Here is a 43,924-nt window from a genome sequence, read left to right on the forward strand (position 1 = left end):
GCCTGGGTGTTTACCTCGGCAACGTTGTCTGTAAATGAAAAACTCGAGCATTTTACTCTTCGTTTAGGCCTGGACGGTGCGAAAACGCTGCTGCTGGCGAGTCCGTTTGACTATGCCAATCAGGCGCTGCTTTGCGTGCCACGCTATTTGCCTTCACCTAATGAACGGGGTGGCTCACGGCAATTGGCGCGCATGTTGCGCCCGCTGATTGAAGCTAACAAGGGGCGCTGTTTCTTCCTTTGTACCTCACATCAGATGATGCGCGAACTGGCCGAAGAGTTTCGAGCCAGCATGACTCTGCCGGTGCTGGTGCAGGGTGAGACCAGCAAAGGCCAGCTGCTTAGCCAGTTTGTCGAGGTCGGTAATGCGCTGTTGGTCGCGACCAGCAGTTTCTGGGAAGGGGTCGACGTTCGCGGGGAGGCGCTGTCGCTGGTTATCATCGATAAACTGCCGTTTACCTCCCCTGATGACCCGCTGCTTAAGGCTCGAATTGAAGACTGCCGCCTGCGCGGCGGCGATCCGTTCAATGAGGTACAACTTCCCGATGCAGTGATTACCCTGAAACAGGGCGTTGGCCGCTTAATCCGTGATACCGACGATCGCGGTGTGATGGTTATCTGTGATAACCGGCTGGTGATGCGTCCCTACGGGGAGGTATTTATCAATAGCTTACCGCCGACACCGCGCACGCGCTCGCTCGATCAGGCAATTCAGTTTTTACAAAAGAACTAATTGCTTATGCTATCATCGCCCTATAAACACAATTTCTATTTTTATCCCGCCTGAGGTTTGGCATGTCCACGCGAATTTTAGCAATTGATACGGCGACAGAAGCCTGTTCGGTTGCGCTATACAACACTGCTTCATCGGATAAAGCTGGTGAGACGCTGGCTTATTTTGAGCTCTGCGCCCGTGAGCACACACAACGCATTCTTCCTATGGTCGAGCAAATTCTGGCGCAAGCTGGGTTGGCGCTTAATCAGCTTGATGCGCTGGCGTTTGGTCGCGGTCCGGGCAGCTTTACTGGCGTGCGTATCGGCATTGGTATTGCACAAGGTCTGGCTTTTGGTGCCGAACTACCATTGCTGCCTATTTCTACTCTGCAAACCATGGCGCAGGGAGCTTATCGCGAGACCGGTGCCGAGCGTGTTTTAGCCGCTATCGATGCCCGTATGGGGGAGGTCTACTGGGGCCAATTTACCCGCGAGTCAGCAGGCGTCTGGGCCGGAGAAGCTACTGAGGTAGTCATCAAACCTGAGCAGTTAGTCGAGCGAGAAGCCACTTATGAAGGTCGTTGGGCCACTGTGGGCACAGGTTGGCAAACCTATCCACAGTTATTAGGCTCAACGGCTGCTGAACTTGTGTCGGGTAATATCTTGTTGCCGCATGCCGAAGATATGCTGCCTCTTGCATTGGCTGCCTGGGAGCGTGGCGTTAGGGTTCGGGCCGAGCAGGCCGAGCCGACCTACTTGCGTAATGAAGTTACCTGGAAAAAACTTCCTGGTCGTTAAGTCTTTGTGACTTAACGCTCCTCTGGTTGCTAAAAGAAATACTATATTCAAGGTAATGAGCATGCCTAAGGTCTCCAAAACAAAATCAGGACTCGCTTTAGCTGCAGGTTTTTGCGTGTTGCTGCTTTCAGGATGCGTTATGCCGCAATCGATTCGCGGCACTACGTCGAATCCACAGCAAAACTTTGCGCTGGTTGAACGTAATCCACAAGTATATCAAGGGCAAGAGGTCCGTTTTGGCGGCCTTGTAGAGTCTGCGGTTTATGATGCCAAGAGTAATACAACTCAGCTTCTGTTAGCCGTATCTCCGCTTGATGGTCTAGGTCAGCCTGATCTGAATGCTCATTATCAGGGAATAGTGCTCGCGTACTGCGCGGGTTTTCTAAATCCCGAGGCTTATAAAGGTGCCGCTGTCACCGTAATCGGACCGGTTATTGGTTATCAGGATGTGGAAAGAAACCAGACCACTTATCGCTATATTCAAGTCAGAGTTAACGGTTTAAAAAACTGGGGCCAGGCGACGATGGATAATGATACGGCCAGACAAGAGGTCTACGACGAGTCGCAAACCTTCATAGCCGAAGAGTTTAATGATTCCCCGGCGGCAAGAGGTTGGCATGGCGAAAGAGTGGTCCCGCAGCAGCGCGATTTAAAGCGCCCATTATGGATTAATTCATCGCATCCCGTTGCGCCGCCTGAGCACAATGGAGGCTGGCAGCACAGGGGACCGAACGCGCATGATGGCAACTGGCAGCATGGAACACCGCCAGTGCAAGGTGGAAAAACGCCTCATGATAATCCAGGTAGCAGGCCTACGCCGCGTGAGATGCCGCCGATGCACATTACTCCTGTGCCGCATGCAATGCCGCAAATGCACAGCAATCCTGCGCCACATATGCATAGTGCTCCTCCTCCGTATCGGCCGCCGACACTAAAGAAATAGTCGGCTCCTTGAATAGTATTTAACAGTGGGCGTTTCTGTCGCTGCTCACTGGATGGTCCAGAAATTGCGCCAGGTTTTTTACCTAAGTTATTACACAATCAATGCCTTTAAAGTGTTTTGCAGCAGATTTATACCAGCAACTAGTGCATCAATTCGTTGTCGAAATAATTAATATATCCAGAGGTAATTACCATGCGTAAAATCTCTAAAGGTAAAAAGGGATGGGTATTAGCAACCAGTTTCTGTGCGTTGCTGCTTTCCGGCTGTGTCACTGTTCCAGATTCAATTCGCGGATCCACGGCAACGCCACAAATGAATTTGGCAGCGGTGCAGGGTGCTCCGCAAATTTATGTCGGACAGGAAGCGCGTTTCGGCGGTCGTGTCGTCTCTGTCATTAACGAGAATAATAAAACCCGACTTGAAATTGCCGCGATGACATTGGACTCGGGAGCTCGCCCTATTCTCGGCCAGCCAACTTTGGGTCGTTTTGCAGCTTATTACAATGGATTCCTGGACCCGATTGATTTTAAAAACCAGCTAATCACCGTGGTAGGGCCAATTACGGGTTCTGAAAACGGCGCCGTGGGTCAGGCTTCTTACCGTTATGTCACAGTGAATATGAATAGCTATAAACGCTGGCGAGAAGTTACTGAGGTGGCGATGCCTGTACAACCTGTAGGTCCTTGGGGTTGGGGATACGGTGGTCCCTGGGGCCCGGGATTTGGCCCTGCCTGGGGAGCCTATGACTTCGGACCGGCACGCGTGCAGACCGTCGTGACAGAATAATCAACCACCGCTAAAATAATTGGCGAGTGTCGAAGTTTTTATCTGGCGGGATTTTTCCCGCCATTTCAAACGCAAATTAATTTGACCTCCATCAAGCTTTAATTAACAACTTATCAGTACTTGACGTTTCATGTGGATTTTCTGTAATACTGTGAGAGACCCTGCAACTCTGGATGTGAACGCAGGTTATTAACTCCCTAATCACAGGAACGTGAATATGAATAATTATCCAATCAAAGACATGATGCTGCCAACATCCTGGAGCACAGTAAGTATTACTCCAGACGATATTAAAAATAAAATGGACTATTTTTTTGGTCTTCACTTTGAGTATTGTCTGGAGGAAGGGGATACTCTCCCATCTGCAAAAGATATTATCGTAACGTTAGATATCAACACGGCAAGGATAATGATCGAAAATATCCAGTCGTGGGTGGATTATATTCAAAGCGATTCTTCTCTTCCCTATGGGCTGGTGGGGCATTAACTGATCGGAGTTAGCGGAATAACTAATAAACAGCACGGCATTTTCTCAAGTGGTTTTTAGACGTAATACACGCAACAAAATAATTGACGTTTCATTGATGCTAACTGGCGGCTCTGTGCCGCCTTTTTATTGATGGCTGATTATTTATTCACGAAATAAATATTATAAATTTTGTCATTTTAATTATTAATAAATAGTCAGTGATTTATAAAAAAAAGCCAGCGCTAAGGCTGGCTTAAGGAGTAAACGGGTGCTGTGGGATCTCTACCTGAAAACCTGGCGGCGAACTCATGTACACCGCCAGTTGTATTACCTCGTGGTTTCACAGGCCATTAAAGCCACTACCTCCTTTATTCCGTCGCTGAAGCGAATTTCACACAGTGAATCTCTGGTCATCCATGTAAACGACAATAGCGTTACACAAATAACTATCAGGCCGGCAATAAAAAGCATTAGTGAGTTCATAGCGTGTTTTCCCTTGCGTTTAAGCAAATGAGGCGCTACCTTTATGTTTGTGGGCATAAAGAGCGGCTCCTGGTTAAGATTATCTAATCAGGGGCTTTTCTCTTTTTATCCCTTGTATACTCTCCTTCAAATAAAAAATCCTAATCGAAAAAGATAACTCGGAATAAAAAGATCCGAGCACCCGCAAAGACTGTATCAGTAATTAAACTACATTGCCTCAAATAATATTTTTGTTAAATAAATTAAAATTACACTGCAGTGTTTTTTAGAAGGTGATTAATTTATTAGCTTTTCGATTAACTGGTTTGGTTAAAGCTATTAAGTTATGAGTTAAAGCTTCAGGTAAATTACTCAAGTATTAACTTCCTGGATATTTAACTGCCCGCAGCAGAGTTTTTCAGCATATAGCGTTAACAGCGAGTTTTGCTGATGCCACAGACCCAATAATACCGCGCATACATGGAATCAATCACTCTTAGCCGCTATACTTGAGTAACCTAATGATTTATCGAACTTTGTCCAATTCGAATTACCGTGCTTTACTAATGAGTAAACCGAGTTGGGATTTAAAATTAGTGACGCGGCTCTCAACCTAAACATTGTTTGAATCTCGTCTGGTAAGATGAGTTAAAATATTGTTAATTGCATGGTAATAATGTGCCATTGAGAGCGCATTGGATAAAGATATCAGGAGTAATTCCTTGGAAAAGGTCTGGCTAAAACGTTACCCCGCAGATGTTCCCGAGAACATCGACCCTGATCGTTACAGCTCGCTGGTCGAGATGTTCGAGAACGCCACGCTGCGCTATGCTGATATCCCCGCCTTTATCAATATGGGTGAAGTGATGACCTATCGTCAGCTGGAGGAACGCAGCCGGGCTTTTGCTGCCTACCTACAGTCGGGACTTGGTTTGAAGAAGGGCGATCGCGTTGCGTTAATGATGCCCAATTTGCTGCAGTACCCCATCGCACTGTTTGGGGTCCTTCGAGCCGGGATGGTCGTGGTAAATGTTAATCCACTCTATACGCCGCGTGAACTGGAGCATCAACTCAATGACAGTAGTGCGGCCGCTATCGTTATCGTCTCCAATTTTGCCCATACGCTGGAAAAAGTAGTTTTCAATACCCAGATTAAACATGTGATCCTCACTCAGATGGGCGATCAGCTTTCTCCGGCCAAGGGCACGCTAGTCAACTTCGTAGTCAAATATATCAAGCGGTTGGTGCCAAAATACGATCTTCCCAATGCCATTTCATTCCGCACGGTTATTCATCAAGGCCAGCGCATGCAATACAGCAAGCCTGAGGTGATTAACGACGATCTCGCCTTCCTGCAATATACCGGCGGCACGACGGGCGTAGCAAAGGGGGCAATGTTGACGCACCGCAATATGCAGGCCAATCTTGAGCAGGCCAAGGCGGCTTACGGACCTTTGCTGCGTCCCGGTCAGGAAGTTGTGGTCACCGCTTTGCCGCTGTACCATATTTTTGCTTTAACTATTAACTGTATGTTCTTTATAGAATTAGGTGGGAAAAGTTTGCTGATCACCAATCCGCGAGATATTCCAGGGCTGGTAAAAGAATTGGCGCGCTATCCGTTTACTGCAATAAGCGGGGTAAATACCTTGTTTAACGCCTTGCTTAATAATGACGATTTTAAAAAGCTCGACTTCTCGCATTTGCGACTCTCGGTCGGCGGCGGAGCAGCGGTACAGAAATCCGTAGCCGAACGCTGGCAGCAGCTTACCGGACTGCATTTGCTTGAAGGCTATGGCCTGACCGAATGCGCACCTTTGGTAACTGGTAATCCTTACGATCTCAAACGTTACAGCGGCAGCATTGGTTTACCGGTTCCTTCTACCGACGTTCGTTTAGTTGATGAAAACGGAGTTGATGTCGCCGACGGCGAGGCAGGGGAACTGCTGGTTAAAGGCCCTCAGGTGATGTTGGGTTACTGGCAGCGTCCCGAAGCCACCGATGAAGTATTAAAAGATGGCTGGCTCTCGACGGGGGATATCGCTAAAGTGGACAACGACGGCTTTTTACACATCGTCGATCGAAAAAAAGATATGATTCTGGTCTCAGGATTCAACGTCTATCCCAATGAAATTGAAGAAGTTGTCTCGCAGCATCCGAAAGTGCTGGAAGTTGCAGCCATCGGTGTGCCAAGCCAGTCTACGGGCGAAAAGGTCAAAATTTGCGTGGTAAGGCGTGACCCGTCATTAACCGCCGAAGAGTTGCTTGACCACTGCCGACACAATCTTACAGGTTATAAAATGCCGAAAATTGTCGAGTTCCGCGACGAATTGCCGAAATCAAACGTTGGCAAAATTCTGCGCCGCGAACTTCGTGAAGAGGCAAGTAAACCGAAATCTGCCGACCGACAGAACGCCGCATAGTGTCTTAGTGCTGCTTTTTCCATCAGTCGAAGCTCTTGTTCATTCAACGCCGGATTAAGTCCGGCGTTTTCACGTTATAATGCAGGTAACGCGAAGCAGTAGTACTGTTTTCTAATGCCCGGCGGCAGGATGCAGGCCGAACCGGTTTCTAACAGCGAAAAGAGAAAAAGCTTTGAATTATCAGTTGATCGTTAGCAATGAAGAACTGGCAAAGGTTTGTCAGCAGGCGCAGCAGTTTAGTCAGGTTGCGCTAGATACCGAATTTGTCAGAACTCGTACTTACTATCCGCAGCTGGGTCTTATCCAGCTCTATGATGGTGAAAACCTTACGCTGATAGACCCTTTACCCATCACTGCCTGGCAGCCTTTTATTGATTTGTTGACCGATAAAAATGTGGTCAAATTTTTGCATGCCGGCAGTGAAGATCTCGAAGTTTTCATCAATGCCTTTGGCGTAATGCCAACGCCATTTATTGACAGCCAAATCTTGGCTGCCTTTAGCGGACGCCCTTTATCTTGCGGCTTCGCGCGTCTGGTTGCCGAAACCACCCAAATTGAACTGGATAAAAGCGAGTCGCGCACCGACTGGATGGCTCGCCCGTTAACGCAAAAGCAGTGTGATTACGCCGCCGCCGATGTGTTGTATCTGCTGCCACTGGCGCGCCAACTTGAGCAGGAAACCATCGAGGCAGGCTGGATTGATGCCGCTCTCGACGAGTGTTTATCGCTGTGCCGCCGTCGTCAGGAAGTGTTGCAGCCAGAACTGGCCTATCTCGAAATTACCAATGCCTGGCAGCTGCGTCCGCGCCAGCTTGCCTGCCTGCAAAAGTTGGCGTCATGGCGTTTGACTCAGGCGCGTCAGCGCGATCTGGCGATTAATTTCGTCGTCCGTGAAGAAAATCTGTGGCAGGTTGCCCGCTATCAGCCGAAATCACTGGGCGAGCTGGAAGCTTTAGGCTTGAGCGGTCCTGAAATTCGTTATCATGGCCGTACCTTGCTGGCGCTGGTGGCTGAGGCTGAAACAGTCGAAGAATCTGCACTACCGGCACCAATTTCAAATCTGATCGACAAACCGGGTTACAAGAAAGTCTTCAAGGACATTAAAGCCCTGATCCAAACGGTGAGTGAGGAGACGGGGCTTAGCGTTGAGTTATTGGCTTCGCGTCGGCAGATTAATCAGCTGCTGAACTGGCATTGGCAGCTGAAGACCAAAGAGCATGCGCCTGAGCTGGTCAGCGGCTGGCGTGGCAAGCTATTGGCGGAAAGGCTAGGCGTTATTCTCGCAGAGTATTGATTGCCTAAAGTAATACTCAGCTCTGTTGTTATTAGACCTTAGGATTTTTATAAAGGCAGGGGAGCTGTTGTGAAAACTTCCCCATCATAATATTACTGATGGGGAAGGGATTGGTTCAGCGATTAGGCATGGCTGATTTCAGGAAGGGCGACTGATTGCAGTTCTGGATATTTTTGACGCAGTGAATCGAATAACGTACCAATAATCTGACTGCCTGCGGGTAATGTCCCCTGTTTTTCCAGAGACTCCATGGCATCAAAAAGTTTATGTTTAACAAAAAAACGCCAGACAATCGGTGTGCGAGACAAAATATCGGTCAGCACGTCATACCGCGCCTGCGTCCAGCGCAGTTCGAAATGCTCTCGATACGGGCCAAAACTAAAGTGCTCGGTTGTGAGTGACGGAGCTAATTGCTCACGTAAAAGCTGAGTGCGCTCTAGGTCAATTTCGCCGTCATTTATCACTACCCCATAGCGCTGTTTTGCATTTTCCAATGAAACATAGCCACACTTCACATCATGCATCACGCTTTCAGGGTCTCGTTCAAACGGTGAGCCGTAGCCGCCACCGCCTGCGCCCACTAACCGAATAACGTCTCCTGCATTACAGGTCACGACGTCGGTATTGCCCAACACTTCGGTATCTTCTTGCTGTGGATTGCGGGTGAAAATTGCGTTCGCCCCTGATTGCCCCCCCAGCACGCCCCAGGATGCAAAATGGGTGCGGTCGCGGTTACGCGCCGTGACCGTGGTTCCCGGAGAGAAAATCTGAAACTCCATCATCAGGCCCAATCCACCGCGATACTTGCCCGCGCCGCCCGAGTCCGGTACCAGGCAATAACGATTGATGCGGATAGGCACCTCGGCTTCGTTGATTTCCACCGGAGTGTTACGCAAGAAGGCCACGTTGGCGCCTGAACCTTCCTCGCCGTCGCCAAACGGCATGCCGCCCGCGCCACCGCCTACCGGGCCGATAGATGCAATTACCGTGCGCCCGCTGCTGTCGATGGTTTTCACATTGAGGATAGCCAGCCCGCAGGCGGCACAGGCGGGAAGACGATCCGGCACGGCCTGCGAGAAAGCACCAAAGGTCAGCACGTGGGTCAGTTTACAGGTCAGGCTGCGCATGCCCACCGCCGCAGGTTGCACCGCATTCATCACTGTGCCTTCCGGCAGTACGCATTCGACGACGCGATCGAGACCGGCGTTGAGAAGAATATCCGGATTCAGGCTATACAAGACGTAGTGGAATCCCACCAGCGCCAGCGCGTGCCGCGTCATGCCACCGGTTGGCATATTCAACGAGGAAAGCAACTGAGGATCGCTGCCGGTATAATCCATAATCGCGCTGTCGCCGTTGATTTTCAGCGTTAGCGCCACGCGCATGGGCTTGCCGTTGACGCTGTCTTCATCAGCATATTCGGCAAAGAAATACTCGCCGTCAGGAATGGTTTGCAAGATGCTTTTGGCCTGCAGTTCGGCGTAATCGAGTAGAGCATCGATCCCCTGAGAAAACGCTTCGGCACCAAAATGTTCAATCATTTCAAGCACACGCTTTTCGCCGTTGGCCAGCATCGCTAATTGGGCGTGCATGTCACCAATATTTTGCTCAGGGGCGCGGACGTTGGCGCTCATGATATCCACCAGCCGTTGATCCAAAACGCCTTCATTAACAATTTTGGTCGGCGGGATGCGAATACCTTCCTGCTGAATCTCGGTCAACGTGCGGGACAAAGACGCCGGAACCGCGCCGCCGACATCGGTATTGTGAATGTGTCCACCCACAAAGCAGATAATTTCACCGCGATAAAATACCGGCTTCCACATCACCATGTCCGGGCTGTGGGTCGCGACGTGACCGCTATAGGCATCGTTGGTCATGGCGACGTCACCGGGTTTATAGTGGTCGATCATCGATAACACCGGGCCATAATCGAGGCCAATATACCAGGTTGCACCCAGCGTTTTCGGCGAGGCAAAAGCTTTGCCATCCAGGCTAACCAGTGCGCAGGAAAAATCTTCTGTTTCTTTGACGAAAGTTGAATGCGCCGTTCTCACCAGCGTGTAAGCCATGCTTTCAGCTGCTGCCACACAGTAATTGGCAAGAATTTGCAGCGTCGATTTATCAAATGCCATAAGTCATAACTCCTTTAATTTGCCAGTGTGGTGTTGGTTAGAACCAGATTGCCCCAGTCATCAACTTGTGCGACGAAGCCGGGAAGAATGGCGGTGGTGGTATCATCCTGCGCGATAACGGCCGGGCCAGAGACTTGTTGACGAGCAAAAAGCTGGCTGCGCTGGTAAAGAGGAACATTTAAGAAGCCATCGTCCATCCAGACATCAATCAGTCGCAGCGGTTGTGGCGTTTCTTCGCGATGTTCCAGCGGTTGCAACACCGGTTTACTCACTTCACGGCTGGCGACCAGTCGCAGCGAGACGATTTGAATAGTGGCTTTTTCGTCGAAATAACCATAAAGCCGCTGATGTTCATCATGAAATGCCTGACGGATCGCTTCCAGTCGACGTTGCTGAATATCTTCTGCAGCAAGAGGGGTTTCAATCTCAAAAGATTGGCCTTTATAGCGCATCTCCGCCGAAAATATGAAACAAGCACCGGCAGGGTCGGCATTTTCGTTGATCAACCATTCTCTGGCTACGTTTTCAAGGTTATTGAAATCTTGCTCGATAGCCGGCAGAGTTTCTTCATTCAGTACTTCAAAGGTGATTTTCACAAAATCGTTTTTGATGTCGGCGACCAGACCGCCCAACGCGCTCAGTACTCCGGGCGTCACGGGTACCAACACTTCTCTGATACTCAGCGCGCGTGCCAGATAGCAGGCCATCATCGGACCCGCGCCGCCAAACGGCATCAGCGAGAACTGGCGCGGATCGATCCCAAACCGCGAAACCAGTCGGCTTATCCCGGCGTACATGCCCGAGATAGCCACGCGAATAATTGCCTCGGCGGTTTCTTCGGGGCGTTGCCCCAGCTGAGCGGCAAGCTCGCCAATAACCCGACGGGCTGCTGCAACATCAACGTTTACGGCGTTATAACCCAATTCCGCCTGACCCAAAATTCCCAGGCTGGCGAAGGCATCGGTGATGGTTGCACGCGAACCGCCACGACCGTAGCACACTGGGCCTGGGGTGGAGCCAGCGCTTTCCGGTCCTACTTTTAGTACGCCAAAATCGTCAACCCAGGCAATCGAGCCGCCGCCGTCGCCGATAGACGTCACGGAAACCGAAGGAATATGAATCTGATAATCGCCAATAAACTCGCCGGTATCATACTGCGGCTGGCCGTCGACAATCAGTGCCACGTCGGCGGTGGTGCCGCCAATATCCAGACTCATTACGTTCGGGCGTTGGCACATGCGCGCGACCCAGGCCGCGCCGATCACACCCGAAGCCGTACCGGAGAGGATCATCTGCACGCAGTCTTTTTTGCCGTTCTCCGCGCTCATCACGCCACCGTTGGACTTGGTGACCTTCAGGCCCGCCGGAACGCCGGCATTTTTCAGTGCCACTTCCAAAGCCCCCAGATAATGAGCCACGTGTGGCTGCACATAAGCGCCAATCACCGCCGTTTGTGTCCGTTCGAATTCTCGAATGATCGGCCAGACATCGCTGGAGCAACAGACGAAGAAGCCGGGGATGGCCTGTTCGATAATGGCTTTAACCTGATATTCGTGCGCCGGATTACGGTAGGCATGCAGCAGAGATATCACCACGCCCACGCAGCCGCTTTGCTGCAATTTTTCAACGGCGTTCAACACGCTGGCGACATCAACGGCAAGGATTTCATTGCCTTGAGCATCCATGCGCGCGTCAATGCCGAATACCCGATCGCGGCTAATCAGCGACTCGGGGCGCAGTGAAAACAGGCTATACATATCCGGCGTTTTCAAGCGGCCAAGATCGAGAACATCCTCAAAATGACGAGTGGTGATTAAGCCCAGGCGAGCGCCTTTCTTCTGTACAACCGCGTTCACGCCCACCGTGGTGCCATGCGTAAAGTAGGTGACATCCGCAGGGTCGATACCGTAGCGCGCAGTGAGCTGGCGCATGCCTTCCAGCACTTCCTCGCCCGGTCTGTCGGGGCGCGAAAACACTTTGAGGCTCGAAAGCTTGCCGGTCTCGTCATCAAACACAGCCAAATCGGTAAAGGAGCCGCCGATATCCACCCCAATTCTTAAACCCATAATCACCTCTGTAATAACATTCGATTAAATAAGGCCTGCACAGTCAGCGGGCAGGCAAAGTGTTCAGGACGACTTTTCTGCTCGTTTGTCCAGACTGTCGCGAATTTGGTAATAGCTGCCGAGCAGCGGCATAAACCACGTTCTGCCACGGTACAAGGCATGTCCTGGCATGGGCGTTGCGCCATAAGGGCTCAGGTGTAACGGCTGGTCATCGATTAAGTGACGAGCCAAACGATGGCCCAACCAGCTCATCATGGTGACTCCGCTACCGTTGCAACCCGCCGCGTAATAGCAGCCATCTGTGGTTTGTCCAAGGTGGGGGAGATAATCGAGGGTGACCGCGACTTTGCCGCCCCAGCTGTAAGCAATTTTTACGTCACTTAACTGCGGGAAACGCTCGACCATATGGCGATGCAAGACCTCGCCAGACTGACGCAGATTTAGTGGATAAAAACGGGCACGGCCGCCAAACAGCAGGCGCGTGCCATCGGGCGAATAGCGAAAGTAGTGTGTGACACGCTGCGTTTCGGCCACGCCACGGCGCTTGGGGATCAGGCTTTTACGCAACGCCTCTGGCAGCGGTTCAGTGGCGATTTGATGGCTGGTCACGGGCACAATCTTGCGTCTTAATTCTGGGATTTCATGCCCGGTATAGCCATTTGTAGCGATCACGACTTTGCGTGCGCGACAGGTTCCACGAGCGGTATGTAGACGATAATCGACGGTAAGTTTTTCGACATTTTTCACTGCCGCATAACTGCACAACGTCACACCGGCATTCATTACTGCGGCAAGTAATCCGCCGTAGTAACGAGCAGGATTAAGCTGACCCGCACGTTTAATCAGTACGCCACCGGCATAAATATCAGTATCCAGCTCCTGACGGATCTCTTCACGACTGAGAATACGCGCATCGGTTTGACTTATCTCATTGAGCAGCGGCAGCTTTTTTTTCCAACTTTCTAACTGCTGGGGGATCCAGGCGGCGCTGATACGGCCATTTTGCTGATAATCACAGTCAATACCGTAGCGCTCGATCAGGGCCTCTAGAAATCGATAGCCCTCGGCAGCCTCATGCAGACGGGCTTTTTGCAAAGCTGATTCATCGGTGGTGGACTGTTTTTTTCGCACCATGCTCTTGCCAACGTTAACGCCTCCCGTGACTTGCCCGCCACTCAGCGTGCTGGCGCCTTCGCCGGGTAAACCCGCATCAAAAATAGTGACTTGATAGCCGTGGTTAGCCAGTTCGAGGGCGCAGCACAGGCCGGTATAACCCGCGCCGATAATGGCAAATTCCGTCTCTGCAGGGATTGCAGCCTGGCTTGATTCATGAGGACGCCACTGCTGCCACCAGTAGGGCGATTCACTGAAGTCTTCACTAAAAATCGTTGCTCGCTGGGCCATCGGTTATCTCGCTGGATTAATCGTTCACGTCATCAAGAGGGAGAAAAATCTCTTGTGCCATAATATGGCACGGCGTGCCATTTAAAATACATTAGCATGACATTTTTTGTACTGGCAAGAGGCAAGGACAGGTTAATTTGTGGTTGCGGCGGTGGCGCAGTGTCGCCAGTGCCAGTATTATCGGAGGTAAATTGGCAAACCAATCATAGAATGGAATAATGCAAAGTCTGCTCAAGAGCCTCAATATACTAGAGAAAGTGTCTCAGCATCAGCCGATCAGCGTAGGGGAACTCGCCCGGATAATGAAGCTGCCAAAATCTACCGTGCAACGCATCCTGTGGGCTTTTCATGAAGCAGGGTGGTTACGCCTGAGTGACGGTGACGTGCCTCGCTGGTCGGTTAGCTCGCACGTATTAACTATCAGACCGGCAGAATTAGCCAACGGCGGGCTTTCTTCAGCCTCGCGCGGGCCGATGACTGAGCTGCGTGATGCTACCAATGAAACGGTTTACGTGTCGGTTGCCGATGGTATTAACGGTATTGTGGTCATTGATCGTCTGGAAAGTCACCATGCTGTCAGGGCTGTGAGCAACGTGGGAGAGGTGTCGCCGCTGTATTCTACGGCCAATGGCCTGGCGATGATGGCCTGGATGCCCGAGGAAAAAATTGACGCGGTGATTAACGCCGGACTGAAAGCCTGGAATAGCGCAACACTGGTGGATCCCGCCGCGCTGCGTGCCGAATTAAAGGCTATTCGTGAGCGCGGTTATTCCATCAATCGCGGCTATTACCGTCCGGGTATTTTCGCCATCGGCGCGCCAATATTCGAACAGGGTGACCAGCCGGTAGGCAGTATTTGTATTTCTATGCCCGATTCTCGTTATAACTCCTCTTCGGAAAAAGCTTGGGGAGACATGATTGTTCAGGCTGCTCGTAAGATAAGCCATAGCCAACCGCAATAGTTATTTTGGGGGTTGCGGCCCCTAATTTCATATAATCCGTTGACTGCCTCTCTCGTAATCTGAATTCAGATGATCATTATTTTTTTATCCTCTTCGCTAAATCGGTCATAAGAATGACCTATGCCTTGTCGTATTGCAGTATAAAAAATGGTCATATAACATAATTGGCACGATGTACCACAATGTGGCATAGAGCGCTTTGAGAAGGCTCTTGTTTGGCGGTAGAGCTGACATCGATACAGGTATTCCCATTAACGTATTACTGACAATGACTGCGTAGCATGGAGGTTTATAGTTTATGAATAATACCGAGATGATTTTACCCAGGGTCACACCGGCAATGCAGCGAAAGACATTGATAGGCGCAGTGGCCGGTAATATGGTCGAGTTTTTGGACTTTGCCGTTTATGGCCTGCTGGCCAGCGTTATTTCACGTATTTTCTTTCCGCAAGATGCTCCTTTTACCGCTTTACTGTCCGTTTTACTGATATACGCATCCAGTTTTCTTATCCGGCCGATTGGCGGGATAATTTTGGGGCAGTTAAGCGATCGTTGGGGACGGCGTTCGGTACTAATGATTACTATTACCGGGATGAGCATTATTACCGGCCTGACCGCATTATTACCAACCTATTCACAGGCGGGCAGCACGGCAACGATATTATTAGTGGCTTTTCGACTCGTGCAGGGATTCTTTGCCGGTGGGGAATATGCCACCGCGACGGACTATATTGTCGAGAACTCTCAGAGCCATCGCCGAGCTTTTCGTGCTTCTTTTTCGCCTGCAGGTGCTTATATCGGCACCGCTATTGCATTGGGTATTTTTGCTGCGCTTTCGCATTTTATAACCAACGTACAAATGGAGCAGTGGGGTTGGCGGGTGATGTTTGCTATCGGATTTCCTTTAGGAATGGTCGGGCTCTGGATCCGTAGAAAACTGGATGAGTCGCCAGAATTTGTGATGATTGAACATGAACGTAAAAGCAAAGGCATCAAACCACCGGGAGTAATGGATGTTATTCGCTCGCAGTGGAAAAACATGCTGGTGTTTATTTCCATTCTGATGAGCCATACGCTATCCAATTATTTAATTCTGGGATTCTTTGCAACTTACCTTAGCCGATTTATCGGGCTGGATAAATCCGATGTCGCGCTTGCCATTTTCATCTCGCAGATGGTACTTATTTTTAGCACCTTATTACACGGTTATCTGAATGATCTTATTGGCCGTAAACGGATTATGCTGATTGGCTGCGTGCTGGTAGTACCCGCTATTTTCTTCTCCTTCCTGATTGCTCAGCAGGCAACCTTATTGAGCGCAATTATTGCCACTATGATCCCGGTTTTGATTTTCCCCATGATTACGAGCGGAGTTAATATTGGTTTAGTGGATATGTTTCCTGCCGAAATGCGCGCTACCGCGGGATCAATGGCCTATAACGTTGGCACTGCGCTGTTTGGCGGAACCGCGCCATTAATTGCCACCTGGCTGGTTACCACCACCGGAAATCCATTTACTGTGGTCGGCTATGTTGCTTGTGTTGCGCTGGTGTCGTTTATCTCAATCAGTCTATTTTTCCATTACAAGCCACAGCAAAAGCGGGCTACTCAACAGGACGTGGTTAATACAGGCTACGATCGAGTGGTTTAGCGCTTAAAAACTAATATAAAGCATCGATAATGTTATCTATTTTGAAAAGGGGGGCTAACGCAACCCTTGAAAAATTTACTGTCGCAGATTGATGATGTGGGTGGGCATTTTCTACCTATATGAATTACATATTATTACCGCCTCTGACATATTTAAATCGACTGCATAACCTCAAAAAATACGCTCTCCCAAGAACGAATTTTTCTGGCATCCCTTATCCGTCGCCTGCTGCAGGCGCGCGCGGGCTTATCGCAACGTGGCACTAAAATACCAAAATCCAAGCCAGTAATAAGTTTTTCTTATTTCGCTGCCGTTAGTCTCTTATTCTCGGGAGTTTGCAGCATTACGCTGCAAAATTTAATCATAGACACACGGTATACAAATAGAATACAAAAAAGGAGTGGATAAAAAACATGCAATAGGCGGCGAAAATGAAAGCAATGGAGTTGAATCCGGTCAATGACCAATCGCTGACGCAAAATGCCTTTGACGCCGTCTTGCATATGATTCAGGCGGGGGAGCTGGCCAATGGGGAGGTGGTCAGTGAGCGGCGGCTGGTGGAGAAACTGGGGCTTTCGCGCACGCCAATTCGAGAAGCGTTGGGGCGCTTAGAAGGCAGTCATTATCTGCGCCGTTCGGGCAGGACCCTGTTGGTTAATGGTGTTGAGCTGAGTGAGATTTTAGAAATCATGTCGGTGCGCATGCTGCTGGAGGCCGATGCTGCTCGCAGCGCGGCCGGCAAAATGTCGGCAGAGAAACTCACCGCAGTCCGCCAACGGCTGATGGCCATGGAAAACCCCGCGCAGGTCAGCGGCGGTTATCACTGGGAGGTCGATGACTTTTTGCATTTCAGCATCGCCGAAACCAGCGGCAACAAGTTGCTGCTGCGCCTGATAGCCGAGTTACGCACCCGCACTCGGATGTTTGGTAAAGAGACGGTGCCTTCGCGATTTGAGCCAGGGCGTAACGAGCATCTGGCAATTATCGATGCTATCGAAGCAGGAGACGGAGAGGCGGCCGCGCAGGCGATGGCAAAACACATCGAAAGTGCCCGCAACGCGATAATCCAGTCGTTTACCAGCAGCCTTTAGCATTAAATTTCAGCCGCTTATCACGGTCAATTAACCAACATCAGGAGGCCCGATGGGTCGCAAGCGTCTGCTTTATCTCCACAACGGCACATCGCAAAAGACGATAGCCCAGTTGGACGATCGTTTTGAGTCTTGGGGGATGGAGGTTGACCGTTTTTGGGCTTACCAAAACCAGTTCCCCAGCGATTTGACCGGTTATGACGGCATTTTTCTTTCCGGCAGCCCGCACGGAGCCTATGAAGATATTCCTTTTATCCTCCACGAGCATCGGCTAATCGCAGAAGCCGCAGAGCTGGGTATTCCGATGCTGGGCGTTTGTTTCGGCAGCCAAATTCTGGCCTCGGCATTATGCGGACGTGATCAAGTCTTTCGACGCCCCGCGTGTGAAATCGGTAATAAATGGCTACAGGCAACGCCTGCGGCCGCCGACGATATCATTGCCTCCGGCATTGTGCCGCAGGTGTATATGTTTGTCTGGCATAACGATGAGGTGCGCGCGACCCATCCGGATATGACCATTCTGGCTTCCAGCGACCAATGTCCTAATCAAATCTGGCGTTATAAAGACCAGCCGATTTGGGGTATTCAGGGTCATCCTGAAATTACGCTACAGCAGGCACCGCTGTGGTTTGAGCAAAATCGCGCCACCATGGAGCGCGATGGCGCGGATATCGAGCAACTGATCGCCACCGCCGACGAGGCTTCAGCCGCCAAGTCGATGCTCACTCGCTTTGTGACATTTATCTCCAGGTAATGATTTATCGTCTTGGCAGGCAATGGTCTGAATAATGACGATTTTTATCCATTTAATAAGGGAAAAGTGATGACAAGAATGCGCAATAAAATGCTTGGCATGCTCACCGTTATGGTTGCTGCGGCGCTGCCGCTAAGCGCCACAGCGGCTGAAGAAATGACTTTTGCCAGTTGGGGCGGGGCTTATCAGGATGGGATCCGCGCCGCCTGGATGAAACCTTTTACTCAGGAAACCGGTATTCAGATTACCGAGGATACCAACCCGGTAATCGCTCGCATCAAAGCGATGGTGGACACCCATCAGGTTCAGTGGGACGTGGTGACAGCCGGTGGCGCTAGCCTGATGCAGGGGGCACAAAGCGGACTTTTCGAGAAAATCACGCCCGCTATGGTCGATGAAAGTAATGTTTTACCTGCAGCGCGCAATGATTACGGTGTTCCTTCTGAAATTTTTTCAACCGTTATTGGCTATTCAACCAAGGCTTTCCCTAATGGCGGCCCAAAAACCTTCGCCGACTTTTGGGACGTGAAGAAATTCCCCGGCAAGCGCACGCTGCCGGATAAGCCGGACACCGTGCTGGAAGCGGCATTGCTGGCCGACGGCGTCGCCCCTGCCGATATCTATAAAACGCTGGATACCAAAGCCGGTATGGATCGCGCCTTGAATAAAATTCGCCAGATCAAGCCTTATGTCGCGATGTGGTGGTCGTCAGGTGCGCAGCCGGTGCAGGCGTTAGGCAGCGGTGAAGTCGTGATGGCGCTGGGTTGGAACGGTCGTTTTCAGGCCGGTATTGATAGCGGCTTGCCGATTGCCATGTCCTGGAGCCAGTCAGTGGCCCAAGTGGGCTATTTCATGATTGTCAAAGGAGCACCGGACAAGGCGCAGGCGATTAAATTCCTTAATTATATCATTCGCCCGGAAGTGCAGGCGCGGTTCAGCAAATATGTCGCTTATGGCCCCGTAACGCCTAAATCGATCCCTCTGATTGATAAGTCGCTGCAGGGCAGGCTTCCTTCCACGCCCGACCGGCTGGCCAATGCAGTATTTATGAATATCAACTGGTGGGCAGCACATTCTCTCGCCGCGGGCGAAGCCTACAACACAGCCATGCAATAAACATTCACTGAAAGGAGTTGGTCATGGTGGCAACCGATTACTGGTTTGAAAAAGTGGAATACCAGCAGCGTCTGGCGCGTGTACAGCAACAACTGGTGGAAAAAGGGTATGACGCCCTGCTGGCATTTATGCCGGAAAGCGTAACCTGGATAACAGGATTTTTCACTCGAGCTTATTCATCGTTCCAGTTTGCCATTATTCCGGCGAGCGGTGAGCCAACCTTGATTTGCCGCGACGTGGAAGCTTACTACCTCGATAGTACCTGCCTTTACGACGACCGCGTCATGTGGAGCGACAGCGATGATAAAACGGCCATTGCAGTGCAGGCTATCCGCTCTCGGCTTGGTGATTCACCGCGGCTGGCGGTGGAAATGGCCGCGTGGCCGCTGTCGGTGGCTCGTTTTAACGGCATCAAGGCGGGGTTGCCGCAGGCGCTGATGCTTGATGAAAGTCAGTGGGTCACTCAAATGCGCTTTATAAAATCACCGGCAGAAATTAGCTATCAACGCCGTGCGGCGCGGGCGGCCGAGGCTGGTATGGCTGCGGCTATCGGCTCGGCCAAAGTCGGTGTCAGCGAACGGGAAATGGCCGCCGAAATTTGTAGCGCGATGATCCGCGCAGGCAGTGATTTACCGGGGCCAGGGGTAATGTCATCAGGTGAGCGAGCTTATCATTTGCACGGTGGTTACAGCGATCGCGTGCTGGCACACGGCGATATTGTGCAGATTGAAACTACGCCCAACGTGCGGCATTACCATGCGCGTTTTATGCGCCCAATCCGCGTTGGGCACGCCAGTGAAGAGGATCAGCGCATCGTTGAGCAACTGATCGCCATTCAGGATGCGGCACTGGCAGAAGTGCGGCCCGGCGTGGCGGCCACCGTGCCTGATGCCATTTATCGTGACGGAGTGATGTCGGCGGGCTTGCGCGACATCTATACCAATAAGACCTTTTACTCGGTCGGCCTGCTGCTGGCGCCAAGCGGCGGCGAGCCACTGGAAGCCGCACCCGGCTGCAGTTGGCATTTTGCTCCGGGCATGACTTTTCATACTTACGTGTTGGCGCGCGGTTTTGGCATGTCTGAAACCATCGCAATTACCGAACAGGGTTATGAGAGATTAACTCAGTTTCCCCGTCAGTTGTTTATCAGCTAGGGCATCAGGACGGCGCAGCTCACATGGCGCGAAACACCGGAGAGATAACGTGACGATATCATCTATACCCCGGCTTGACGCGGCGGAAAAAGAAAAGGGGATGCGGCGTTTTTCCCGACTGACACTGCTGGCTTTGCCGCTGTTGATTTTTCTGGCGCTGTTTTTTATCTGGCCTATTCTGGGCCTGCTTAAAGAGGGTTTTTATAGTCAGGGGACGCTATCGGCGGATAACTATTTGCGCTTGCTGAGGGTCCCTATCTACCGGGTTGTGCTGCAAAATACTTTTGTTATCGCCGCCGTCGTGACCGTTAGCTGTGTGGTTATGAGTTATCCGCTGGCTTACCTGATGGCCTCGGTCAGGCCAGCATTGTCGAAACTGCTTTTTTTCGCCGTGCTGCTGCCGTTCTGGTCCAGCGCACTGGTGCGCACTTCGGCGTGGATAGCGCTGTTGCAGCAAAATGGACCGTTGAATACGCTGCTAGTGACCACTCGCCTTATCGATCATCCCGTTGCATTTCTCTATAACTTTACCGGTGTGCTGATCGGCATGACTCATGTACTGATGCCGTTTGTCGTGCTGCCGCTGTACTCTTCTTTTCGTGCTTTGGATAAATCACTGATTCAGGCGGCTCAGGGCCTTGGCGCTGACTCTATCGGCATTTTTACCCGGATAATTTTTCCGCTGACCCGCCCTGGCGTGGTTGCGGGAGCCATCATCGTTTTTATGAACGCGGTCGGTTATTACATCACCCCCTCGTTGATGGGCGGCCCGGCGCAGCGCATGATTGCCGAGCTTATCTCCTACAACATTAGTGATGAATTGAACTGGGGCATTGCAGCTGCTTTGGCTGGGGTATTGCTGGTGACTACGCTGTTTGCTCTATGGTTATTCAACCGACTGTTTGGGTTGGATAAATTGATGAGCGGCCAGTCGGGTAAAGGCAGTCAGATGAGCGGCGGGAGGCGAACCGGCGGTGGGCGCATGAGCGCGCTGGCGGGACTGCTTTGCGCGGTGTTCCTGCTGCTACCAATATTGGTGGTGATCCCGATGAGCTTCGGCACCAGCAGTTTCCCGACCTTTCCACCCGCGGAATATGGCATCCGCTGGTATCGAAGTTTCTTTCAGGACCCGAAATGGATGGCCGCGCTGTGGCAAAGCATCAAAATCGGCGCGATGGTCACCGTGGTGTCGATGCTGCTGGGAGCCAGCGCCGCGCTTGGCGTGTATAAGATGCGCCCAGGCCGTAAAGGCTGGCTGGAAACGCTGTTTATTATCCCCATGTCAGTCCCCGCGATTATCACTGCCGTAGCGTTGTATTACCTGTGTGGGCCGTTGGGGCTGGTGAATAACTCCGTCGCGTTAGTTATCGGCCATACGGTTCTGGCCACTCCCTACGTCTATATTACTCTGCGCGCAGCATTGCAAAGTTTTGATCCCAGCCTTGAACTGGCGGCGCTGAGTCTGGGGGCGAGCTGGGTGCAGATGTTCAGGCGTGTGATGTTGCCAGCGCTGTTGCCGGGGATTATCGGTGGCGCAGTGTTTGCGTTTATCACCTCGTTCGACGATGTGGTGATGTCACTGTTCCTGACCAATTTGCGCAATCGTACGCTGCCAAAATTGATGTATGAGGGGTTGTCAGTGGATTTCGATCCGACGGTTATTTCAGCCTCCTGTGTGCTGATCGCGGCAACCGCGCTTATTTTGATTGTTCACAGTCTGTTCGGTCGTCAAGGAGAAAAGCATGCAACAACAACAAGGTAAAGACGTCACCCTGACCGGCATTCGCAAATCTTACGGCGATGTTGTCGCCTTGCCGGACGTGAATTTGTCAGTGCGGCGTGGCGAATTCTGTACTCTGCTGGGCGCATCGGGATCGGGCAAAACGACCTTGCTGAAGATTATCGCCGGGTTTGAAATGCCCGATCGCGGCAGTGTGCACATCTCAGGTAAAAATGTCAGCCGTATGTCGATAGCCGATCGCAACATCGGCATGGTATTTCAGAACTACGCGCTGTTTCCGCATATGTCGGTATTTGAAAACGTGGCTTTTCCGCTGCGGATGAGGCGTCTGGCAAAGTCGGATATTGACCGTAAAGTCGCCGAGGCGTTAGAGCTGGTCAGTCTAAGAGACTTTCGCGCGAGAATGCCGGGGGAGCTTTCCGGTGGCCAGCAGCAGCGTACCGCACTGGCGCGAGCGCTGGTTTTTAATCCGGATATCCTGTTGATGGATGAACCTCTGGGGGCGCTGGACAAAAATCTGCGCCAGACCATACAGCTACAAATCAAACAATTGCATCAAGAATTAGGGCTGACGGTGGTGTTTGTCACTCACGATCAGGAGGAGGCGATGAATCTTTCGGACACTATCGTGATTATGGAAAACGGCAGCATTGTCGCGTCTGGAGCGCCCGAAGACCTGTACCGCAAACCGAGCAGCCCTTTTGTCGCCGGGTTTCTGGGGGAGTGTAATTTTATCCAGCAGGATGGCGGCAACATGCTGGGCATTCGCCCCGAGCATTTACTGGTCGGTAGCCCGAGCCGGTTCGCCGCTCAGCGTTATCGGGGAGAAATTCAGGTGGCGACTTTTTGCGGGATGCATTGGAAGCTGTTTATCGCCTCGATGGGACAAACCATTATCGCCTATGCGCCGCCGGACATTTCGCCGCTTGAGCGTATACCGGGAACCGCTGTCGACTGGGGATTTCAGCAGGCAGACACATTGATATTTTAGCAACAAGCGCAAGCCTGATTTTCAGGCCAATGAAACAGTTTATTCAGGAAGATCACTATGAGCAGCAAACTCGACGAACAGGCACGCGGTGTCTATATCATTTCAGCCACCCCTTTTAGCGATAATGGTGAACTGGATTTAGAAAGCGCCGATCGCCTGACCGATTTTTATCTACAGCAGGGCGTTAGCGGGATTACTATCCTTGGCATGATGGGGGAAGCCCCCAAACTGACCGACGAAGAGTCGCTGCTGTTTATGCGCAGAGTGCTGGCGCGGGTCAATGGTAAAGTACCGGTAGTGGTGGGCGTCAGCCATGCGTCCCATCGTCACGTACAGCGGTTAAGCCATACCGCCATGGAGTTAGGTGCTGCCGGAGTGATGCTGGCACCGGTGGCAAATCTTAAGACTGACGACCAAATCAGCCATTACTATCTGAGCGTAGCGGAACAACTCGGTGGCGATGTACCCCTCTGCCTGCAAGATTTTCCACAATCCACCGGAGTACACACCTCTGTCGCGGTGATCCTGCGCCTTATCAAGGCTTTGCCTCAATTAGTCATGCTTAAGCATGAAGACTTGCCGGGTCTGCGCAAGCTAAGTCAGGTGAGGGCGCAAAGTGTTGCCAGGGAACTGCGTCGTATCAGCATTCTGGTCGGGAACGGCGGCCTGTTTTTACCGCAGGAAATGCGCCGTGGCGCTGACGGGGCGATGACCGGGTTTGCCTATCCTGAAATGTTGGTGCAGGTCTGCGCATTGTTTGATGCAGGTAAGCCTGAAGAAGCCGAAGATTTGTTTGACGTTTATCTGCCGTTGTTGCGCCACGAGTTTCAATTCGGCATTGGCCTGGCATTGCGTAAAGAAACTCTGTGCCGCCGTGGCATTATCCGCAGCGCGGCGGTACGTCAACCCGGCCCGGTATTAGATAGCGACGATATGCGTGAATTGGGTCAACTGATTGAACGTCTTGAAAAGCGATTACAGGAATAACATTAATTATTTTCATGTTTCCATTATGTATTAAGACTAAATGTAGCCCTTAAGGAGGCTTATTAATCAATAATACATTCGTAAGCACTGGAAGAAGGGCAAGAAAGAAAATAGTAGGGCTGCTAATTAATTTATATACAGTAGTGACTATAACGTAAGTCAATCTACTCTGATGTTTGTGGCTTAAGGTATTTCAAGTTGTCTTTATAAAATCGTTGAACCATAGTGGGGACATCAATTTCATAGTATAGGTTGGTGTCATCCTCGCTATGGAAACGATGAGATATTTTTATTATAAACTTTAATGCTTTAACATTATCTTTACGTGCGTCCACAATGACTGTTTTAATACCTTTATCATTCATCGCCTGGCACATTAATAAAATGCTCTCAATAGCGGAGCTTAACGTTTTTTTATCTGTCAGGATCCAACTGCCACACTGGGCAATACTTTCAATATTATCAACGTTATAGGCTCTAATGGTGCCAACAGGCGTTGCTGTATCTAATCTAACAATCAGAAAGTAATATTCTTTACCTGATTTTTCTCTTTCTTTATAACTTTCAAGCCAACGTTTTTGTTCCAGGGGGTTATTATCGACTTGGCTAAGAAACTTAATGCTGGAAGGTAACACTCTGATACTATGTACAAACTCATAATCCGCTATTGAAACAAGGCATAGTTTTACTGATTTTCCAATATATTCCATGATGTTATCCTATGAATGAAATAATTGTGCATGACATTATTCCGCTTTTTCTGAAAAGTAATATCACGCCATAAAAATGACAATGAAAGCTTTCAGGGCTTGATTATGGAATGTAGCACTAAAGCTTTCTTTTAAAGGATAGATGGAATGTATGTTTATGGTAAATTATTTGTAATTCCCGCATGAAATATAAGATTTTGACTTGGTAGCAGGGTTTGTCATACTTTTTAATAATGGATTAAATTCATTAAAGTATATTTTTACGCTATTTGATTTGGACGATTTGAAATTAATGAGTTAGGCGGCTATGGTCATAATGTGTATTTAAATTCTTGTCTCATTTACCCGCCTAGGCGGGTTTTCTTTTTTATATAATAATTACGGTTGGTAATTAAAAGTTAGATCGCTGAGCTGGTTTTTTTATTAGTTACAAATCTCAAATAATCAATATGTTAGTCAGATTACGTTATAAATAGAAATCATAGCTCTATCAGTTTAATCTAACTGACCTGCACAGCAACAGCCGGTTAACCTGTCTCTAAATTAGTATGACAACTTTGTGCCTACATAAATAACAAACAGGAAGACCACCATGACAAGCCAACTTCCAGAACCTTGTTTTGACATTGCGCATCTGGCTCACGTTGAGATGTTTACCGACAAATTCGAAGAGAGCCTCGATTTCTTCGTTAATGTCTATGGCCTTACCGTGTCAGATCAAAATGAGAATCATGCGTGGCTGCGTGCCTGGGATGACTATGAGTTTCATACTTTAAAGCTTACGCGCCATCACACCACAGGCGTTGGGCACATTGCCTATCGAGCATCTTCCGAAGCGGCACTTATGCGCCGTGTAGCTGCTATTGAAGCCAGTAAATATGAAGTTATTGGATGGATTGACGGTGAACAGGGGCATGGTAGAGCCTTTCGCTTTTCCGATCCTTTTGGCCATGTTTTTGAGATTTATTATGATACCGTGCGCTATCAGGCCGAGGCGAGTGAACGCCCATCGCTCAAAAATCTGGCGCAGCGCTATCATGGCCGTGGAGCCTCTCCGCGCCGACTGGATCATCTTAATCTGCTCGCTTCAGACGTGGGTGAATTCAAAAACTTTATGGAAACCTGCCTCGGCTCGCGTGTTACCGAGATGATTCAGCTGGATAATGGCCGTATAGGTGGCTGCTGGTTTACCATTAACAATAAAACTTATGATTTGGCCTGCACCGAAGAACACGGCGGCGGGAACGGGCGTTTACATCACGTCACCTACGCGACCGACTCCCGTGAAGACATTCTTCGCGCTGCAGATATCTTTTTGGAAAACGGTGTACACATTGAGACTGGCCCGCATAAGCATGCGATTCAGGGCACCTTTTTCCTCTATGTCTGGGAGCCTGCCGGTAACCGCGTCGAGTTGGCAAACTCAGGCGCTCGACTGATTCTGGCCCCAGACTGGCAAACGGTAGTGTGGACAGAAACTGAGCGTAAGAAAGGGCAGGCGTGGGGATTAAAGACTATCGAAACTTTCCATACCCACGGCACGCCGCCCGTGCCTAAGCACCTGAAAGAGTAAGGCGGCTATTTTTCTTGTGGCCAGTGCCGTTTTTAGTATCCCGCTCAACCGAACCATTCATTAAACGCTGGCCGCGAGAATACAATAGCGAGCGGCTACTTTATTACCATAATGATCTGAAGCCGACAGAATACCGACTGGTGACTAAAAATCCGGCAATCAGAAAAAGAGTGTGAAACTAAAACGGCTGAACTTATAGTGGAATTTGCTCCATTGGCATGTTGCTCTTGAATCACATCAACCTACAAAAATCCAAATTCCTGCAAGATATCAAAATATTTTACAGAACATCATCGACCGTTTTAGGCAACTGCCATCAATATCATCAACTTCAATAATATAATCCCCTCCAGCGACAGGGATCAACTGCTGGTGGGCACTCAGACCAAAATTATTATCGTTGTTGATATTTTTTATTGAGATATTGGACTGGTAATTTTCTTTATCTTTATCTTTACACACAGTAAGTGTAGATTAACTGTTAGCGGTAGACGCATTATTGAAGCCTAATATTTTTAGGTTGCTTCTTATCATTACTAGCGCAATAGAACGCTTCAAGGCATAAAGGAAGCACCTCTCTTCGATTACATGTCAAAACAATGAAAAATGTTTCATTGTATTTTTAAGACGGATCCCGGGCATGGCAAAGCGACATACGTTGTAGCCATTTGTAAGAAGTTCACAAAGCAGGAATGCTTTAGCAAAAGACCAAAGATTTTGAGGTAATTGCTGCAATAAGATTTACTGAAAGGACCGAAATGGTTGCTCTTCCCTGTGAAAGTCAGTAAAGGCAGTTCGTAGATTTATTGGTGAGTTGATCTTCGAGAAAATCACCTTGTCGGATGGCTTTTTCCTTAGAGGAATTCGAGACATCACAAGGTATCTCAATGTTTAAGAAAAAATTTACAGTTGATTTTTTTCATATGAAATCTAAAATACCCATATCAAATTTGCCTGAGTATAGTCATGAAAAAAGAAATATATAACCTACAGATAGCTCGAGGTCTTGCAGCTTTAATAGTTGTGTTTGGCCATTTGCTGCCAACATACATCGCAAATTATCTTCCAAATCCTCAAATAGGTGTATCTATATTTTTTTGTCTTAGTGGGTTTATAATGGTTTACTCTTTCAGAGAGGATGACGGATTTTTATCCTTTATGAAAAAAAGAATACTTAGGATATATCCATCTTATATAATAATATCAGCACCCTTGATATTGTTTTTTACAATTCAAACTCATTCTTTAGACTACTTTATTCACAACTCATTGTTTATACCTTGGGTTGACTGGGACAATAATCCTTTATCACAAAAAACTAAATTGTCAGTTGCGAATCCATTAGCATGGACATTGTTTTATGAGTTTTATTTTTATATTATTTTCTCAATTTCTAAAACAATTTTCCCTAAAAGTAAGATTAAAGTTATCGCGCTGACTTCAACAATAATTATATCTGGAATAATCATTACAAGACTATTATATGGCAATGACCCATACTTGGGTTTCCATACGATAACATTTAGGGCAATAACAGGTAATCTATGCCTTTTCCCGTTCATATTTGGTATGGTTGGATCTATTTTTTTAGAAAAACAAAATGCTCCTGGAGAATTTAAAATTTGGACACTCTTGGTCATACCTTTATCAACGTTTTTACTGAGCTACACACAAAAATATATAAGTAACGAACAACTGAGTGATTTGCTATTCTCAGGAATACCTTCATCATTGTTTTTACTTTATTTAGCTACATCAGCTGACTGTAGAGGTTACATTTATAATAAAGTCCATGCAGTGGGCGAGTTTTCCTTCTCACTATACCTGTTCCATGCAAACTTCTTGATGATAATTTTAAAAGTACAAGATGCGTTGTCTTTGACAGTTTGGACGAGAATACCACTTTCGTTAGCTCTCATTGTTATTTCTTTGTATGCATCTAAATGGTTATATTTAAATGTTGAGAGAAATAGCCTATTTAAACCAAGTAAAGCCATTAAAATCAATAGATAATAAAAGTTCGTGTTTACAATGGGTAAATGATTCTATGCATTCAACAAAAGGAATGCCCTATAGGACCTAGCGCCGATCTGTTAAGGATTGGTCAAACTACCCGACACCTTGAGATAATCCGGAATAGGCAATCTTTCCGGATTTTTTATGCAAACTGCACATGCTCTTGGCTTTGTTTTCATCTAATTCAGCTAATAATATTATGACGCAGCAAAAATATTTACTATCACTTTAGGAGCGAAATTTGCTTTTACTGAGGCCCTGACAAACATTGTTAAGTGTCTCAGTGCGTGAAGCGGACATTACCGGCATAACGGTAAGATAATTAAAATGATTCGTAAGGGGGGGGGATATTTAATGATGAAATTTGCCTCATGGCTTACAGTTTTAATGATTTATCAGAGGAGCATAGTTCTACCAATAAGGATGAAATTTATGATTATCACTTCGCCCAGACCAAAAGCCGAGTTTACATTTAGCCAAGATTTATTTGATAAAAAACAGGTTATACGTTTGAATCTGGAAAGTTCGTCTCCTTATACCAAGTAGTATAACAGCTAATCTAGCTCCAACAGACCAACCAAATAATACCCATGCCTCATGACCGAAAAATCGCCAGTTGCAATCAACTTGGCATGAGTTTATTAGATGATCCCCGCAATAACTGGGCAAAGCAAGTGATAAAAAAATTTACGGGGTGTTAAATATTAAATAGTTATTGGGAGGTAATCATTTTACCCGCTGCTTTAGCTATTCATCACAAAAAAATAATTGGAAGCAGTTTGAGCCACTATCCAGAATGCAGTTTGAAAATAAGCTATTTTTTCATGTCGATAACGTTCAAGTACCATACTGTAAGTACTTCTTAGCTATGAAGATATCGGACATCAATCATGAAGTGCCATTACCTGAATGAAGCGGTTATCACGTTATTATTGCTATAATGGGAGCTGCCGAAACAGGAAAAGCATTTCCCCAAATTTAGATTATAATTTTGAACCTGCTTTGTTGAATATTTTGCCTGAACCTGCAGGCTAACTATCGTCACCAAATCAACAATATGAATCTGCATTTATAAGATCTGCTTATGGCTCGAAGATGTACCAGGCAGATTTTTTGCAGATTTGTGCCAGCATAGGACGCTGTTCGAATCACAACTTTTTAATCACTAGAAAGCTGATAATTTCCGAATAAAGGCAGAAAAATAGTTCTTAACTCAACAGGTATCACATGAGGTTAAGACCAAAGCGGCGAAGCACGAGAGCATAACCCCAGAAAATCACCACCGTCATAAGGCAGGAGGCGAGCAGCGCAATCCAGAATCCCCACCGCTGAAAAATGACAGGAAAGCAGAGAAACATGGGAAGTGTCGGGATCACGTACCAAAACGTGTACCATGCATGACTCGCTATCTTCTCTTGCGTCTGTCCCTCGAGTTTCATCCATATCAGTACCAAAATAGTCACCAACGGTAACGCAGCCAACAGGCCACCGATTCGGTCACTTCGTTTTGCCACCTCGGAGATAAGCACGACCATCCCGGCAGTCACCGCGTATTTCACAATCAACCAGATCATTTCATTCCTCTTATCCTGATACTGGCAGGTAATTTAACATCCATGGTGTGTAACGCCAACGCCGCTTAGGCTTGCTATGCGGTGCCTCGTACCATAGGTTTTTAGACCCGAGAGTTAGAAATATTGCTAGAATGTTCATCATAATCTATTCATAAAAGTACCCCTTCGATTCGCGCTGATGCGCCAAGCGGCTCCATCGAACGAAGAGGGGGGAGTGGTTCATACGAAGGAAGTAAGATGCTTTTGCCAGAGTTGAGATTTAAAAAAACCGTATATCAATCGTCATTTGAAGAATGAGCCGCCCGCTGTTTGTTTCTCTTGATGGGCCCAAGGGCGCTGGCAAAACCACACTGTTGGAGGCCATAACGAAAGTACTAAGGGCTGACAACAAGAAAGTGATCCGGCTTTGCGAGAAAAAAAGCGACCCCTTTAGGGGGGAAACAATGGCTCTTGTTAACCGGCTCGCCAGAAATCCCTGTCTGGATTTGGAATGGCAGGTTTGTGAACGCTTTGCTGACAGCCGTGCCTGGATCTCCCTGAACGTGCTGACTAAACAGCCACCGGACAGCATTATCTTGATGGATCGCTGGTACCCGTCGGATGCCGCGTTTCGCCGGATGGTGCCATTTGCAGAGATTTTACAGCTTAACATTGAACGAAACGTGCGAACGCCAGACCTACATGTCGGGGTCGTTACTGCGCCTGATATTTCATGGGCGAGGGCCGCAGCCCGACCGCGCGGGTTAAGCAGTACAGTGATTCACAAGCTTGAAGAACAGGTCGCTTGTACCAAGGCGTTCGAGCAAGAAATTGTAAATAATGGCTGGGTTTTATGCCGTAATGAAGGAATGATTGAAGACGCGACGATGCAGGTGATTTCTGAGATCTACAGATTGCTTTGATACCTTGGGCATCGGCTTTGCGGCAAAGATTATGACCCTTGGCAGTGTTAATTACGACAAGCTTACCCTTCCGCAGCGTTAATTGGTGAGAGGCAACTCATTCGGCAGTGCAGATGAGCGCCTCGAAAAAACTGCCATTATCTTGGTTTTTAGAACTGAAATGTCATAACAAATTAATGGTTAACCTACATAACTCACCAACCAGTTGCATAAATCAAACCTCTAAAGCCAATATGTCGTCGTAAAGCTGTTTGCTGATGGTTATACCGTGAGTTATAGCGAGTTTTCTGTTGGTAAATCTACGCATCGAGGGCAATCTTGCACCCTGATAAGTTATTGCCCTGAATAATCGTTCTGCTTTATCGCGATCACTTTCAAGATCTCCACCCATAAATTTTGCAGGATCAAACGCAATAATCAGCTCTCCACCCATAGGTGAGGAACCGGTTTTATCATCGAAATCCATTGATTCCTGACTGGTAAAATCATTGATTAAAGCGCCCGCCAACAGCTCAACCATGGTTGATAAAGCTGAGCCTTTGTGCCCGCCAAAAGTCATCATTGCACCTTTTAGCACTTCTTCCGGATCCATACTAGGGTTGCCTGCTTCATCAATGCCCCAGCCGGGTTGCAGAAGTTTTTCAAAGGCTAACAATGAATATCCCCGATCGGCATCTATTCTTAGGATACTAGGCGAAGATTGGCTTATTTTGGGGATGGCGTGTGAATTCACTTTCCCTGACTTTATGGTGTGAGCGCATACCAGCAATCGATACAGGCCATGTGATTTACAGCCGTCACGCTCGCCTGCAACAACGGCTTCTGCTACTGATTGAGCCACTTCCTGACTAAACCCTGTGGACATTAGGACTCAAATAGCGAAGTTTTTCGCCTGACTCAGGCTTGATTGAATGTCATTTCCCAAAATAAATTTTCTCCAGTGTTGAGATGATTGGCTATAAATAAGCCGTTTCTGGCACTGTAAAACAAAATTAAAATGGTTCCAATATCCCAAGTCAGTTTCTTAATAAAGCTACACGCCAGATGTTTATCACTGATATGGATGATGAGTCAGGCGTTAGGCGAAGTACGCAAAAAATTGCAGACCTGGCCAAAGGCGAAAATGTGGCGTTCGTGGTTTACGGGCACGACACAGAACAGTGGGCTTCTTTACGCCTTTCTCCAGCATTTTATGAGTAGTTTTAAGGTGAGGGGATGGATACACCTTACATTGGCAATACACGCATGAAGCACATTATCTGCCCAAAGCTTGCCAGACGGGCAAGGCTGCCCCCCGATTTCGGCTATTTATGCAATAATATCAATGTTATAAATAATTGTTTTGGGGTTGAGTTTCGCATTGACAGGTTGTCCGTTGACCCTAAAAGCCCATGGCAGAAATCGTCTGTCTGTTGGATAGCGGAAAACCAGGCAGGCATGCTGGCTAAGTTCTTCTGGTGTATGAGGAGTGCCAGCACGGACTGGCTCCGGCTCAGATACTGGCAGCTTCGTGCCAAAAGCGAAGTAGCTAAGGTTCAGCGTATCAAAATTGTGTAGAGAGGCTATCAGGCGATGTCTTTGAGAGATGTTATGGTAAGTACAAATAAAAAGGAGGTACTTATGGCATTGCAGCATATGAGGATAGCCAGACCGGTCAGCGCACTTAGCAAAAGCTGTGAAATGTACTGTAGTGGGCTGGGATTGGAAAAAATCGGTGCGTTTACAGATCACGATGGATTCAGCGGATACATGTTAGGGCTGGAAGATTTACCTTGGCACCTTGAATTCACTCAGTGTCATGCTCATCCAGTGTTACCTTCGCCTTCTAATGAAGATCTCTTGGTTCTATATATTCCTGAGAAAGACAGTTGGCTAACTACCTGCGCAAATATGGATGATGCTGGCTTCGCCAGAGTTAAATCATTTAATCCCTACTGGGACAGAAAGGGTGTGACCTTCCAGGATCTGGATAGGTATAGGGTTGTTATTCAGAACATGCATTGGGGCAAGCTCTGAGTTCACTTTGTGGTCGGGGTTATTTTTAATTTTTCCCAAAGTGAGTTACCTGCTCGCCATTATTAATACTCGATACTTTTGCTGCGCGGCTGCGACGCACAGGTCTGTGAAGCTAGGGCGATGACCATGTGTTGAACAAAATAGCGTCGGCAGGTGTGCCAGAAAGCGTATGAATTGCCTGAGGTAGTGACTGATAGGAAGACTTTTTCTCTAAATCAGATTTATTCAATAAAACCGTATACCCGCCCTTTTAGCGGGCGCAGAAGGTCCCTGATGGGGTTTTCTGCGCCGTTAATGCCTTCGTCTGTTACTGAGCTAACATGCCTGCATCAACCAGGTGCTCAGCACCGGTAATATAAGATGACTCAGTTGAGGCTAAAAATAATACGAGATTCGTTACTTCACTTGCTTCGGCAAGACGACCTAAAGGGATGAGAGCAAGTGCGTCACCGCCGGTTTCATTAGTACCTTCCACCATCATAGGCGTCTTGATGAAGCCTGGGTGTACAGAATTAACGCGAATGTTTTCAGGGCCGTATTCAATAGCTGTGGCTTTACTCATACCACGCACTGCGAACTTACTCCCGACATAGGCCAGGCTTGGAAATCCGTAGTTGGCGGCAATCCCGGCAATGGATGAGATATTAACAATTGAGCCATGTCCCGCTTTCTGCATAGACGGAATAACGGCCTTCATGCCCAGATAAACTGCGGTCTGGTTAATGTCACACACTTTCTTGAAGGCTTTCTCATCAATTTCAGCCGTTTTTGCAATTGGACCCAATATGCCCGCATTATTGACCAGAATAGTGATATTCCCGAATGTGGCTTCAGTCTGTTTTACCACTGCCTCCCACTCGTCTGAATTGGTGACGTCATGTTGTATAAATAAAGCATTGCGACCAAGTTCGTCGGCCAGTCCCGAACCTTTGCTGTTAAGGTCAGTGAGCACAACTTTAGCCCCTTCATCAATAAAGCGGCGGGCATGCGATTCTCCCATACCCTGTGCAGCGCCGGTAATAATCGCAACCTGTCCATTTAGTCTTCCCATCGTTTTGTCCTCTTTCATATGTCATGCTTGTAGGAGTTATGATGTATCGCAGTGGTTAAAACCACTTAACTATTCCTTAAAATTAGATGACGAGTCAACTAAATTATGTCGCATAAAATGACCGATGACTGGCAGACTGCCTTAATCTGGATGGTGTTGCCTGCCGGCAGGGCATGGCAACGCACTGCTGGCGAGGCACTTGAGCAATCGGGGTTGCCACTTTCCGCCTCGGCAGCACTTCTCATCATTGCAAGGCTGGGGAATGGTATCAGACAGAAAGATGTTGCTGAGGAGGCTGCAATTGATCCTGCTGCGATAGCAAGATCGGTAATCCAGCTGGAAAATCAGGGCCTGTTATTGCGTAAAGCCGATTCAACCGATGCGCGGGCAAAAACGCTACATCTTACTCAAGAAGGGCAGGCTGTAGCATCAACGCTCGAAAAAACGCTGGAGTCAGTGCGGAAAAAAATTCTGGCAGGTATCAGCGATCAGGACGGGAAAACGGCTGTCCGTGTTCTTTCTCATTTGGAGTCGGCTTCAAGAAAAGCGTAATGTTATCATCGGGTAAATTAAGGCCGTCGGCTTAAGACGGCTTAGTCACACGGGCATAGCTTAAAGATTTAATTAAACGTAGTGATTTAAAAACTGAAAAAATTAAATATGTTATGCATACCTGGAGAGGAAGTTTCTTTCATCGATACGGAAACTGTTCTGCCCGCAATGAGGGCAAATCCTTTTGGGACCGTATCAATAGCGATCCGCACCGGTATTCGTTGAGCAAGACGAATCCAACTAAATGTTGGGTTAACGTTTGCCAGCATATCCGTACCTTCTGCCGATCTATCACTGTCGACGACTCCGGCAGAAAGCCCTTCAACATGCCCTGTCAAAATGCTGCTCTCCCCCATGACACGGATAATGACTTTATCCCCGTCCTTTACATGCTGTAATTTGGTTTCTTCGAAATAGCCTGACACATAGAAACTACTACTATCAACCAGAGCCAGGATCCCCTGTCCGTCATTGGCATAATAACCCGGTCTAACGGAAAAGTTAGTGATTATCCCGCTTACCGGAGCATATAAATCTGCGTGATGAAGGTTAATTAATGCTAGTTTTTGGTCAGCAAGAGCCTGATCAAAGTTAGCTTTTGCAGAGGCGAATGCATCGCTTCGATTATCTCGATCCTGAGCGGAGACTGCATTTCTGATAGCCTGATAACGTTGATTTTCTCGATTTGCAGAAACGAGTTGAACTCGCGCCTTTTCAACGGCCGCATTTGCCTGGTCGACAGCGTTTTCAAAGCGCGATTTATCGAGGCTTAGTAAAAGCTGGCCTGCCTTTACCTGCTGGTTATCTTTGACATAAACTTTATCAATTATGCCAGCAACATCGGTTGCCAACGGAACCACATCTGCACGAATTTTCCCATCACGTGTTTGAGGATAATAAGTATAATAATTATAAAAATTTAGCATAAAAATAGCTGCAACTATAGCAACAAGTGTAGTTATGAATATGCGCAAGACTTTTTTCAAACGCTGCTGAAACATTATATCCTCAGGGTGTGGTTATGTAATTTAACAGTACGAATAACAATCCGGCGATAACTAAAAAAAAGCAAGAGTCAAATAGTGGTCGCTGGGCGATTAATGAATAGAACCCTGTAATATCAAAAAGCTTAGAAATTAAAATCCTTATGATGAACGCACTGATTAGACATAAAAGTAACGGGGAGATGAAAATTCCGTCGATATTTATTTCCCCAATCATTTTTCATTCCCTCCAGACTGTGAATATGAAAATAGGAGCGTCCTGGCTCGTATCAAAAGCATGATCAAGGAAAACTCTTTATGCAGTCGGGCTTCGTCTATAGCATGCTCAAAGGATGTTTTTAAAGGCTTGGTTAATTCTCTCGACAGGTCAAATACCAAGAGTTCCTTAATCAGGATATCGTAATCAGGCGAGTTTTTAATTTTAGCCGCTTCTTTTTTTAATTTTAAAAAAGTCACACCTAAATTAACTAACTTCATAATTCTTTCGTTATTTACTGTTTCATTTAAAAATGCAGGAGTTGCAGTCGCTTTTGACATTGCATTTTCATAAAAATTAGCAACGTCATTTACCTTAATCTTCAAATCAGGCTGCATGACTTTCTTGATATCATGTTCCATCGTCCTACTAAGTGAACGTTGTCTAACAAAATTTTGAAAAACTGCCGATGAGAGTAGGGCAACATAGACACCCAAAAGGGTTCCTGCCGTGGTCTCCAGGTAATAACCCATATCATAAGGATGGTATTGAGCCTGAAAATTAACATTACTCAAAGACAACGCCATCGCTAGCGTTGCCATTGGATTCGTATATGCCCACATGGCTAATGGAATAATAAAGATGGCCATTATAATTAAAAAACTAATATAGTCATTGGCAAGAGGCTGAAGTACGTAACTTAACAGCGCACCCAACACCATTGAAATAATCACAAAACGGCCAAAAAGTCCGATAGTAAACGACGGGTTATCCGTGCCGCCAAACATTGCAATCGCCACCACACCGAGCAAAACCATGCTTGGTCCCTGCTGCCATCCCGTCGCATACCAGAAACCGATCAGCGACGCGTAGGTGCAGATAATTCCGCCAAACATCTTTAATGCTTTTTGAAAATCCGCCGCTGGCGTGAACACTTTGATTTGCATCATCTGCCTATCCAGTGGTTCCGGGAGGCTGACCTGATTTTCAACAAAATCTGCTAGCTGTCCAACTTCTTGCCACAAGGATTGCCACTGTGTGATTACATCAATAAATTCAGCAAGATGAATGCGCTCGAATTGAGACATATTTTCAGCTGAAGCCGCTAATTTCTCATTCAGGTCACGGTTATAATCTGTCGATTTGATCTGCTGCACTGCTGCATTGACATACTCTGAGATTCGCTCACCTAAGGCGTTAGGCATCGTGTCAATGGAACTTTTGGCTGAAGACACAAGAGGAATAATTTGCAAGATGCGATGCTGAATTGCTATAGCTGCCTGGCGCATTTTCTTATTCACTGAATAGTCATAACCCAGCGTTCTCATCATTTGATTGAATGATGCCAGGTCATTTAAAATCCGGAGATGCTCATGCCTCATCTCCGGATTATCTTTCCCTGTCAGACTAGCCTCCTGCCATTTTTCCAAGTGACGGATCCAGCTTTTTAAACGTGTATGAAGCGTTTTTTCCTGAGAAGAAGGAAATATCATACTGTCGATTAACGTGACAGATAAAACGCCCAAACATATTTCACTGACACGGGCAACAACGATGCTGAAGGTATTATCCGGTTGAGCAATCGTCGCTGTGGTGATCAACATCATCGTCAATGCGCCTAATTGGAAGAAATATGCCCGTTGTGTGCGATCAAGAAAAGACATGCCGAGCATAATCGAAGAAATCAGGCCGATGACAACGACTAAAATAATAGGGCTATTAATGAAGAGCCCACTCACGATCAATGTCACCATGCCTGCCGTAAAGGTCCCGCCAAATCGGTACAGGGCTCTGGCCCTCACGGCGCCGCTAATCGGGTTGCTCACAACACAGCAACTCACCATTGCCCAATAGGGATTTTCTAACCCCATTTTGACCGCGAGCGCATAGGCAATCATTGCTGATATAAACATTTTTAAGGCAAAAAGTGTTTTACGGGTGGTGATCATTTTTTTTCATGAATGTGTTCTTGCAGGAAATTCGACGCGCGCGCTTCTAACAGGCGCAATACCCTGGTTGCATTTTCAATATCTTCAACCGAGACATCTTCCATCAGTTGGACGCGCAGCTTATTGGCTGAAGATTCGATTTCATCGGCCAGTTTTTTACCCGCAGGCAAGATACAGATTGTTTTGAATCTTCTGTCCTTGGAAAGCTCACGGCGCTCGAGGTACTCAGCCTCCGTTCCCTGGTCCAGAATGCGCACCATAGCGCCAGGATTCATCCCTATCTCTTCCGCCAGATCCCGCTGATTAATACCCTGAGCATTCCGATTCACGATCACAACGAGATTGGCTAAAGACATGGAGATACCGCTATTGGCAAAGATTTGCGTTGCTGCTTGTCTCCAAACTCTTTTCACAGGCTGTAAAGAATTGGTTAATGCGAAGAGTGCAGCAGACTTATCAGACATTTTATGATCCTCATTGAGTGAAATAAGTTTAAATAGCAATGTTTGCTTTAGCAACTATTATTTGAAGGTTGTATTAATCGTTGTTATGTATATAACACAAGTAATTGATTTTATTTATTAATATAGTAAATGAATGCGTTGAATGAGGTAATGCCCCGAGACTTTTGGGTGCCTATGGCCTGCTCACGTTGCTCAAGAAAATGCAATTTAGGTCTGTTTTCCAAGTAAACTCGGATAGGTCGAAAATCTCAAAATAGGGAATGATAATTTCCTATTTAAGTTCGACAATGGCGACATTCATTTACAGGAGATGAGTGACGGGACTTTCCCGAGACTATCGAGGCGTTGGCCGATTTACTCAGGCAATAGTGCAGTTTTGGTCCCTCAAAGCGGTCTTGCCTTAAATCGCATTTTCTAAAAATTCAATAAATCTTCGGACCTTTGAATTAAGTGCCGAACGTTCTGTGACACAGGCATAAATATTCATCGGCAGGGACTCAATGCTGCTCTCATCACTGTGACCTGACCAGCACAAAGGTCTTAGCAGACCACTGTCTATCAACGGCTGAGCAACAAAGCTTGCCAGACGGGCAATGCCTCCCCCGTTTACGGCTATTTTTGCAATAATATCAATATCATCACTGATAAATCCAGGGTTGAGTTTCGCATTGACTGGTCGTCCGTTGATCCTAAAAGCCCATGGTAGAAATCGTCTGTCTGTTGGATAGCGGAAAACCAGGCAGGCATGCTGGCTAAGTTCTTCTGGTGTCTGAGGCGTGCCAGCACGGTCAAGGTAAGCGGGAGCCGCGCAGAATATAAAGGGTAACGAAGCGATTTTTTTGGCGATTAGTTGATCATTCAGTTGTGCCTCGATGCGGATACTGACATCGACGCCTTCCAGGCGATGATCGACGTCGCGATCGGTACTGATCAGTTCAATATCTAACTCGGGGAAAGACGCTTTGAAAGCTGGCATCAGTGGAGCCAGAACGTACCGACCAAACGCGGCTGTGGTAGCGATACAAAGAGGTCCCTGCGGTTTGGTTTCATTTGCTGCAGCCTGCGAGGCAAGGTCGATATCATTTGGAATGTGACGGACTTTCTCGAAATACCGTTTACCATTTTCAGTTAAGGTCATGCTGCGGGTGGTACGTGAGAGCAGTCGCACGCCCAAATGCGCTTCAAGACGGGAAAGACTCTGGCTTACTGCTGCCGGACTCATCCCTTTGGCACGTGCCGCCGCTGCAATACTGCCGTTTTCCACCACGCGGATAAATGTGCTAATCAGCCCTAAAACGTCCATATTATCCTCAATACAGAATTCGTCACTTTTACTTAATAATGATTAAAGCATAACCGCTCTACAACCATTCTTATAAGCTTGTTAAGTTAGCCGCAGTTTCGTTTACCTTTGTTAAACAGGATATTCCAATGACTGATGCTACCACAAAAAATACCCTAAAAACCCGCCTTCCAACACGCACGGCACCCTACATATTTGCTCTTTATATGGCGATCATCATGGCGTTCCTGATGAGCCTGGTCATCACTTTAGCCGAATTTGGAATGGGCGCTCATTACATGACAAATGTGATGAATGCTTACCAAGTCGCCATGCCAGCGGCTTTCTTTTGCATACTGATTGTCCGTCCTGTGGTTATCCGGCTCGTAGGATTGACCGTTCACGGTCATTGAGATATCAGCATGCCCATTATTGGCGCCCATCGCATCTCGCTAAAAGCTGCCCCCGGTTCTGATACTGGCAAATAAGTGTCAACAGGCGGACGTTGCTAAAATTATGTTAACGTATTGGAACTAGGCCATTTATTTCAAAAAGCTCCTTATTTCTTAAGTGCGGAAATTGTACGATTAAGCCTTCTTAAGAAGTCATTGTAGGTAATGATATCCATCATATTGGTATACTTGCGCTTGATAATTTCGAAATCGAGCTTTTGACTTGTTGATTTATCGTGGTTACCTCGCGGTATCATTATGCTGTCCATTCATTCCGGATGCCTCTCGCCAGATGTATAAGGTAAGGAAATCGCCAATGCTCAAAGAAAACTTCAATGAACTGCAAATTTTTCTTGTGGTGGCAAGGGAGCGAAGTTTTACCAAAGCAGCGGGCAAACTGGGTGTTTCTCAGTCTGCACTCAGCCATGCGATAAAATCACTGGAGGAAGGGCTGAATATCCGCCTTCTCACCCGCACTACCCGAAGCGTTGCCCCTACAGAAGCCGGTGAGAAAATTATTGCCTGCCTTGAACCCCGTATTGCCGATCTTGAACAGGAGCTGGAATCGCTTATTCAACTGAATGGTACAGCCTCCGGCAATATCCGTTTATCTGCCGGGGAGCATGCCGCGCGAAGTGTGGTTTGGCCGAAGTTAAAACCCTTCCTCAGGGAATATCCGGAAATTAATCTCGAACTGGTGGTTGATAACGGCTTTGTCGATATTGTTGAAGGGCGTTTTGATGCCGGGATCCGACTGGGCGAAAGCGTAGATAAGGATATGATTGCGGTAAGAATTGGACCGGAAATGCGCATGGCTGTGGTGGGTGCACCGTCCTATTTCGCCGCCAACCCCGCGCCCGAAACGCCGCACGAGCTACAAAATCATCGGTGCATTAATATGCGCCTGCCGACTGCCGGTGGACTTTATCATTGGGAGTTTGAAAAAGAAGGGAAACCGTTACGGGTAAGAGTAGAAGGGCAGGTAACGTTTAATCTGCAGACGGAAAGGATTGATGCTGCTTTATCCGGTTTTGGCATTGCCTGTATACCTGAGGATAGGGTTCAAGATTATATAAAGTCAGGAGAGCTTATTCAGGTTCTGCAGGACTGGTGCCCATCTTTCCCCGGATATTATCTTTACTACCCGAGCCGTAAGCAGCATCCGCCCGCTTTTGCGCTGATGATCGATGCACTTCGCTACCAGGAATAACGGGTCCGCCATTTGCTTCGGACCCGTCCGGGTATTAACGGCCTACGCGAGCCTGGTGCTCAGGAGAGTAACGTTCGCCGACAATTTTAATCGTTTCAAGCGCCTGGGTTATCTGCCGTGAATCATCCTGTGAAAGAATAATTTCGACAGCGGCCAAGTTTTCCTCAAGCCGGTGTAGTTTGGTGGTACCGGGGATCGGAACAATCCACGGCTTATGTGCCAGTAGCCATGCCAGCGCGATTTGCGCAGACGTCACACCTTTCTCGGCTGCCAGTTCACCCAATAACGAGACCAGTTTTTCATTCGCTTCAATCGCCTGTTCGGCGAAGCGCGGCACCTGGCTTCGGTAATCATCCTTGCCAAACGTTGTTCCTGGCTTAATCGAACCGGTCAGGAAGCCTTTGCCTAATGGGCTGAAGGGAACGAAACCAATGCCCAGCTCCTCCAGTAGCGGCAGGATCTCCTGTTCAGGTTCGCGCCACCACATGGAGTATTCGCTTTGCAGCGCAGTGACGGGTTGTACCGCATGAGCCCGACGAATGGTTTGCGCACCCGCTTCGGACAGACCAAAATGTTTGACTTTGCCTTCCGCGATCAGGTCTTTCACTGTACCCGCAACATCTTCAATCGGGACATCCGGGTCGACACGATGTTGATACAGCAGATCAATGACATCAGTCTTAAGGCGGCGTAAAGACCCTTCAACGGCTTCACGGATATGCTCAGGACGGCTGTTTAAAATCTGCTGCTTGTTGTCCGTACCGAAGGTAAAACCGAACTTGGTGGCAATGACCACACGGTCACGAAACGGTTTTAAGGCTTCACCGACAACCTCTTCATTAAGTAAGGGGCCATATACTTCGGCGGTATCGAAGAAGGTGACGCCGCGTTCAACGGCGGCGCGAATGAGCTCGATAGCCTGACGGGTATCTGTCGCCGGGCCGTAGCCGTGGCTTAAGCCCATGCAACCGAGCCCAAGCGCGGAAACTTCGAGCCGGGATTGGCCCAGATAACGTTTTTGCATTGAATGAATACCTCTTTTATCGTGACTTAAACATCAAGTTTGCGGCCAGTCAGCCATTCCACCATCGCCGGGTCGCGATGAGAGAAGAAGGCGCTGGTTGCGGTGTCGAGTGCAGCAATCTGCAACATATCTTCAGAACTGAGTTCAAAATCGAGAATGTTGATATTCTCTTCCATGCGCTCTTTCCGCACCGATTTAGCCAGCGAAACGATGCCTCGTTGGAAGATCCAACGCAGCACAATCTGGCTCACGCTTTTGCCGTATTTCTGACCAATCGCGGTTAATAGGTAATGCTGGAACAGACCATTTCTACCCTCGGCAAACGGTGCCCAGGCTTCCGGCTGAATGCCACGGCTTTGATTCCATGGAACCGCATGCAGTTGCTGGTTGAAGGGGTTAACTTCAATCTGGTTTACCCCGTATCGATGGCATTAATAACGGCACGCTCGCATTCTGCGGCATCCGTCATCTGAAACACACCAAAGCCCAGCAGGGGCATTTCAATACCGTTATTCAATTTTACAGTTTGCATGACGTTATCCTTCAGCTGTTGTGTAGGAAAGCATAACGCAGAGTAATTTATTCGATTAGATGGGGTAATTAGCTAGGGTTTATTAGATGTATTCATTAATTAGAAAAAGTTGTTGGTCGGCATTGTGCCAGGAGCGGAAGTAACACATTCACTTTTATGTAAAATAAAACATACAGGTCCCACACATTCGGGAAATGCTACCGGAGTTTAGGTATTTTGAAATCAGACATTGAATAAGGTTTTTAACTCATGACATTAAGCATACGGGAAGCTGCTCTTGCGGATTTAGTACTATTGAATGAACTCGGTTACAACATCTATCGCTCTCATTTCAGCCACATGTGGATTTCAGAATCCGAAATGAACGTATTTTTGGATGCTGAGTACTCATATTCTACGCTTGAAAATAGTCTGCAAGATCCCAGTACATCCTGGTATCTGGCAGAAGCACACTACCCTATAGGCTTTGCAAAAGTTACATGGGAAAGCCAAATCCCAGAGACCTCTATTTCTGGTGTCTTGCTTAACAAGCTGTATCTAAACCCCACTGAGACGGGTAAAAACTACGGAAAGATAATGTTTGAAAAATTCATAGTGCTTGCGCAAAGTCGCGGGAAAAAGTATCTGTGGTTAGAAGTGCTTGAGCAGAACGAGCGGGCTTACCGATTCTATGAAAAACAGGGGATGCTGCATATCAAAGACTCAGTCTTCAGAACAGCTTCACAACAGAGCACGCTGAAGGTAATGGGAATGTCTATCTGACTTTCGTCGCGGGGACGTTATCTTCAATGTTTTGGAATACCCTCAGCTGTCATAACTTAAAGGTCTGCTGTTCGCGCATAACCGCCTGTCAGCTCTGGTTAAAAGCAGGCTTAATGTAGGATATTTTTTGTTTTCCAGGCGGACCTCGGAGAAAATGACATTGCCCAGTTTATTGGCTTGCGGGAAAATAAACCCATTATAACCGCCAGATAAACCCAGCGCTGGCCCGTCCAGATGTAAGTACTTCGCCGCACCAGCCCTATTAGGCTCCGTTACTGCAAACTGGCGATCCAGATGATTAGGGACATCTAGATGCTCTTTTGTGGCCTTTTTGTAGCAAGCTCCGGCTGCTGGCAACTAACAATATTCAGCTCTTTTATTATATTACTGGCCGCCTGCGGCTTAAAGGAACACCTTTTACTTTTACGCTGACCATATCGGAAATGTTTCGGGCTCCCGCAGAGCTATTGCTGGCATGATGAACTTCACGAACGAGGTTCAGTATAACGATGCGTTTTGCATCGGGTTGCGGAGATTTCCCTGCACGTTCTGCTTTAAGCTTATGAACTTATTTATCCATTATGGCTTTACCGACGTTCATTACTGTAGCCGCTGCGGCAACGGTGTAGTGCTGATCGATAACTGACTGGGCAGCTTCGAGGCGGAACTCGGGGCTGATATAACGTCTGTTACTTCTGGTCATTGTGTCACCTTTTTT

Annotated in this window: 39 protein-coding genes and 4 pseudogenes (1 of these 43 cut by a window edge); 25 read left to right on the top strand and 18 right to left on the bottom strand. The window is 47.9% G+C overall.

The window, feature by feature from the left end; translation table 11 throughout:
* From SPM24T3_RS04380 to SPM24T3_RS04400, 5 genes are all read left to right on the top strand, one after another.
* Positions 1-732 carry the 3' portion of an ATP-dependent DNA helicase gene (locus SPM24T3_RS04380; RefSeq protein ID WP_009635494.1) on the top strand. Its footprint begins 1,170 nt before the window's first position, so only the last 732 of its 1,902 coding nucleotides appear in the window; its start codon lies beyond the left edge, outside the window; it ends in the stop codon at positions 730-732.
* 62 nt (positions 733-794) lie between these two features.
* On the top strand, positions 795-1,511 hold the full coding sequence (gene tsaB / locus SPM24T3_RS04385; protein ID WP_009635495.1) for a tRNA (adenosine(37)-N6)-threonylcarbamoyltransferase complex dimerization subunit type 1 TsaB: 717 nt from the start codon (positions 795-797) through the stop codon (positions 1,509-1,511).
* A 61-nt stretch (positions 1,512-1,572) separates the two neighbouring features.
* Positions 1,573-2,454, top strand: a complete 882-nt coding sequence (locus SPM24T3_RS24240) for a Slp family lipoprotein (protein ID WP_071988402.1) — start codon at positions 1,573-1,575, stop codon at positions 2,452-2,454.
* A gap of 192 nt (positions 2,455-2,646) precedes the next feature.
* A complete protein-coding gene (locus SPM24T3_RS04395) occupies positions 2,647-3,240 on the top strand; it encodes a Slp family lipoprotein (RefSeq protein WP_009635497.1) in 594 nt (197 codons plus the stop codon).
* Between the two features lie 217 nt (positions 3,241-3,457).
* Entirely contained in the window at positions 3,458-3,727 is a 270-nt protein-coding gene (locus SPM24T3_RS04400) for a hypothetical protein (RefSeq protein ID WP_009635498.1), read from the top strand.
* A gap of 309 nt (positions 3,728-4,036) precedes the next feature.
* Here the strand turns inward: SPM24T3_RS04400 and SPM24T3_RS04405 are convergent, their stop codons facing one another.
* The gene (locus SPM24T3_RS04405) at positions 4,037-4,249 is read right to left on the bottom strand and encodes a Hok/Gef family protein (RefSeq protein ID WP_009635499.1); all 213 of its coding nucleotides are present in this window, start codon (positions 4,247-4,249) and stop codon (positions 4,037-4,039) included.
* Between the two features lie 644 nt (positions 4,250-4,893).
* Between SPM24T3_RS04405 and fadD the strand changes: the two genes are divergently transcribed.
* Both fadD and rnd read left to right on the top strand, forming a co-directional pair.
* Positions 4,894-6,591 carry a long-chain-fatty-acid--CoA ligase FadD gene (fadD, locus tag SPM24T3_RS04410; protein ID WP_009635500.1) on the top strand — a complete coding sequence of 566 codons (1,698 nt, stop codon included), beginning with the start codon at positions 4,894-4,896 and terminating at the stop codon, positions 6,589-6,591.
* Positions 6,592-6,763: 172 nt separating this feature from the next.
* A complete protein-coding gene (gene rnd, locus SPM24T3_RS04415; protein WP_009635501.1) occupies positions 6,764-7,885 on the top strand; it encodes a ribonuclease D in 1,122 nt (373 codons plus the stop codon).
* Positions 7,886-8,007: 122 nt separating this feature from the next.
* On the opposite strand, the gene SPM24T3_RS04420 is transcribed toward rnd, so the two are convergent.
* The 3 genes from SPM24T3_RS04420 to SPM24T3_RS04430 form a co-directional block, all read right to left on the bottom strand.
* Positions 8,008-10,020 (bottom strand): hydantoinase B/oxoprolinase family protein, encoded by a 2,013-nt coding sequence (locus SPM24T3_RS04420; protein ID WP_009635502.1) that lies wholly within the window; start codon positions 10,018-10,020, stop codon positions 8,008-8,010.
* A gap of 14 nt (positions 10,021-10,034) precedes the next feature.
* On the bottom strand, positions 10,035-12,086 hold the full coding sequence (locus tag SPM24T3_RS04425; protein ID WP_009635503.1) for a hydantoinase/oxoprolinase family protein: 2,052 nt from the start codon (positions 12,084-12,086) through the stop codon (positions 10,035-10,037).
* A 63-nt stretch (positions 12,087-12,149) separates the two neighbouring features.
* Positions 12,150-13,490: an FAD-binding oxidoreductase gene (locus SPM24T3_RS04430; protein WP_009635504.1), complete on the bottom strand. Its 1,341-nt coding sequence runs from the start codon at positions 13,488-13,490 to the stop codon at positions 12,150-12,152.
* 218 nt (positions 13,491-13,708) lie between these two features.
* On the opposite strand from SPM24T3_RS04430, the gene SPM24T3_RS04435 reads away from it, so the two are divergent.
* The 9 genes from SPM24T3_RS04435 (at position 13,709) to SPM24T3_RS04475 (ending at position 23,937) form a co-directional block, all read left to right on the top strand.
* Complete coding sequence (locus tag SPM24T3_RS04435) at positions 13,709-14,452, top strand: IclR family transcriptional regulator (protein WP_037377524.1); 744 nt, start codon at positions 13,709-13,711, stop codon at positions 14,450-14,452.
* 298 nt (positions 14,453-14,750) lie between these two features.
* Entirely contained in the window at positions 14,751-16,103 is a 1,353-nt protein-coding gene (locus SPM24T3_RS04440; protein WP_009635506.1) for an MFS transporter, read from the top strand.
* Positions 16,104-16,534: 431 nt separating this feature from the next.
* Entirely contained in the window at positions 16,535-17,194 is a 660-nt protein-coding gene (locus SPM24T3_RS04445) for a GntR family transcriptional regulator (RefSeq protein ID WP_009635507.1), read from the top strand.
* 52 nt (positions 17,195-17,246) lie between these two features.
* Positions 17,247-17,948: a type 1 glutamine amidotransferase gene (locus SPM24T3_RS04450; protein ID WP_009635508.1), complete on the top strand. Its 702-nt coding sequence runs from the start codon at positions 17,247-17,249 to the stop codon at positions 17,946-17,948.
* A gap of 69 nt (positions 17,949-18,017) precedes the next feature.
* Positions 18,018-19,064 (top strand): ABC transporter substrate-binding protein, encoded by a 1,047-nt coding sequence (locus SPM24T3_RS04455; RefSeq protein WP_050956135.1) that lies wholly within the window; start codon positions 18,018-18,020, stop codon positions 19,062-19,064.
* 23 nt (positions 19,065-19,087) lie between these two features.
* Positions 19,088-20,218 (top strand): Xaa-Pro peptidase family protein, encoded by a 1,131-nt coding sequence (locus SPM24T3_RS04460; RefSeq protein ID WP_009635510.1) that lies wholly within the window; start codon positions 19,088-19,090, stop codon positions 20,216-20,218.
* Positions 20,219-20,267: 49 nt separating this feature from the next.
* Positions 20,268-21,980 carry an iron ABC transporter permease gene (locus SPM24T3_RS04465; RefSeq protein ID WP_237712975.1) on the top strand — a complete coding sequence of 571 codons (1,713 nt, stop codon included), beginning with the start codon at positions 20,268-20,270 and terminating at the stop codon, positions 21,978-21,980.
* On the top strand, positions 21,961-22,950 hold the full coding sequence (locus tag SPM24T3_RS04470) for an ABC transporter ATP-binding protein (protein WP_009635512.1): 990 nt from the start codon (positions 21,961-21,963) through the stop codon (positions 22,948-22,950). The genes SPM24T3_RS04465 and SPM24T3_RS04470 overlap by 20 nt, the downstream gene beginning before the upstream one ends.
* A gap of 57 nt (positions 22,951-23,007) precedes the next feature.
* Positions 23,008-23,937, top strand: coding sequence for a dihydrodipicolinate synthase family protein (locus tag SPM24T3_RS04475; RefSeq protein WP_009635513.1), 930 nt, complete (start codon positions 23,008-23,010; stop codon positions 23,935-23,937).
* Positions 23,938-24,101: 164 nt separating this feature from the next.
* Here the strand turns inward: SPM24T3_RS04475 and SPM24T3_RS04480 are convergent, their stop codons facing one another.
* A complete protein-coding gene (locus SPM24T3_RS04480) occupies positions 24,102-24,647 on the bottom strand; it encodes a GNAT family N-acetyltransferase (RefSeq protein ID WP_009635514.1) in 546 nt (181 codons plus the stop codon).
* A 592-nt stretch (positions 24,648-25,239) separates the two neighbouring features.
* Here SPM24T3_RS04480 and SPM24T3_RS04485 point away from each other — a divergent pair.
* Both SPM24T3_RS04485 and SPM24T3_RS04490 read left to right on the top strand, forming a co-directional pair.
* On the top strand, positions 25,240-26,220 hold the full coding sequence (locus SPM24T3_RS04485; protein WP_009635515.1) for a VOC family protein: 981 nt from the start codon (positions 25,240-25,242) through the stop codon (positions 26,218-26,220).
* A 966-nt stretch (positions 26,221-27,186) separates the two neighbouring features.
* Entirely contained in the window at positions 27,187-28,233 is a 1,047-nt protein-coding gene (locus tag SPM24T3_RS04490) for an acyltransferase (protein WP_009635516.1), read from the top strand.
* Positions 28,234-29,459: 1,226 nt separating this feature from the next.
* Here SPM24T3_RS04490 and SPM24T3_RS04495 read toward each other — a convergent pair.
* Entirely contained in the window at positions 29,460-29,810 is a 351-nt protein-coding gene (locus SPM24T3_RS04495) for a DUF3147 family protein (protein WP_009635517.1), read from the bottom strand.
* 293 nt (positions 29,811-30,103) lie between these two features.
* Here SPM24T3_RS04495 and SPM24T3_RS04500 point away from each other — a divergent pair, with 293 nt between their 5' ends.
* Positions 30,104-30,712, top strand: a complete 609-nt coding sequence (locus tag SPM24T3_RS04500; RefSeq protein WP_009635518.1) for a dTMP kinase — start codon at positions 30,104-30,106, stop codon at positions 30,710-30,712.
* Between the two features lie 214 nt (positions 30,713-30,926).
* Here the strand turns inward: SPM24T3_RS04500 and SPM24T3_RS24510 are convergent, their stop codons facing one another.
* Positions 30,927-31,577 carry an Ldh family oxidoreductase gene (locus SPM24T3_RS24510; RefSeq protein ID WP_071988403.1) on the bottom strand — a complete coding sequence of 217 codons (651 nt, stop codon included), beginning with the start codon at positions 31,575-31,577 and terminating at the stop codon, positions 30,927-30,929.
* 179 nt (positions 31,578-31,756) lie between these two features.
* Between SPM24T3_RS24510 and SPM24T3_RS25820 the strand changes: the two genes are divergently transcribed.
* Positions 31,757-31,912 (top strand): hypothetical protein, encoded by a 156-nt coding sequence (locus SPM24T3_RS25820; protein ID WP_009635520.1) that lies wholly within the window; start codon positions 31,757-31,759, stop codon positions 31,910-31,912.
* Between the two features lie 111 nt (positions 31,913-32,023).
* Here the strand turns inward: SPM24T3_RS25820 and SPM24T3_RS25825 are convergent.
* Positions 32,024-32,191: pseudogene (locus SPM24T3_RS25825) on the bottom strand (LysR family transcriptional regulator); the annotation flags it as partial.
* Positions 32,192-32,332: 141 nt separating this feature from the next.
* Between SPM24T3_RS25825 and SPM24T3_RS04520 the strand changes: the two are divergent.
* Positions 32,333-32,728 (top strand): VOC family protein, encoded by a 396-nt coding sequence (locus SPM24T3_RS04520; protein WP_009635522.1) that lies wholly within the window; start codon positions 32,333-32,335, stop codon positions 32,726-32,728.
* Positions 32,729-33,035: 307 nt separating this feature from the next.
* Here SPM24T3_RS04520 and SPM24T3_RS04525 read toward each other — a convergent pair whose 3' ends face one another.
* Complete coding sequence (locus SPM24T3_RS04525; protein ID WP_202799586.1) at positions 33,036-33,797, bottom strand: SDR family NAD(P)-dependent oxidoreductase; 762 nt, start codon at positions 33,795-33,797, stop codon at positions 33,036-33,038.
* 87 nt (positions 33,798-33,884) lie between these two features.
* On the opposite strand from SPM24T3_RS04525, the gene SPM24T3_RS04530 reads away from it, so the two are divergent.
* On the top strand, positions 33,885-34,331 hold the full coding sequence (locus tag SPM24T3_RS04530) for a MarR family winged helix-turn-helix transcriptional regulator (RefSeq protein ID WP_009635524.1): 447 nt from the start codon (positions 33,885-33,887) through the stop codon (positions 34,329-34,331).
* A gap of 86 nt (positions 34,332-34,417) precedes the next feature.
* Here SPM24T3_RS04530 and SPM24T3_RS04535 read toward each other — a convergent pair whose 3' ends face one another.
* The 5 genes from SPM24T3_RS04535 to SPM24T3_RS04555 form a co-directional block, all read right to left on the bottom strand.
* Positions 34,418-35,332 (bottom strand): HlyD family secretion protein, encoded by a 915-nt coding sequence (locus SPM24T3_RS04535; protein ID WP_009635525.1) that lies wholly within the window; start codon positions 35,330-35,332, stop codon positions 34,418-34,420.
* Between the two features lie 7 nt (positions 35,333-35,339).
* The gene (locus SPM24T3_RS04540) at positions 35,340-35,552 is read right to left on the bottom strand and encodes a DUF1656 domain-containing protein (protein WP_009635526.1); all 213 of its coding nucleotides are present in this window, start codon (positions 35,550-35,552) and stop codon (positions 35,340-35,342) included.
* A complete protein-coding gene (locus SPM24T3_RS04545; protein ID WP_009635527.1) occupies positions 35,549-37,480 on the bottom strand; it encodes an FUSC family protein in 1,932 nt (643 codons plus the stop codon). The genes SPM24T3_RS04540 and SPM24T3_RS04545 overlap by 4 nt, the downstream gene beginning before the upstream one ends.
* Positions 37,477-37,944 carry a MarR family winged helix-turn-helix transcriptional regulator gene (locus SPM24T3_RS04550; RefSeq protein ID WP_009635528.1) on the bottom strand — a complete coding sequence of 156 codons (468 nt, stop codon included), beginning with the start codon at positions 37,942-37,944 and terminating at the stop codon, positions 37,477-37,479. The genes SPM24T3_RS04545 and SPM24T3_RS04550 overlap by 4 nt, the downstream gene beginning before the upstream one ends.
* A gap of 400 nt (positions 37,945-38,344) precedes the next feature.
* Complete coding sequence (locus tag SPM24T3_RS04555) at positions 38,345-39,247, bottom strand: LysR family transcriptional regulator (RefSeq protein ID WP_009635529.1); 903 nt, start codon at positions 39,245-39,247, stop codon at positions 38,345-38,347.
* Between the two features lie 128 nt (positions 39,248-39,375).
* Here SPM24T3_RS04555 and SPM24T3_RS04560 point away from each other — a divergent pair, with 128 nt between their 5' ends.
* Both SPM24T3_RS04560 and SPM24T3_RS04565 read left to right on the top strand, forming a co-directional pair.
* Positions 39,376-39,639: a DUF2798 domain-containing protein gene (locus SPM24T3_RS04560; protein WP_009635530.1), complete on the top strand. Its 264-nt coding sequence runs from the start codon at positions 39,376-39,378 to the stop codon at positions 39,637-39,639.
* Positions 39,640-39,994: 355 nt separating this feature from the next.
* Positions 39,995-40,888: a LysR family transcriptional regulator gene (locus tag SPM24T3_RS04565; protein WP_009635532.1), complete on the top strand. Its 894-nt coding sequence runs from the start codon at positions 39,995-39,997 to the stop codon at positions 40,886-40,888.
* Between the two features lie 34 nt (positions 40,889-40,922).
* Here the strand turns inward: SPM24T3_RS04565 and SPM24T3_RS04570 are convergent, their stop codons facing one another.
* Positions 40,923-41,912: an aldo/keto reductase gene (locus tag SPM24T3_RS04570; protein WP_009635533.1), complete on the bottom strand. Its 990-nt coding sequence runs from the start codon at positions 41,910-41,912 to the stop codon at positions 40,923-40,925.
* A 26-nt stretch (positions 41,913-41,938) separates the two neighbouring features.
* Positions 41,939-42,444 (bottom strand): annotated as a pseudogene (locus tag SPM24T3_RS04575) (aldo/keto reductase).
* Positions 42,445-42,693: 249 nt separating this feature from the next.
* Between SPM24T3_RS04575 and SPM24T3_RS04580 the strand changes: the two are divergent.
* Positions 42,694-43,206, top strand: coding sequence for a GNAT family N-acetyltransferase (locus SPM24T3_RS04580; RefSeq protein ID WP_009635537.1), 513 nt, complete (start codon positions 42,694-42,696; stop codon positions 43,204-43,206).
* 140 nt (positions 43,207-43,346) lie between these two features.
* Here the strand turns inward: SPM24T3_RS04580 and SPM24T3_RS26105 are convergent.
* Together SPM24T3_RS26105 and SPM24T3_RS26110 are read right to left on the bottom strand one after the other, a co-directional pair.
* Positions 43,347-43,702 (bottom strand): annotated as a pseudogene (locus SPM24T3_RS26105) (IS3 family transposase); the annotation flags it as partial.
* A gap of 75 nt (positions 43,703-43,777) precedes the next feature.
* Positions 43,778-43,909 (bottom strand): annotated as a pseudogene (locus SPM24T3_RS26110) (IS3 family transposase); the annotation flags it as partial.
* Positions 43,910-43,924 lie beyond the last annotated feature (15 nt).

It is taken from the genome of Serratia sp. M24T3 (genome assembly GCF_000257645.1).
In the GTDB taxonomy this organism is placed as follows: domain Bacteria; phylum Pseudomonadota; class Gammaproteobacteria; order Enterobacterales; family Enterobacteriaceae; genus Rouxiella.

Bases quoted from the DNA above. Each gene is read 5' to 3' on its own strand.
- tsaB (WP_009635495.1), top strand. From the start codon at position 795: ATGTCCACGCGAATTTTAGCAATTGATACGGCGACAGAAGCCTGTTCG.
- SPM24T3_RS24240 (WP_071988402.1), top strand. From the start codon at position 1,573: ATGCCTAAGGTCTCCAAAACAAAATCAGGACTCGCTTTAGCTGCAGGT.
- SPM24T3_RS04395 (WP_009635497.1), top strand. From the start codon at position 2,647: ATGCGTAAAATCTCTAAAGGTAAAAAGGGATGGGTATTAGCAACCAGT.
- SPM24T3_RS04400 (WP_009635498.1), top strand. From the start codon at position 3,458: ATGAATAATTATCCAATCAAAGACATGATGCTGCCAACATCCTGGAGC.
- SPM24T3_RS04405 (WP_009635499.1), bottom strand. From the start codon at position 4,249: ATGCCCACAAACATAAAGGTAGCGCCTCATTTGCTTAAACGCAAGGGA.
- SPM24T3_RS04420 (WP_009635502.1), bottom strand. From the start codon at position 10,020: ATGGCATTTGATAAATCGACGCTGCAAATTCTTGCCAATTACTGTGTG.
- SPM24T3_RS04425 (WP_009635503.1), bottom strand. From the start codon at position 12,086: ATGGGTTTAAGAATTGGGGTGGATATCGGCGGCTCCTTTACCGATTTG.
- SPM24T3_RS04430 (WP_009635504.1), bottom strand. From the start codon at position 13,490: ATGGCCCAGCGAGCAACGATTTTTAGTGAAGACTTCAGTGAATCGCCC.
- SPM24T3_RS04435 (WP_037377524.1), top strand. From the start codon at position 13,709: ATGCAAAGTCTGCTCAAGAGCCTCAATATACTAGAGAAAGTGTCTCAG.
- SPM24T3_RS04440 (WP_009635506.1), top strand. From the start codon at position 14,751: ATGAATAATACCGAGATGATTTTACCCAGGGTCACACCGGCAATGCAG.
- SPM24T3_RS04445 (WP_009635507.1), top strand. From the start codon at position 16,535: ATGAAAGCAATGGAGTTGAATCCGGTCAATGACCAATCGCTGACGCAA.
- SPM24T3_RS04450 (WP_009635508.1), top strand. From the start codon at position 17,247: ATGGGTCGCAAGCGTCTGCTTTATCTCCACAACGGCACATCGCAAAAG.
- SPM24T3_RS04455 (WP_050956135.1), top strand. From the start codon at position 18,018: ATGACAAGAATGCGCAATAAAATGCTTGGCATGCTCACCGTTATGGTT.
- SPM24T3_RS04460 (WP_009635510.1), top strand. From the start codon at position 19,088: ATGGTGGCAACCGATTACTGGTTTGAAAAAGTGGAATACCAGCAGCGT.
- SPM24T3_RS04470 (WP_009635512.1), top strand. From the start codon at position 21,961: ATGCAACAACAACAAGGTAAAGACGTCACCCTGACCGGCATTCGCAAA.
- SPM24T3_RS04475 (WP_009635513.1), top strand. From the start codon at position 23,008: ATGAGCAGCAAACTCGACGAACAGGCACGCGGTGTCTATATCATTTCA.
- SPM24T3_RS04480 (WP_009635514.1), bottom strand. From the start codon at position 24,647: ATGGAATATATTGGAAAATCAGTAAAACTATGCCTTGTTTCAATAGCG.
- SPM24T3_RS04485 (WP_009635515.1), top strand. From the start codon at position 25,240: ATGACAAGCCAACTTCCAGAACCTTGTTTTGACATTGCGCATCTGGCT.
- SPM24T3_RS04490 (WP_009635516.1), top strand. From the start codon at position 27,187: ATGAAAAAAGAAATATATAACCTACAGATAGCTCGAGGTCTTGCAGCT.
- SPM24T3_RS04495 (WP_009635517.1), bottom strand. From the start codon at position 29,810: ATGATCTGGTTGATTGTGAAATACGCGGTGACTGCCGGGATGGTCGTG.
- SPM24T3_RS04500 (WP_009635518.1), top strand. From the start codon at position 30,104: ATGAGCCGCCCGCTGTTTGTTTCTCTTGATGGGCCCAAGGGCGCTGGC.
- SPM24T3_RS24510 (WP_071988403.1), bottom strand. From the start codon at position 31,577: ATGTCCACAGGGTTTAGTCAGGAAGTGGCTCAATCAGTAGCAGAAGCC.
- SPM24T3_RS25820 (WP_009635520.1), top strand. From the start codon at position 31,757: ATGTTTATCACTGATATGGATGATGAGTCAGGCGTTAGGCGAAGTACG.
- SPM24T3_RS04520 (WP_009635522.1), top strand. From the start codon at position 32,333: ATGGCATTGCAGCATATGAGGATAGCCAGACCGGTCAGCGCACTTAGC.
- SPM24T3_RS04525 (WP_202799586.1), bottom strand. From the start codon at position 33,797: ATGAAAGAGGACAAAACGATGGGAAGACTAAATGGACAGGTTGCGATT.
- SPM24T3_RS04530 (WP_009635524.1), top strand. From the start codon at position 33,885: ATGTCGCATAAAATGACCGATGACTGGCAGACTGCCTTAATCTGGATG.
- SPM24T3_RS04535 (WP_009635525.1), bottom strand. From the start codon at position 35,332: ATGTTTCAGCAGCGTTTGAAAAAAGTCTTGCGCATATTCATAACTACA.
- SPM24T3_RS04540 (WP_009635526.1), bottom strand. From the start codon at position 35,552: ATGATTGGGGAAATAAATATCGACGGAATTTTCATCTCCCCGTTACTT.
- SPM24T3_RS04545 (WP_009635527.1), bottom strand. From the start codon at position 37,480: ATGATCACCACCCGTAAAACACTTTTTGCCTTAAAAATGTTTATATCA.
- SPM24T3_RS04550 (WP_009635528.1), bottom strand. From the start codon at position 37,944: ATGTCTGATAAGTCTGCTGCACTCTTCGCATTAACCAATTCTTTACAG.
- SPM24T3_RS04555 (WP_009635529.1), bottom strand. From the start codon at position 39,247: ATGGACGTTTTAGGGCTGATTAGCACATTTATCCGCGTGGTGGAAAAC.
- SPM24T3_RS04560 (WP_009635530.1), top strand. From the start codon at position 39,376: ATGACTGATGCTACCACAAAAAATACCCTAAAAACCCGCCTTCCAACA.
- SPM24T3_RS04565 (WP_009635532.1), top strand. From the start codon at position 39,995: ATGCTCAAAGAAAACTTCAATGAACTGCAAATTTTTCTTGTGGTGGCA.
- SPM24T3_RS04570 (WP_009635533.1), bottom strand. From the start codon at position 41,912: ATGCAAAAACGTTATCTGGGCCAATCCCGGCTCGAAGTTTCCGCGCTT.
- SPM24T3_RS04580 (WP_009635537.1), top strand. From the start codon at position 42,694: ATGACATTAAGCATACGGGAAGCTGCTCTTGCGGATTTAGTACTATTG.